Source organism: Caballeronia sp. DA-9, assembly GCF_051615025.1.
GTDB lineage: Bacteria > Pseudomonadota > Gammaproteobacteria > Burkholderiales > Burkholderiaceae > Caballeronia > Caballeronia sordidicola.
Genome location: NZ_CP195133.1, coordinates 572,147 through 629,817 on the forward strand (window position 1 = coordinate 572,147; position 57,671 = coordinate 629,817).

The window sequence follows — 57,671 nt, forward strand, 5'->3', positions numbered from 1 at the left end:
TGCGGAGCGCGCCTTCGGCCATGGCTCGGGCAACGGGTTCGCTCACCGCGCCGTGACGCTCGATCATGTCGGCCGGCACGCCGATCATCTCCGTTTTCGCGTTATTCGAGTACGTGACGAAACCGCGTTCGAACCACGCGCTGCTGCCGGAAATATCGGTCATGGCGGCGGCTACCATGCCGCCCGTGCACGATTCCGCTGTCGCGAGCATCAGGCGCTCGTCACGCAGTTTGTTGCCGGCGCGAATGGCGAGCTGGTGAACGACTTTATCGGTGGCCATGAGGAACTCGCGTGGGGCTGATCGTAGGGAAAGGGAGCGTCGGTAAGCCGGGTGTCAGACAGTCATGCGCCACAGCGCAATCACGAGCAGCGAGAAAAAAGCCGCGGCAATGTCGTCGAACATGATGCCGAAGCCGCCTTTTAACCGGCGGTCAAAATAGCGGATGGGCGGCGGCTTCACCATATCGAAGAAACGGAACACGATAAACGCCCACAACTGTCCGGTGAACGTGGCCGGCGTGACGAGCAGCAGCACCAGCCAGAACGCGACGATCTCGTCCCATACCACGGGCGACGGATCTTCGATGCCCATTTTCTTCGCCGTGAAGCCGCAGAACCAGCAGCCGGCCACGAAGCCGACCGCAATCAGCACGGCCCATTCGGCGACCGTCAGGTACGGGTTGAACGCCACGAACGACGCCCACGCGAACAAGGTCCCGACCGTGCCGGGCACAACCGGCGACAAGCCGCTGCCAAAGCCCAGCGACAGGATATGCAGCGGATGCGACAGCATGAAGCGCGCGCTGGTGCGCCGCGAAGGCTTGGGACGCGGTTTGTCGTCGAGAGTCTCGGTGATCGGGTCAGTCTGCATGAAAGTGGTCGTAGCCCGAGGCCGTGAAGGAAACGGGACCGGCGTGATTACGCCAGTCGATAGCGGGCGTGTCAGTGGGAACAGCGAGACCCTCGATTGTACCGATGCGCGTCACGAGAATGCCCAGGCGCGCACCCAGACGTTCGATTTTTGCACGCGCCTCCACGGGCGCGGTGAAGCACAGTTCGTAGTCGTCGCCGCCGGCGAGGATGCAGGGCAACTGCGCCACGGCGGGCAACGCGTCGATAACGCCCGAGCGCGGCACGAGATCCACGTCGACGGCCGCGCGCATGTTCGACCGCTTCAATATATGCAGCAGGTCGCCGGCAAGGCCATCGGACAAATCCAGCGCAGCGTGGGCCACGCCGCGCAACGCGACGCCCAGCGCCACGCGCGGTTCCGGCTGTTCGAGCGCCTTGATCGCGATGGCTTTGCTGGCGGCGTCCTCGATCGACCATTCTTTACGCAAGACGCCAAGCCCGGCGCGCGCGTTGCCGAGTCGTCCGGAGACCCAGATGTCGTCGCCCGCGCGCGCGCCGTCGCGGCGCAGCGCGCGCGCGGCGGGAACGTCGCCGAATACCGTGATGCTGATGCTCACGTGCGGGCCGCCGGTCGTATCGCCGCCAATCAATTCGCAGCCGTGCGCATTCGCCATGTGGAAGAGGCCGTCACTGAAGGCCTGAAGCCAGCTTTCCTCCGCTTTCGGCATGGAAAGCGCGAGCGTGAACGCGCGCGGCGCCGCGCCCATGGCGGCCAGATCCGAGAGGTTCACGGCGAGCGCCTTGGCCCCGAGCGCGAACGGGGAAACATCGGGGAAAAAATGGCGCCCCGACACGAGCATGTCCGTGGAGATCGCCAGTTGCTGGCCGCGCTTCGGGGCGAGCAGCGCGCAATCATCGCCGATACCGAGCGTTGCGCTCGCCGCTTTACCCGACTTTTGCGCCGCCGGGGTGCGGCCTCTGGTCGCGGGCTTGGAGAAATATCGTTCGATCAGGGAAAACTCTGAGAGCATCGGCGGTCCGGCAATATCAGGAAAAAAGTTGGGGACGATGCGCTCGTGTTCATGCGCGTTTCATCTCAATAAAGGGGTTTAGCTGCGTGGTTAGCGCCGCAAGCGGCTGACACGCAGGTGCGTTCCGATGCCCGGCGAAGCCTTGTCCAAATGGGATACGTGTCCTGAATTCCGGGTATCGCCATCTTGGACGGCCCTTGATTGGCGCTACAATGCGTTCGAACTTCTATTCTAATCTTGCCTAAAGCCCGCCGCCTCATGACAACGCCAGCAGATAACGCCAAAGCCAAACTGCGCGAAGCCGCGCTTGATTACCACGAGTTTCCCACCCCCGGCAAAATCGCGATTGCGCCGACCAAGCAGATGATCAACCAGCGCGACCTCGCGCTGGCGTACTCGCCGGGCGTTGCGTTCGCATGCGAGGAGATCGTCGCGAACCCGCTGAACGCCGCGCGCTTCACCGCCCGCAGCAATCTGGTTGGCGTGGTGACGAATGGCACTGCGGTGCTCGGGCTCGGCAACATCGGCCCGCTTGCGTCCAAGCCGGTAATGGAAGGCAAGGCGGTGCTGTTCAAGAAGTTCGCGGGCATCGACGTGTTCGACATCGAGTTGAACGAGATGGACCCCATGAAGCTCGTCGACGTGATCTGCGCGCTCGAACCCACGTTCGGCGGCATCAATCTCGAAGACATCAAGGCGCCGGACTGCTTCATTGTCGAGCGCGAAGCCCGCAAGCGCATGAAAATCCCGGTGTTCCATGATGACCAGCACGGTACGGCCATCGTGGTTGCGGCCGCAATCACCAATGGTCTGGTCGTGGTCGGCAAGAAGATCGAAGACGTGAAGCTGGTGGCTTCGGGCGCGGGCGCCGCGTCGCTCGCGTGTCTGGACCTGCTGGTGGAACTCGGCATGAATCTCGAGAACATCTTCGTGACGGACTTGGCCGGCGTGGTCTACAAGGGCCGCGTCGAACTGATGGACCCGGACAAGGATCGTTTTGCGCGCGAAACGTCGGCGCGCACGCTTGCAGATGTGATCGAAGGGGCCGACGTCTTTCTCGGCCTGTCCGCTGGCGGCGTGCTCAAGCAGGACATGGTCAGGAACATGGCGCCCAAGCCGCTGATTCTGGCGCTTGCCAATCCCACGCCGGAAATCCTGCCGGAACTGGCGCTCGAAGTGCGCCCGGATGCAGTGCTTGCCACCGGCCGTACGGATTATCCGAACCAGGTCAACAACGTACTGTGCTTCCCGTTCATCTTCCGCGGAGCGCTGGATGCGGGTGCGAGCACGATCACGCGCGAAATGGAAATTGCCGCGGTGAATGCGATTGCGGAACTGGCGCGTCAGGAACAAAGCGATATTGTGGCGACCGCCTACGGCATTCAGGATCTGTCGTTCGGTCCCGAGTACCTGATTCCAAAGCCTTTCGATCCGCGCCTGATCGTCAAGATCGCGCCGGCCGTCGCCAAGGCCGCCATGGACTCAGGCGTAGCGACACGTCCTATCGAGGACATGGATGCGTATGAGCAGCATCTGCAGCAATTTGTGTATCACAGTGGCACAACCATGAAACCCGTGTTCCAGCTCGCGCGCAGCGTTGAGCCGGACAAGAAGCGCATTGTGTTTGCCGAAGGCGAGGAAGAGCGCGTGCTGCGCGCCGTGCAGATCGCGGTGGATGAGAAGATTGCCAAGCCGATTCTGATCGGCCGTCCGGCGGTGATCACGCAGCGCATCGCGAAATACGGCTTGCGTCTGACGCCGGGCGTGGATTTCACCGTCGTCGATACCGATCATGACTCGCGTTATCGCGACTTCTGGCAGACGTATCACACCATGATGGCGAGAAAAGGCATCAGCGCGCAGATGGCGAAGCTTGAAATGCGCCGCCGCACCACACTGATCGGTTCCATGCTGGTGAAGAAGGGCGAAGCGGACGGCATGATCTGCGGCACGATCAGCACGACGCATCGGCACCTCCATTTTGTCGATCAGGTGATTGGCAAGAAGGCGGGCTGCAGCGTCTACGCGGCCATGAATGCGCTGGTGTTGCCGGGCCGGCAGATTTTCCTTGTCGATACACATGTGAACGTGGACCCGACACCCGAGCAGCTCTGTGAAATCACGATCATGGCGGCGGAAGAAGTGCGCCGCTTCGGGATTGTGCCGAAGATCGCGCTGCTCTCGCATTCAAACTTCGGCACGAGCAACGCGCCGTCCGCCATCAAGATGCGCGAGACGCTGGCATTGCTGAAAGAACGCGCGCCTGAGTTGGACGTGGATGGTGAAATGCACGGCGACGTGGCGCTGGACGCACGGCTGCGCGCGGAAGTGCTGCCGGAATCGACTCTGGAAGGCGACGCGAATCTGCTTGTGCTGCCCAATATAGATGCCGCCAACATCTCGTACAACTTGCTGAAGACGGCAGCCGGCAACAACATTGCCATCGGTCCGATCCTGCTGGGCGCGGCTCAGCCGGTTCACGTGTTGACGGCATCCGCCACGGTTCGCCGGATTGTCAATATGACGGCGTTGCTGGTGGCGGACGCGACGGCTATTGCGCGTTGAGGCGAATGAACGCAACGCCTGCGGAGTTTGCGGGCTGACATAGGTGAGGAAGGGGTCGCGAAGTCATGCGATCCCTTTTTTATTGGCAGATCGGAATCTTGAAACCGCGGTTTCCAAACGAAAAAAAGCGTGCCGGACATCCGGCACGCTTGAGGCACGCAAGGGGATTTGCTTTCTCCTCTAAATAGCAGTGGTGCCGGCCAAAGACCGTGGGAGCATCCCTAGAGAGGCGACACTAGCTCCGTTCCCCAAGCCACGCATGGGTGAATTATTATCCTGTTCAGGTGAAAAATATCTCAGTCTTATCCTATTTTTTATGTGACCCCAAATTAATTGAATCCTTTGAACGGCGGTGCGCGCGAAGCGTGGGTTGTTGACTGCAGAATTGACTAAAAAATGGGCATCGCCTGAACCAACATTGATTCCGGCTGTCATTAGCGATACCCTTACGTCTTTCATGGTCGTCAATTTTTGGGGCTTCAAGCGGGATGGGTTTGGTTAAGCGCGCGTGGGTTTGTGGGTTTCTGACGGCGCTTTTGGTGGTGCTGAGCGGCTGCGGCAAGAGCGCGCCGGACTCGCAGAGCCCGGGTCGTGACAAGCCCGCAACTGCGTCGCAGGCCCAGTCGCCGCTCGCATTGCAAGACAAGAACAGGCCGCCAGGCGATCCGCGCGCAGATACCAGCCGCGATGCCGCATCAGCGGGTTTGGAGTCGTCGCGGACAACTGTCGACGCGGCGCAATTGCCGAAACAGGCCATTGTGACGTTGCGGCGGATCGAGGCTGGCGGACCGTTCCCGTTCGAGAAAGACGGCATTGTGTTTGGCAATCGCGAGCGTATGCTGCCGCCGCATCCGCGCGGCTACTACCACGAATACACCGTTCCTACGCCGCGCGCCCGTGATCGCGGCGCACGCCGGATCGTATGTGGCGGGCCCCGTCGGCAGATCGACAACTGCTTTTACACCGACGACCATTACGTGAGTTTTAAACGCATTGCGGGATTAACTTCGGGATGAACAGCATGAGCGACAACATCTACGCGCACGACAACGGTGTCGCGGGTGATCTTTTCGCCGGCGATGGCAACATGTTCCAGCGCGTTTTGCGACTCCGCACGGCAGACGAGACGAGACCCGACGACGAACCGAGCGCGGCGCTGTCATCATTGAACGAGGGGTCTATGAGTCTTTTCAAGACGGTACGATCAAATATCGTGCAGTCGATTCGCGCTTTTCGCGTACAGGATCTCGCCGACGAAGCGAACACACTTGGCCAGCATTTCCTGTACGCGTACTGCGGTCAGGCCCAGAGCAAGCAGGAAGTGCTCGAAACCATTGCAACGTCGTTTTTGTTTCCCAAGCACTTCGGCAAAAATTACGATGCGCTGTATGACAGCCTGACGGACCTTGTGCACAAGGCCGGTTCGCAGCCTGGGTTCGTGATTGTTCTGGAAGCGCTGCCGGTGGCACAGAAATTCGACAAGGAAGGACGCGAAACCCTTCTGGATGTGTTCCGCGAAGCGGCTGAATTCTGGGCGGAACGGCGCGTGGCGTTCAGGGTGTTTTACTCGTTCGCCTGAACAACGCAGGATTCGACATCGTTGGCGGGAAGCCGGCCGGCGCCTCTTTAACACAGGCGCTGACCGGCTTTTTGCATTCCGGGTCCCGGAATACCGCCATTACCATCCGCCCCAACGCGCCGCGAGCGCTGCCAGAACGGCAATACCAGCCGTTTCCGTGCGAAGCACGCGAGGTCCGAGTCCGAGCGCAACGAATCCGGCATCGACGATAGCGGCTTCTTCCGCTGGCGAAAATCCGGCCTCGGGACCGATTGCCAGAATGACCGGCGCGGCGGGCGCCGTAGCCGGAAGTGATGCAAAGTCCAGTTCCGCGCGCGGCGACAGCAACAAGCGCAATTCGCCTTCTTGAGCGGGCGGCAGGCCAATCAGCCATTTATCCATGTCCTGCGGCGGCGTCACATTTGGCACGCGATTACGTCCGCATTGCTCGCACGCGGCTCGCGTCAATGCTTGCCAGTGGGTTTGCCGGCGGGTTGCGCGCTCGCCGGAGAGCCGCACGACACCGCGTTCGGCGATGAGCGGAATCATGGATGCGACACCTAACTCCACTGATTTTTCGATCAGCCAGTCCATCTTGTCGCCGCCCGCCACGCCCTGCGCCAATGTGACGCGATACGGCGGCTCCGCATCGCGTTCCGTGAATTCGTCGATCTGTACGGTCGCCGAGCGCTTGCCGATCTCCAGCAGCCGGGCGATGTACTCACCGCCGGAGCCATTGAAAAGTGTGATGGCGTCGTTGATTTGCAGGCGCAAGACGTGGATGTGCCGGACGACGTCCTCCGGCAGCTGAGCGATTTCACCCGCGACAAGCGGGCCGGTAACAAAGAAACGTGGCATGAAGTAGCTTGCCCGGACGCATTCCGGCGTGCGGGCTGGTGACTAGTGGGGAACCGCGTAGAGGACGGAGGACGGCGATCAGTTCAAATGCCGGGCGATCGCCCAGCGATATCCGTCCGGATCCTCGAATTGCGCAAACCGGTCGCCCCAATACTGGTCTTGCGGTTCGATCAACCCCTTGGCGCCGACCGCGATGGCGCGGGCATAAGTCGCGTCGACGTCGTCCACGTATAAATAGAACGATTGCGGCGCCATCAAGCCCGTGCTCTTCGGCGTCTTGGCGTGCGACCCGTACGCGCCTTCCGGCGCGAACATCAGGATCAACTGGCCGCGATACGTCATCTCGACATGGATCACGGCGCCGTCGTCGTGGACGCTGTCACGCACCGCGAATCCTAGCGCCTGCTCATAAAACCCCGTGCTGACGCGAGCATCGCGAACCGTCAGATACGGCGTGAGCCATGGAACGTCGGCGGGGCGGGGGTCGGTCATTTCAAAATCTCCTCGGAGCTCGCTGGTTCGTGCATTGTGCCATGGCAGTTCGGGACATCTCGCCCGGCGGACCCATGCTGTGCGCGCAAGCGGGATGCAGGGAGCGTGCCCGCATGCGCCTGACGGTCTCCTGCATGGGTTTGCCGCGCGATTTTCGCCGTTTTTTCGCGTGCGGCTGGCGCCTTTCGTCGCGCCAATGCCTGTAAGTCGTCTGCTAGAATGACCGGCTTCCGATCCTCTTCGTTTCTCGTCGCTCCGGTTGCTGAAAACGCGGTTTCGTCGTTCGCCCGGTGCGTCTCCAGATTCATCCCAGGATCTTTTCAGGACCTACCGGACTCGACATGACAACTCCGACTTCCAGCCAGAGCACCCTGATGGCCAACGCAATCCGCGCACTGGCAATGGACGCCGTTCAGCAAGCCAATTCCGGTCATCCGGGCATGCCAATGGGCATGGCTGAAATTGGTGTCGCACTGTGGTCGCGCCACCTGAAGCACAATCCGGCCAATCCGCACTGGGCCGATCGCGATCGTTTTGTCCTGTCGAACGGTCATGGCTCCATGTTGCTGTATTCGCTCCTGCATCTGACCGGCTACGACCTGCCGATCAACGAACTCAAGAATTTCCGCCAACTGCACTCGAAAACGCCGGGCCATCCGGAATACGGCATCACGCCGGGCGTGGAGACCACTACAGGCCCGCTCGGGCAGGGTCTGGCGAATGCGGTCGGCATGGCGCTGGCTGAAGCGCTGCTTGCCGCCGAGTTCAACAAGGACGGCGCGAAGATTGTCGACCATCACACGTACGTATTCCTCGGCGACGGCTGCATGATGGAAGGCATCTCGCACGAAGCTTGTTCGTTTGCCGGGACGCTCAAGCTCAACAAGCTGATCGCGCTGTACGACGACAACGGCATTTCCATCGACGGCCACGTCGAACACTGGTTTCACGACGACACCCCGAAGCGCTTCGAAGCGTACGGCTGGAACGTGATCCGCGCGGTCGACGGTCACAACGTCGATGCGGTGGACGCTGCCATCGCGCAAGCCAAAAAGTCGGACAAGCCAACGCTGATCTGCTGCCGCACGACCATTGGCAAGGGCGCGCCGACCAAGCAGGGCAGCCACGATTCGCATGGTGCGCCGCTGGGCCCGAAGGAAATCGCCGATGCACGCGCGGGAATGGGCTGGAGCTGGGAACCGTTCGTGATCCCGCAGGAAGTCTATGCCGCGTGGGACGCGAAAGAAGCGGGCGCCCGTGCCGAAGCCGAGTGGAACAAGCAATTCGATGCGTATCGCGCGAAGCATTCAGCCGAAGCCGCCGAGTTCGTGCGCCGCATGAAGGGCGAGTTGCCGGCCAAATGGACGCAGGACGCTAAGGACATTATTGAAGCTGCGAACCAGAAGGGCGAAACCATTGCCACGCGCAAGGCTTCGCAGCAGACGCTTGACGGTCTTGCCGCCGCGTTGCCGGAACTGCTCGGCGGTTCTGCCGACCTGACCGGTTCGAACCTGACGAACTGGAAGGCATCGAAGGCGGTGCGCGCCGGCGAGACGTCCAACCAGATCCAGTGGGGCAATCACATCAACTACGGCGTGCGCGAATTCGGCATGAGCGCGGCCATCAACGGCATTGTGCTGCATGGCGGTTATCGTCCGTTTGGCGGCACGTTCCTCACGTTCTCCGACTATAGCCGCAACGCGCTGCGCGTGGCCGCGCTCATGAAAGCGCCGTCCATCTTCGTGTTCACGCACGACTCCATTGGCCTGGGCGAAGACGGTCCGACGCACCAGTCCGTCGAACAAACCTCGAGCTTGCGGCTGATTCCGCACTTACACGTGTGGCGTCCGGCGGATACCGTCGAGACCGCCGTGGCGTGGACTGCGGCGATTGATTACAAGGGACCGTCGGCGTTGATCTTTACGCGCCAGAACCTGCTGTTCTCGGCGCGCAATGACGTGCAGATCGCGAACATCGCGAAGGGCGGCTACGTGCTGCGGGACTGGAACGACGACATCCCCGCGCGCAAGATCATCCTGATCGCCACGGGTTCGGAAGTCGAATTGGCGCTCAAGGCGGCCGAGAAACTGGCGCAGGAAGGCATTGGCGCGCGGATCGTGTCCATGCCGTGTACCAATGTGTTCGACCAGCAGGACGCCGAATATCGCGAGCGCGTGTTGCCCAAGGGCGTCGTGCGCGTGGCGATCGAAGCCGGCGTGACCGATTTCTGGCGTAAATATGTGGGTCTCGAAGGCGGCGTGGTGGGCATCGATTCGTTTGGCGAATCCGCGCCCGCCGGCGAGCTTTTCAAGTATTTCGGCTTTACCGTCGAGCATGTCGTGGAGACGGCGAAAGCCGCGCTCGCGGGCTGAACGGACGCTCATCAAGCGCACCGGCGGCGGCAAACTGGAACTTTTTTTCAGCCATCAGGAGATAGACCATGACGATTCGCGTTGCAATCAACGGCTACGGCCGGATCGGCCGCAATACGCTGCGCGCCTTGTACGAAAACGGCAAGAAACACGACATCGAAATCGTCGCCATCAACGATCTGGGCGACGCCAAGACGAACGCGCACCTGACGCAGTACGACACGGCGCACGGCAAGTTCCCGGGCGAAGTATCGGTGGATGGTGATTACCTCGTGGTCAACGGCGACCGCATCCGCGTGCTGGCCAATCGCAACCCGGCTGAATTGCCGTGGGGCGAGCTGAACGTGGACGTGGTGCTGGAATGCACGGGCTTCTTCACCACGAAGGAAAAGGCGAGCGCGCACATCAAGGGCGGCGCGAAGAAGGTGATCATTTCGGCGCCGGGCGGCAAGGACGTTGATGCAACCATCGTCTATGGCGTGAATCACCATGTGCTGAAGGCATCGGACACGGTGATCTCGAACGCATCGTGCACGACGAACTGCCTCGCGCCGCTCGTCAAGCCGCTGAACGACAAGATTGGCCTGGTGAACGGCCTGATGACGACCATCCACGCGTACACGAACGACCAGGTCCTGACGGACGTGTATCACGAAGACCTGCGCCGCGCGCGCTCGGCCACGCACAGCCAGATCCCGACGAAGACGGGCGCCGCGTCCGCGGTTGGTCTGGTGCTGCCGGAACTGAACGGCAAGCTCGATGGCTATGCGATTCGCGTGCCGACCATCAACGTGTCGATTGTGGATCTGTCGTTCATTGCCGCACGCGACACAACGGTCGACGAAGTGAACTCGATCATGAAGGAAGCGTCGGAAGGCGCGTTGAAGGGCATTCTGGGTTACAACACGGCGCCGCTGGTTTCCATCGACTTCAATCACAACCCGGCTTCGTCGACATTCGATGCAACGCTCACGAAGGTATCGGGCCGGCTGGTGAAGGTGTCGAGCTGGTACGACAACGAATGGGGTTTCTCGAACCGCATGCTGGACACGGCCGTGGCATTGGCCAATGCCAAGTAAGTTGTGAATTAAACAGAAAAAAGCCGCCGGGGTTTGCACCCCGGCGGCTTTCTTGTTTCTGTGGCTTTCTTGTTTTCTGTTCTTGCTTTCCGACGCTACGCGTGCGACAAGAATCAGGTTTTACGATGCGGGCACCGTTCCTTCGTGCACGTGCCGTATAGTGCCAGCGCATGTTCATGCAGCTTGAAACCGCGTTCTTTTGCGATATCTTGCTGGCGGCTTTCGATTTCGGCGTCGAAGAATTCTTCAACCAGACCGCAATCCAGGCACACCAGATGATCATGATGCGAGCCTTCGTTGAGCTCGAACACAGCCTTGCCGGATTCGAAGTTGCTGCGTGACAGCAAGCCGGCTTGCTCGAACTGCGTAAGCACGCGATAAACGGTTGCAAGACCGATATCGAGTTCCTCGTGCAGCAGGTTGCGATACACGTCTTCTGCAGTCAGGTGGCGCACCGGACTATGCTGGAAAATCTCGAGGATCTTGAGCCTGGGCAAGGTTGCCTTCAGCCCGATATTTTTGAGATCGGCGGGATTGGTCATGGCTAGGCATCCCTAGAGTACAATTCAAGGTTCTCATAGTAATGCGTTTTTACCGTTCCGGTCACCATCCGAACGAAATGGCGCGATCTCCGAAAGACTTCGAAACTTCCTGCGCCCATATGGGCAACGGGCCAGGCGAAGGGTGAAATGAAGGGTGAAATGTTTCCAAAATCTTTATCGAATTGCCGGGAGAGCCGTCGCATGCGCGGAACTTTGATCGCTGCCGCCACCATGACCGTCCTGGCCGGGTTGTCCGCGTGTTCCACCTACGACAGCGTCACGCAGAGCATCGCGCAGCACATTACGCCGTATCGGATCACGGTTGTGCAGGGGAATTTCGTTTCGGCTGAGGCCGCGGCGCAAATGCAGGTCGGCATGTCGCGCGATCAGGTGAAGACGCTGCTCGGCACGCCGTTGCTCGCGGACATGTTCCACGCGGATCGCTGGGATTACATTTTCTATTTCAAGCGCGGTTCCACGTCGGTTGTGCAGCAGCGTGATTTCGTGGTGAATTTTGCCGGCGACCGCGTGGCGAACTGGACGGGCGGGGAAAATCTGCCGTCGAATCTCGAGTTGCTGGCTGAAATCGATGGCGACAAGGGCCGCAAGATTCCTGCAGCGCCGCTGCCGGTTGCGGCCAGCGCGGCGGGTGCGAGCGGCGTTCCTGCCACGCCCGCGACTGCAACCGTTTCAGCGCCGGCTGGCCAGCCGAGCACGCAACCGGATGCATCGAATGCTTTTGCCGGAGACGCCAACCAGCAAGCCGCGCAAGCCGCCAACCGCGCAACGGCAGCCGTGGAAGCGCCGACTGGCCGGACGCGCTCGTCGGCCATGCCGAACGTGCCAGGCAATCCGAGCCTGCCGCCGAACGTCAGCGCAGGCGGCAACTCGCAGATCCAGTTGCAGCGGCGTCCGCAGACGGTAACCATTCCGAACAGCGCCGCCGTTGGCCCGGCGGGCACCTCGCCCACGCCGGCGAACACGGACGGTCAGGCAACGTTCTACGTGCCATCCACGAAAACCAACTAAGCAGCACGGCGGGCGCCGTTTGGTTTTCTGGCCGTCCCGCCGTTCTCGTTGGTTCGCACTATCGCGCAAGAGGCCAATGCGCCGCTTCAACGCTTCTTGCTTTCTTGCCCGGCTTTCCTGCCTGAGTTTTTCTGCTGTATCAACGCAGTCGACAAACGCCAATACAACGCCTTCATCACGCGAGACACGCCATGAAAATCGCCATCGCCGGCGCATCGGGCCGCATGGGCCGCATGCTGATCGAAACCGTTCTCAATGACCCGGACGCAACCTTGTCCGGCGCGCTCGATCGCGCGGGGTCGCCCCAGCTTGGCGAGGACGCGGGCGCATTTCTCGGTAAACACACGGGCGTGATCCTGACGGACGATATTGAACGGGTGCTTGCCGAAAGTGACTTGCTGATCGACTTCACGCGTCCGGAAGGCACGCTTCTACATCTGGAAGCCGCGTTGCGGCATGGCGTGAAGATGGTGATCGGCACGACCGGTTTCAGTGACGCGCAGAAAGCGCAACTGAGCGCCGCTGGCGAGAAGATCGGGATCGTATTCGCGGCGAACATGAGCGTGGGCGTAAACGTGACGCTCAAGCTGCTCGAATTCGCGGCAAAGCACTTTGATAAAGGCTATGACATCGAGATCATCGAGGCGCATCACCGGCACAAGGTCGACGCGCCTTCGGGCACCGCGCTTGCAATGGGCGAGACGATTGCCCATGCGCTCGGCCGTGACCTGAAGGAGTGCGCGGTGTATGGCCGCGAGGGCGTGACGGGCGAACGCGATCCGTCGACCATTGGCTTTGCTGCGATTCGCGGCGGCGACATTGTCGGCGATCACACCGTGCTGTTCGCGGGCATTGGCGAGCGCGTCGAGATCACGCATAAATCCGCCAGCCGCTTGTCGTACGCCCAGGGTTCGTTGCGCGCCGCGCATTTCCTGGCCAGCCGCGAACGCGGCATGTTCGACATGCAGGACGTGCTCGGCTTGCGTTGAGCCGCGCCGCTGATTTCCATAAGGTCATCGATTAATGGCAACCACCGGCATCATCCATTACTTGCAAAGCAGCGACGGCATCACGCATGGCGTGGCGGGCGTGCTGCTGGTTATGTCAGTGGCGAGCTGGTGTTTCCTGATCGTGAAGGCCTGGGTTCTCGTGCGTGCGAAACGCCAGGGTCCGCGCGCCGTGCAGCGGTTCTGGCAGGCGGCGACGCTTTCGGACGGCATAGCGGAGTTGCGGAAAGTCGACCGGGAACGCGTGTACTTGCCGCTTGCGGTTGCCGCGTGGCGTGCGTCGGAAGCGGAAATGCCGGGTGCGCTGATCGCGCATGTCGAGCCCGGCGAGCGTGTGTTGCGCGCGTTGCGGCATGCGCTACTGGTGTCACAACGGCGGCTTGAGTTTGGGCAGGTTCTGCTGGCGTCGGTGGGAAGTACGGCGCCGTTCGTGGGCCTGCTTGGCACGGTTTGGGGCATTTATCACGCGCTCGGCAGCATTGCCGCGAGCGGGCAGGCCATGATCGAAAACGTCGCGGGTCCCGTTGGAGAAGCGCTGATCATGACCGCGTTCGGGTTGGTCGTCGCCATCCCCGCCGTGCTTGCGTACAACGTGCTCGGGCGGCTGGTGCGGCAGATATCCGAAGAACTCGATGGCTTTGCGCACGACCTGCACGCTTACACGAACGGCATTGCACCACGCCGGATCAAGAGCGCCGTTATTCAGGACCACGTGGTTTAACGAATCCCCAAGCGCAAACCGCGCACCGGACGAATACATCATGGCCTTCGGCGGACTGGACAAGAAATCGAACGGCGCTCCCATGGCGGAGATCAACATGACGCCGTTGATCGACGTGATGCTGGTGTTGCTGGTTATCTTCATCATTACAGCGCCGTTGTTCACGCATGCAATCCGGCTGGATTTGCCCAAGGTCGCGTCACAGGTTGCACGCGAGACGCCGGACACGATCACACTTTCCATCGATGACACCGGCAAGTTGTATTGGAACGACAAGCCGGTTGCATTCGAGCAGATGCAGGCGCAATTCGCGGCGGAAGGCAAGAAGGCGACGCAGCCGGAGCTTCATTTGAGGGCGTCGGCAGCGACGCATTACGACGTGATCGCCCGCGTGATGGGCGCGGCGCAAAGCGCGGGCTTGAGCAGGATCGGCTTCGTGACGGAGCCTGCGAAGCCAGGGCATTAGACCGGCAAACCTCGGCCGCTCCGGTGGCCATGCCGCCCGGCCGCACGCCTCGCCAGAACCGCTCGCCCCGACGGTATAATCGCGCTTTGGCCGCGCGGGCGGCCTCCATTGCCTCCGCGGGTAACGGAACCACGCTGAAGAAGCGGCCCGGGCGCATGCCAGACGGCCTTGACCTTGGCGCGACCCGCGAACGGACACCGCCGAGCATCGCCTGGAGTTTCGCCCGTCAGACGCGCGATGAAGCAAAACACAGGCAAGACCCAGGCAACACAGCCACATCGCCGCAAGGCAAAACCGCCAAGACCACACCATGCAAGATAAATACGTACCCGCCGACGTCGAATCCGCAGCGCAAAGCGACTGGCGCGCGAAAGATGTCTATCGGTCGACCGAAACCAGCGACAAGCCGAAGTTCTACTGCGTGTCCATGTTGCCGTACCCGTCGGGCAAGCTGCACATGGGCCATGTGCGCAACTACACGATCAACGACGTGATGTACCGGTTCCTGCGCATGAACGGCCACAACGTGCTGATGCCGATGGGCTGGGACGCGTTCGGCATGCCGGCGGAAAACGCCGCGATGGCGAACAACGTGCCGCCGGCGAAGTGGACCTACGACAACATCGAGTACATGAAGAAGCAGATGCAGTCGATGGGACTGGCTATCGACTGGTCGCGGGAAATCGCATCCTGCAAACCCGAGTACTACAAGTGGAACCAGTGGCTGTTCCTGAAGATGCTGGAAAAGGGCATTGCGTACAAGAAGACCGGGACGGTGAACTGGGACCCTGAAGACCAGACCGTGCTCGCGAACGAGCAGGTGATCGACGGGCGCGGCTGGCGCTCGGGCGCGCTGGTGGAAAAGCGCGAAATCCCGATGTATTACATGCGCATCACGGATTACGCAGATCAGTTGCTCGGCGACCTCGACGGTCTCGGCTGGCCCGAGCGCGTGAAGGTGATGCAGCAGAACTGGATTGGCAAAAGCTTCGGCGTGAACTTCGGCTTCCCGTACGAGATCGACGGCGAAAGCAAGTTGCTGCGCGTCTTCACCACGCGCGCTGACACCATCATGGGTGTGACCTTCGCAGCAGTCGCCGCGGAACATCCGCTGGCAACGCGCCTTGCTCGCGATAATCCGGCGTTGCAAGTGTTTATCGAAGAATGCAAGCGCGGCGGCGTGGCCGAAGCCGACGTCGCGACCATGGAAAAGAAGGGCATGCCGACGGGCTTCTTCGTTACGCATCCGCTGACGCAGGAAAAGGTCGAAGTGTGGGTGGGCAACTACGTGCTCATGAGCTACGGCGAAGGCGCCGTGATGGGCGTGCCGTCGCACGACGAACGCGATTTCGCGTTCGCGAAGAAATACAATCTGCCGATCAGGCAGGTCGTCGCGGTTGAAGGCAAGACCTACAGCACGGACGCATGGGAAGAGTGGTACGGCGAAAAGGGCGTGGGCACGCTCGTCAACAGCGGCAAATATGACGGCCTCGACTTCGAGGAAGCCGTCAACGCAATCGCGGCAGACCTGAAAGCGAAGAATTTCGGCGATAAACAAATCACCTGGCGCTTGCGCGACTGGGGCATTTCCCGCCAGCGCTATTGGGGCACGCCGATCCCGATCATCCATTGCGCCACATGCGGCGACGTGCCGGTGCCGGAAGCCGATTTGCCGGTCGTGTTGCCGGAAGACCTCGTGCCGGATGGCACGGGCAATCCGCTCGCGAAGTCTGAAGCGTTCGTCAATTGCACGTGTCCGAAGTGCGGTGCGCCGGCAAAACGTGAAACCGACACCATGGATACGTTCGTGGATTCGTCATGGTACTTCTCGCGCTACGCAGCACCCGACGCCAGGTCGATGGTCGACGAGCGAACCGATTACTGGATGCCGATGGACCAGTACATCGGCGGGATCGAGCATGCGATTCTTCACCTTTTGTATTCGCGTTTCTGGACCAAGGTCATGCGCGATCTCGGTCTGGTGAGCTTCGACGAACCCGCGAAAAACCTGCTCACGCAGGGCATGGTGCTGAACGAGACGTACTATCGTGAAGATGCAGCGGGCAAGAAGACGTGGATCAATCCGGCGGACGTGACCGTTTCGCACGACGACAAGGGCCGCCCGGTCGGCGCGGTGCTGAACGCCGACGGCCAGCCGGTGGTGATCGGCGGCGTGGAGAAGATGTCGAAGTCGAAGAACAATGGCGTGGATCCGCAATCGCTGATCGATGCCTACGGCGCTGACACCGCGCGCCTCTTCGTGATGTTTGCAGCACCGCCCGAACAATCGCTCGAGTGGTCGGGCACGGGCGTGGAGGGCGCGAGCCGTTTCCTGCGTCGCGTATGGCAATTGGCGCATGGCCGTGCGGACGCGCTCAAAATGCATGGCAAGCTCGATACATCGAAACTCAACGATTCAGATCGCACGCTGCGCCGCGAGATCTACACCATCCTGAAACAAGCCGATTTCGACTATGGCCGTTTGCAGTACAACACGGTTGTATCGGCGGCCATGAAGATGTTGAACGCCGTGGACAGCGCGAAAGACGCAACGCCCGCTGTTGTCAACGAGACCTTTGGCGTGTTGCTGCGCGTGCTGTATCCGGTCGTGCCGCACATCACGTTCCAGTTGTGGCAGGAACTCGGTTACGCCAGCGTATTCGGCAGCTTGCTCGACGCACCCTGGCCGAAGGTGGATGAAGCGGCGCTGGAGCAGTCCGAAATCGAACTCGTGCTGCAGGTGAACGGCAAGGTGCGCGGGTCGTTGACCATGGCGAAGGATGCGTCGCGCGAGGACATCGAAAAAGCGGCGGTTGCGCACGAGATGTTCGAGAAATTCTCGGAAGGGCGGACGCCGAAGAAGGTTATTGTCGTTCCGGGCCGACTGGTCAACGTGGTCGTATGAGCCTGAGTTCGCGTGCCGTGAAAATTCTGGAGGACGTTGTGAGCAGCAAAGGCCTGGGTTCGACCCACACTCGGACGAAGACAAAAACCGCCGGGAGCGTCACCATCAGCCGGCGGTCGATTCTTTCGCTGGCGTGCGGCGCATTGCTGCTCTGCGCATGCGGTTTCCAGTTGCGCGGCCAGCAGGATTACGCGTTCAAGCGGCTCGCCATCAACGGCGGCACGCCGGAGATGCTCGGACGCTTGCAGCGCGTGGTGGAAGGCGGCAGCGACACGGTGATTGTCAAGGCATCTGAAAAACCCGACGCCATTCTCACGCTGGGCGGCGGATCCGGCATGCGGACGTTGAGCCTGAACGCGCAAGGCGTCGTGCAGGAATACGAACTTGACTACAACCTGTCCTATTCCATGGTCGGCGCGGACGGCACGCTTCTGATTCCACCCAGCACGATCGCGTTGAACCGGGCCTTGACCTATAGCGACCAGTTCACGCTCGCGAAGGGTACGGAAGCGCAGACGCTGTTCCGCGACATGCAGTTCGACGCCGTCGATCAGTTGACGCGCCGGCTTGCTGTCGTGCGTTCGCTGCATCCGGCGCCGAGCGAAGCGTTGCCGGGCATCGCGCCGCGCGCGCCGTTGCCTGTGCCGCCGCTTTAAGCGCGTACGCCGCAGACAACCATGCAACTCCGACTCGACGCGCTCGACGCGCACCTCGCGAAAGGGCTGAAAGGCCTGTACGTCGTTTATGGCGACGAGCATCTGCTCGTGCAGGAAGCGTCGGACAAGATTCGCGCGTCGGCGCGGGCGCAAGGGTTCACGGACCGCTCGGTGTTCGTGGTCGACCGGTATTTCGACTGGAGTTCGCTGCTGGGCGCAAGCCAGTCGATGTCGCTGTTCGGCGACCGCCAACTGGTCGAGTTGCGCATTCCAACGGGCAAGCCCGGCAAGGAAGGCGGCGAGGCGCTGAAGACGCTGGCCGCCGCCGATAACCCCGACGTTCTCACGCTCATCACCTTGCCGCGCCTCGACGCCGCCACGCAAAAGTCCGCATGGTTCACGGCGTTGAGCGGGCCGGGTGTCGCGCTGAAGATCGATCCGGTCGAGCGCGCGCAGTTGCCCATGTGGATCGGGCAGCGCTTGAGCGCTCAGAACCAGCGGGTGGCGCCTGGAGAAGATGGGCGGCGTGCGCTGGTGTTTATTGCCGAGCGGGTGGAGGGCAATCTGCTCGCCGCGCATCAGGAAATCCAGAAACTCGGGCTTTTGTACCCCACGGGTGTTCTCACGTTCGAACAGATCCATGACGCCGTGCTCAATGTCGCGCGCTACGACGTGTTCAAGCTGAACGAAGCCATGCTGACTGGCGACGTCGGCCGTTTGACGCGCATGCTCGACGGGCTGAAAGGCGAGGGCGAAGCCGGTACGCTCGTGATCTGGGCGCTGGTTGAAGAAGTGCGCACGCTGCTGCGCATGAAACGCGGCGTGGCGGCGGGCAAGCCGCTTGCAACGCTCTTGCGCGAAAACCGGGTCTGGGGTCCGCGCGAACGGCTGGTCGGCCCGGCGCTCTCGCGCGTGAGCGAGGCGGCGCTGGAAAAGGCGTTGTCGCTGGCGGCGAAGCTTGACCGTCAGGTGAAGGGCCTGACCGGCGGCAGCGGCCCACGAGGCGGCGCCGGTGCCGGCGACCCGCCGCCCGATGTCTGGGACGGCATGTTCGAACTCGCGATGACCGTCGCGTCCTCGGGCAGTCCGCTGCAAGCCTTGGCCAAGGCAGCACCGGCAAAGCGGCCGGCCTGACATCGGCTTAAACATCGGCTTAGAATCAGGCTTATCCTTGCGCCTTTGAGCGCATCAGCGTTTCAAGAGAATGACGATGACCAGCATCGACGAATACATGACCGGCCTTGGCCGCCGCGCGCGCCGCGCTTCGCGCGCCATGGCGCGGGCCTCCACGGCTGCGAAGAACGCCGCGCTCGACGCCATCGCCGACGCCATCGAACGCGATCGCGCCGAGTTGAAAGACGCAAACGCGCGAGATCTTGCCCGTGCACGCGATAAAGGCCACGACGCGGCGTTTATCGACCGGCTGACGCTTTCGGATAAAGCGTTGAACACAATGATCGAAGGCTTGCGGCAGGTTGCCGCGCTGGCTGATCCTATTGGTGAAATCAGTGGGTTGAAATTTCGGCCGACTGGCATTCAGGTCGGCCAGATGCGCGTGCCGCTCGGCGTGATCGGGATCATCTATGAGTCGCGGCCGAACGTGACTATCGATGCAGCCGCGCTTTGCCTGAAGTCCGGCAACGCGGCTATCCTGCGCGGCGGTTCCGAGGCGCTCGAATGCAACGCCGCCCTCGCGAAGCTGATCAGCGAAGGACTGGAGGCAGCCGGCTTGCCGCAAGACGCGGTGCAGGTTGTATCGACTGCGGATCGTGCCGCGGTGGGCAAGCTGATCACCATGACCGAATACGTGGATGTGATCGTGCCGCGCGGCGGCAAGAGCCTGATTGCGCGCCTGATGGAAGAAGCCCGCGTGCCGATGATCAAACACCTCGACGGTATCTGCCACGTCTATGTGGACGACCGCGCCGATCTCACGAAGGCGCTCAACGTCTGCGACAACGCGAAGACGCACCGGTACGGAACCTGCAACACCATGGAGACGCTATTGATCGCGCGCGGGATTGCGGCAGAGGCGTTGCCGTTGCTCGCGAAAGCGTTCAAGGCGAAGGACGTGGAGTTGCGCGTGGATGCCGCGAGCCGCGCCGTGCTCGACCACGCGCGCCATGACGGAGCGCTGGTCGACGCCACCGAAGCCGACTGGAGCACCGAATACCTCGCGCCGGTTCTGTCGATCAAGCTGGTCGACGGCCTGGACGCCGCTATCGATCACATCAATACCTACAGCTCGCATCACACCGACGCCATCATCACTGAGGATCACGACCGCGCCATGCGCTTTCTTCGCGAAGTGGATTCGGCGAGCGTGATGGTCAACGCATCGACGCGTTTCGCCGATGGTTTCGAATTCGGCCTCGGTGCGGAAATCGGTATTTCAAACGACAAGCTCCATGCGCGCGGTCCGGTTGGACTGGATGGATTGACATCGTTGAAATACGTCGTGTTTGGACACGGAGAAATCCGTAACTGATCGCAGAACTGAACACGCTAACAAGCACACATACAAGCGAAAAAATGGCCCTGATGCTCTGGATCAAATCGTTGCATATAGTATTAGTGGCCTCGTGGTTCGCCGGCCTGTTTTACCTGCCCCGGATCTTCGTCAATCTTGCGATGGAAACCGATACCGCCGCGACCCAACGGCTGTTGCAAATGGCGCGCAAGCTGTTCCGGTTCATGACGTTTATTGCAGTGCCCGCGCTGGCGTGCGGCTTGTGGCTGTTTCTGGTGGTGGGGATTGGGCAGGGGCAGGGGTGGATGCATGCCAAACTGGGTATCGTCGCGCTTGTCATCATTTACCACGCCTATTGCGGCGTTCTGCTTGGGCGCTTTCAGCGCGGCGAAAACAGGCGTTCTCATAAATGGTATCGGATGTATAACGAATTCCCGGTTCTTGGATTGCTTGGTGCGACGCTCCTGGTTGTCTTGAAGCCCTTCTAACCTGGATTGCTGCCAAGTCAGGCTGAGCGGTGCACACGTTCCCATGCCTGATCTGCTTCAACGCGGATCTGTCTCACCAGGTCCTGCGAAGTTTCCACCATCGCATACTCATCCTGCCCCGGGCCGCCCATCTTCACGCGCTCATTGCGATAGCGCATGCCGCTTGCGAACGGCGCGCGGCCGGAAGTGTGATATTCGACACACCTAGTCTCAGTAACCAGTTGCGCAATGTTGTTCAGCCGGATTCCCGCGCCAGGCATGATCGCGAGCCGGTCCGCCGCGACCTCGCGCAGCTTGGTTATCAGCGCCGCGCCTTGCGGTGCGCTCGCTTCCTGGCCGGATGTGAGAAGCCGGTTGCAGCCCGCAGAAATAATATCTTCCAGCGCGCGAAGCGGATTGCGCGCGACATCAAACGCCCGGTGGAACGTAACGGACATGGGTGCGGCAAGTTCAACCAGACGCCGGGTGCGGGGTACATCGATATCGCCGTCAGCAGTGAGCAGACCAATCACCACGCCGTCCGCGCCAAGTTGTGTGCAGGCAAGGACGTCACGCTCCATTACGTCGAATTCCACCTCCGAATACAGGAAGTCGCCCCCACGCGGACGAATGATGACGTTCAACGGTATTCGTAAAACGTCCCTCGCGCTTGCGAGCGTGCCGTAAGAAGGCGTGGTGCCACCCTCGAGCAGGTTGTCGCACAGTTCGACACGATCCGCGCCACCCTCCTGCGCCGCAACGCACGAAGTCACCGAGCCGGCACATATTTCAAGCAATGGAACGTTGTTGGACATTGAGATCCCTCGTTGATGCATGGTGCTAGAGCATAACCCTGGTAATCGAAAGAGACTGGCATTGAAAAGAGATGCATGCGCGAAGTTGCTATCGGCTGAGCAGTCGTTGTCCGCATCAATCTAGTTAAAACACAGAAACGGCGGTCGAAGCCGCCTTCCTTTCTTACCTTCCCGTCCGCATACGCCAAGTTGCAAGTCGGTTTCCTGTCCGTCTGCGCACAAGCCGTCACGGAGACACGCTCATTTCGCGAGTATCGATCACCGGCAATTGGGATAGTTCTCATGGTTCTCTTGTCCCTCGGCGAACAAAATGAATCCATCGCATTAAGTCCACATCTTGATTAGCCGTTGTGGATTTCTTGCACGATTTGTATTTAGGACGCTTCCGATTTTCGATGCTCAATGCGATGCACATAATGCGTCCGCTGAAAAGCCTGCATTGCGCGATGAATCGATCCGCGCCGCCTTGAGCGACGCATCCACCCCGACCGATCCCGAGGCCATCTCCCGTCCGGTCGCTCTATAGTTAAATGCCATGAAAAAAGATGTACCGGGCGCAACGTCGCCCAATCAACCCGATGGCGGCGAGGAAGGATTTGCGCTTAACCAGAAGGTTGACGATACCTTGCTGAAAAGCCTCGTCTGGATGACGGCATACCACGGTAAGCCGACCAGCGAAGCCGCAATGTTGTCGGGTTTGCCAACAGGCCGTTTTATATCGCCGAAACAGGCGCAGCTTGCCATGGAGCAGGCCGGCTTCTCCGCTGGAATTGTCGAACGCCAGCCGGCCGAGGTCTCGCCGCTGCTTTTACCCGTGGTGTTGTTTCGCAAGGACCACGGCGGTTGCATCCTGATCGGCCGCGCGCCGGAACCGGTCAAGAAAATCAAGCCCGCCTCTGAAATCAAGCCGGGCGAACCTGACGAGATGGAGGCTGGGTATCTGGTAGTCCTGCCCGAATCAGGCTCTCAGGTGACCACCATCGGCGTGAGTCAGCTGAAGGACAACTACACAGGTTTTGCGATGCTCGCAAAACCGATCGGCAAAGCCGACGTGCGTGCAGGTCAGCCCGAGTCCGACGGCGACGGGCACTGGCTGCTGAGCACGCTCTGGCGTTTTCGGCGCTACTACTGGAGCGCGGCGCTCGCAGCTTTGCTCATCAATGTGCTTGCATTGGCAGGCACGTTCTTCACGATGAACGTCTATGACCGCGTGGTGCCGAACCAGGCGTTCACCACCTTGTGGTCTCTCGCAATCGGCGTGGCGCTCGCCATGTTGTTCGAGTTCATTTCGCGCAATGTGCGGGCGCATGTGCTCGATGTCGCCGGCAAGAAAGCCGACCTCATCATGGGTGCAATGCTGTTCCGCAAAGCCGTCGCCATTCGCATGGAGCATAAGCCGGCGTCCTCCGGGTCGTTCGCGAACCAGCTCCGCGAATTCGAATCGGTACGCGATTTCGTGGCATCGGCCACGCTCGCCACCATTTCGGATCTGCCATTCACGTTTCTTTACGTTGCCGTGATCTTCATGATCGGCGGCGTGCTTGGGTTTATCCCTCTATTGCTGATTCCGGTGATCATCGGGGTAAGCGTGTTTATCCAATGGCCGCTCAAGAAGGTCATGAAGGAGAATCTGCGCGAATCGTCGCTCAAGCAAGGTGTCCTGATCGAAACAGTGGAAGGACTCGAGACGTTGAAGGCGACCGGCGGCGAACGCTACATGCAGGAACGGTGGGAATTGTTCTCCGCGAAAGCCTCCGCTACCTCCATGAAATCAAAGCGTCTCTCAGCGCTTGCCATGAACTTCGTGTCATGGATCACTCAGTTCGAAACAGTGATGATTGTGGTGGCCGGCGTGTATCTGATCGCTGATGGCAAGCTGACTCAAGGCGCGCTGATCGGTTCCGTGATCCTCGCAAGCCGCGCGCTTGCACCTTTGGCGCAGGTCGCCGGACTGGCTGTACGTTTCCAGCAGTCCAAGGCTGCACTTGAATCACTGAGCAAACTGATGAAGCTGCCCACGGAGCGCGATCCCGAGGTTGCTTATCTGAAGGATCCCGCCATCACCGGCGCAATTGAATTGCGTCAGATGGGCTTCCACTATCCGATAGCCAATGGTCCTAAGAAAGACTTCCTGAAGAACATCAACATCAATATTGAAGCAGGTGAGCGCGTGGCCATTCTCGGCCGCGTAGGGAGCGGCAAGTCGTCGTTGCTGCGTGTAATGGCGAACCTTTATCGGCCGACGAGCGGGCAAGTCTTCAGCGACGGCCTCGACATTTCGCAAATCGATCCGGCCGACTGGCGTGCGAACGTAGGGTATGTCGCACAGGACAGCCGCCTGTTCTACGGATCTCTTCGCGAAAACGTCATGATCGGGCGCCCTGACGCTTCTATTCACGAGCTCTTGCGAGTTGGCAAGCTCACGGGCATAGACAAAATGGCCGCTGGACATCCGCACGGATGGAACATGCCGATCGGTGAAAACGGCGATGGCCTGTCGGGAGGACAACGTCAACTGGTCGCGCTTGCCCGCAGTCTCATAGCCCGTCCCGCGCTGATGCTGATGGACGAGCCCACGAGCGCCATGGATACCCAGACCGAGTCCGCATTTATCAATGATCTTGCAAACGCGACGCGGGGTACGACACTCGTAGTCGTCACGCATCGGCCTTCTTTGCTGCAACTGGTGGACCGCATCATCGTCATGGATGAAGGCAAGGTCGTGACGGACGGTCCCAAGGATTCTGTGATGGCGGCACTGCGCGCTCCGGCTAACGCAGCGGTCACTCATACACAGCAGCCCACAGTACAGGCAAACGAAGCCGTGAAGGAACCGTCATGAAACATCTACCAAACTCATCCGCGCGTTCCGGTCGCTGACGCCAGCAGGGCGCAGGAAGAACGCCGATGCCGGGGTCCATCCCGCGCATCTCGCTTATTTGAACGACTTGCGCGAGTCGCTTCTCGCGCAGTCGATCCCTGGCACGCTCGCCGTGCTGTACCTGGTCGCGGCGGTGATTGTCGGCGGGTTGGTGTGGGCCAAATTTGCTCACGTCGAAGAGGTCACGCAAGGGCAAGGAAAGGTCATTCCGGTTAGCCGTGAGCAGATCATCCAAAGCCTCGAAGGCGGCATCCTCGCCGACATGAATGTGAAAGAAGGTGATGTGGTCGAAAAAGGGCAACTGCTGCTGAACATCGACCCGAAGCGCGCCGATTCGTCGTATGCGGAAGGTCAGGCAAAGCTGATTGGCCTGGAAGCGAAGGTGGCCCGTCTGCGCGCCGAAGCGAATCACACCACGCTCGTGTTTCCCGCCGACGTTCTGCAGGACAAAGGCATTGTGCTCAGCGAAACCCAGACGTACCAGGCACGGCGGCGCGCACTTGAGGATACGGTTGCATCGCTTCAAAAGAGCTATGGCCTCGCAATGAACGAAATCAACATGACCGAGCCGCTTGCCGCGCGCGGCCTGATCTCGGTCACGGAAATTCTGCGTATGAAGCGAAGCGCCAATGATTTGCAATCCCAGATCGTCGATCGCCGCAACAAGTATCAGTCCGACGCCAACGACGAACTTTCGCGTCTCGAGCTTGAACTCTCGCAGACCAAGGAAAACCTCGTGGGCCGCGCGGATGTACTTCAGCGCACAACGCTCGTCGCGCCGGTGAAGGGAACGATCAAGGACATCAAGGTTACGACGATTGGCGGAGTGATCCAGCCAGGGGCGCAGATCATGAGCATTGTTCCGTACGCCGACCAGTTGATGGTGGAGGCGCACATCAAGCCACAGGACGTCGCGTTCATTCATCCGGGCCTGCCGGCCATGGTCAAGATTTCGGCATATGACTTCGGTATCTATGGTGGTCTAAAGGGCCGCGTGGTCGACGTTAGCCCGGATACGTTGACGGACGAAAAGGCTGCGCCTGGAAAGCCGGATGCGGTGTACTACCGGGTTCGGGTCCTGACGGAAAAAAGTGAACTTACAGCCGCTGGCAAACACTTGCCCATCATTCCTGGCATGACCGGAAACGTTGAGATTCGCACTGGCGAAAAGACCGTTCTCTCGTATTTGCTGAAGCCCATATTCAAGTCGCGTGAAGCGTTTCGCGAGAGATAAGCCACCATGTCAGATCACAACAAAAGTGCACGGCCGGTCCGTGCCCGGGGAGGGCTGCGCGTCAAGCTTCCCTACCCGACAACCCCACAGCGGACCGTCTTCAGCGCAGCAAGCGTGTTGATTGGCACAGGCGCTGTAACGCTCGCGTTCATCGCTCCTGAAGCGAAAGCCAAGTCCGCGCTCGACGAAATGGCCTGGATGCCGCAGCAGTTGCCGTTGACACAAGGGACCGCGTCGGCCAATGCAATGGCTGGTGTGGCGGCGCTTGCCCGTGCGGTAGCTCCAGAACCGGCACAAAAACCGATGGCCTCAGGCGCGCCGCTGCCTGTGGCGGCAGTCGCTTCCGCTGGTAGCCGCGTTGCTGTATCGCTGCCTCAGCCGGTGCCTGGCGCTCTGGCGCCGCAGTCGCCCGTTTCCGATGCAAACGCACCGCGCCAAGTACAGGCGAGAGGGTTTGCTGACCTCGGACTGGCCGGCGCAACCATGCCGGTGGACGCCGCGCTCGCCAATCCCGTACCCGCTCCAGTGGAAGCGCCGCGATGGACTCGCCCCGACTCGCCGCGCATGGGCGTTGCTTCGTCGCCGATTCGGATGTCCGAGTCGGCACCGGCGCCGGCATCTTCCACCGCGAACCGCGCGCCCAACCTGCAGGCCGATCTGCAATCGCTGCGCGGGTCGCTTGCCACCGGTGCCGCGGCCGTGGTGGACGACGAAATGACGGTCGTGCCGTCAAAACGTGCTGCGCCGTCCGTACACCAGGCCGGATCAGGACAAGTGGTGCCTGACGGACAGCCAACCATTGGCGCGACAGGCTCGATTTCCGGCGCCCGCCACGCGCCGCGCAACGCGCGCCCGGCGGACGAATACTCGGATTGGCTCGGCCAGGGGGCAGGTACGCGCAACTTTGGCGACCAGGCAGTGGTTCCTGAACAGGCGGTGCGGGCAGCGCTGCGCAACGCGGCAGAAGCCGCCGCCGCACGCAGTCCGACCATCAAGCAGGCCCGTAACGATTGGGAAGCGGCCAAATTCGATGTCGATCAGGTAAAGGGGCAGCGTTACCCGCAGGTTCAGCTCAACGGCAATTCTCCGAGCATCACTGGTGACAGTGCGAGTTTCAACCAGTACAACCGGCCAACCGCCAGTATCGCCGTTACCACGATGATCTATGACTGGGGGAAGACAAGCAAAAGCATCAGCAGCCGCCAGAAGACCGCCGATGCCGCCGAGTTCTATTACCAGTCGGTCTCGCAGCAGAATGCGTACGACGTCTCGTCCAATTTGATCGAGCTGGCCAAGAACCGTCAGATCTACATAATCGGCGAGAGCTATGTGAAACGTATGTCGCAGTTGGTCGCCATGCTGGCCGAGATTGTCAAGGTGGACCAGGGGCGCATGAGCGAACTGACCGAGGCCAAGTCGCGCTTGCTGCAGGCGCAGACATCGCAGGAAATTGTGGCCGCGCAAGTGCGCTCGCTACAGCTTACGGTGAACAAGCTCGTTGGCAACGAGCCGACGCCCATGCCTGCAGGCACGCAGTGGCAATTTCAGCTCGATAGCCTTGACAATGCGGTCGCTGCTATCGCGACGAATCCTCAGATTCAGGAATTGACCGCTGAGGCGGAGTCGGCGAAGTTGAACGCCAAGTCTGTTCGTGCGGATGGGCTGCCCAAGCTGAACTGGGTGATCAACAAGAATACGGCGTCGGATGTTTTCGGCAATCGACAGCCGTGGTCAACCATGCTGCAGCTTTCCTGGACGCCGTTCCAGGGCGGCAGCCAGCGTGCGGCACTGGCTCGCGCCGACTCGAGCAGCGACAAGCGGGACCAGCTTCAACTCGACTCGGAATACAAGGTTCGGGACGCGCATCGCGACGCTATCGCGCTTAGCACCCGTGCAAAGCTGTACGCTGGTCTCGTGGTCGATACCGACCTGATCCGCAAGCAGTACTTCGAGCAGTGGTACCACCTGAACCGTCGCACCTTGCTCGACGTGTTGTCGGCTGAAAGCGAGTTTTACAACAACCAGGTCAACGCGACGACTGCGCAATTCGACGCTTATCAGGCCGTTCTGAAAATTCACCTGAATAACGGAACGATTGATACCTGGTTGAAGGGCGATTGATATAAGGACAAGCGCTTTATTTTAATAAAAGCGGTGTGAAGACTCTCTTATGTGATGACGGGTTTTGATTCGAAGGCCATTTAACGATGATTCGTTAAATGGCCTTTTTCATTATTTGATTAGAAATGCCTTTAAATAGCATATCGAATTATCGAAACAATTATTTTCTGAACATTCACATTCATTTCCGTTTTTTCATGATTCGACGGTGAATCATGTTGCCGGGGTGCAACGTCCGTCATTTTAAGAAATGTCTTACCAGCGCGATTTAATCGCAGGAAATTGCTTGAATTTACGCGCAAAGCGTTATGCGGCAACGTTCCCGGCACACTCAGCGAGTACTGGCGCTAGCGGCCGGATCACGTTTGATTTGACTGGACAATTTAGTTTGAATCGTGGGACAAAAATTAGGAGTTTTCGCATTAAGTCTCTGCGGTTCAAAACCTATAGTCCGTATGCGTTCACAACAACCGGGTTTTCGAATGTAACCCCGGTTTCAGTGCTCGGTCCGGATTGGCCGGAAAGCATCGAATGCCGAGCGTTACGCGGAAGCTACACACGCATTGGTCATCCGAAATAAAGGTGGCGATCGATTCTGCCGAGCCGCAAGGCGATTTTCTATTTTTTGTAAAAGGTATACAGCATGAACAAGTCATACAAATCAGTCTGGAATGAATCGACAGGATCATGGGTCGCAGTTTCGGAACTGGCAACCGGCCGCAGCAAAAGCAAGCGCGCCAAGACAGCTATTTCCAAGGCCATCCTGGCGCAGGTCGCTGTTGGCGGCATGAGCCTGGCAGGCGCTGGCGCCGCAATGGCTGCCGACACAGCGATCCTGGGCAACGGCGCGGCCTCCAACATCTCCGACGGCGTGGCGATCGGCGTCGATTCATTGGTTGATGTCGACCCAGCAGCGCCTACCAAGATTGGCGGTATGGCGATTGGCGATTCGGCATACGCTATTGGATCGGGCGTTGCTATTGGCGCGAACAGCCAGGCAAGCACGGACAGTTTCGCGTTCGGCCCGAATGCAACGGCTGGAAATGGCGGCACGTCGATTGGCGCTAACTCGTACACCATCAACGACGGTGGCCTCGCAGTGGGCAAGAACGCCACGTCAAGGGGTGCGGCCGCCATTGCGCTCGGCATGGACAGCTCGGCAACGGGTTCGGGCTCGGTAGCACTGGGTCAGAGTTCGGTCGCAACTGCCTCAAACACGGTGTCGGTTGGTAACGCAACGCTGCAACGCAAAATCGTAAATCTGGCCGCCGGCACGACAACTACCGACGCGGTCAATTTGGGTCAGTTGACGGCAGCAGGGTTGAACGTTGACACGAATGGCAATGCGACGAACTCGTTCGTGGCGTATGACACCACGGCGAAGGCGAAGGTCACGCTGGGTGGCGGCACGGCAGGCACCACAATTACGAACGTGAAGGCAGGTACCACGACAACGGACGCAGTGAACCTGGGTCAGTTGACGGCAGCAGGTATGACCGTTGACACGAACGGCAAGGCAACCAACGCATTCGTGGCGTACGACAGCACGGCCAAGACGGGCGTGACGCTGGGCGCGGGTACGGCTGGCGCGCAGATTCACAACCTGGTTGCAGGCACCACGGCAACGGACGCAGTGAACCTGGGTCAGTTGACGGCAGCAGGCCTGACTGTTGACACGGCGGGCAAGGCAACCAACGCATTCGTGGCATACGACAGCACCGCCAAGACTGGCGTGACGCTGGGCGCGGGTACGGCTGGCGCGCAGATTCACAACCTGGTTGCAGGCACCACGGCAACGGATGCAGTGAACCTGGGTCAGTTGACGGCAGCAGGGTTGAACGTTGACACGAACGGCAAGGCTACGAACTCGTTCGTGGCGTACGACACCACGGCGATGGGCAAGGTCACGCTGGGTGGCGGCACGGCCGGCACGACGTTGGCGAACGTGAAGGCAGGTACCACGACAACGGACGCAGTGAACCTGGGTCAGTTGACGGCAGCAGGTATCACCTTCGACACGACCGGCAAGGCAACCAATGCATTCGTGGCGTACGACAGCACGGCCAAGACTGGAGTGACGTTGGGTGCGGGTACGGCTGGCGCGCAGATTCACAACCTGGTTGCAGGCACCACGGCAACGGATGCAGTGAATCTGGGTCAATTGACGGCAGCAGGCCTGACTGTTGACACGGCAGGCAAAGCAACCAACGCATTCGTGGCGTATGACACCACGGCGAAGGCGAAGGTTACGCTGGGCGGCGGCACGGCTGGCACGACGTTGTCGAACGTGAAGGCAGGTACCACGGCAACGGACGCAGTGAACCTGGGTCAGTTGACAGCAGCAGGCATTACCGTTGACACGAACGGCAAGGCAACCAACGCATTCGTGGCATACGACAGCACGGCCAAGAACTCGGTCACATTGGGCGGCGGCACGGCTGGCACGACCATCACCAACCTCAAGGCTGGCATCGCTAATTCGGACGCAGTTGCAGTGTCCCAGCTCAAGTCGGCAGGCTTTACGCTCGACGCAAGCGGCAATGTAACGACCCCGGCGGTGGTTTACACGGCAGGTTCTATCGCCTCCGGTAAGCCGAACGTGACGCTCAATGCAGGTACGGGCAACAGCACGTACTTCAAGAACGGCGATCGCAAGCAAGGCTTGTTGCCTGTTGGCACCGTGATCAGCAACGTAGCAAACGGCATTCAGGACACGGACGCAGCGAGCGTTGGTCAGGTGAACGACATCGTGAACCAGACCGGTAGCGCCTCTCCGCAAATGGTCCAGGGTGTACATCTTTTGCAGGCTACATCGGGATCAGGCGTAGTTACGACCGGTTTGGCGTTGTCATACAAGACCGCTGCCTACTACTCGCAGGTGGCGGGTATGGGTGACGCTACGGGTTCAACGCCGCCGTCGGACGTAGCGCGTGCAGAAGGACTTGCATCAATTGCAGTTGGCTCGAACGCATACTCCAAGGGCACGAGCTCCACGGCTGTAGGCGTGCAGGCTTACACGTCGGCGGCTGACGCGGTTGCGCTGGGCTCAGGCTCGGTGGCAAACACGGCGAACACCGTTTCGGTTGGTAATGACGGCACGAGTTCTTACACGGCGTACGACGCACAAGGTGTTGCGTACACCATCAAGAACCAGGCTAACACCCGCCGTCTCGTCAACATGGCTGCAGGTCAGAATGACACAGACGCAGTGAACGTGGGTCAGTTGAAGGGCGTGACCGCAGCAATTGGTGGTGGCGCGGCAGTTGGGCCGGACGGCAAGGTCGTAGCGCCGACGTTCGAAGTCAACGGTCAGAACTATGACACGATTGCAGATGCCATCAATGCTGCAGCAGTCAGTGGCGGCGGTACGGATGCAAACGCGGTTGCCTATGACAGCACGGCGAAGACCAAGGTCACGTTGGGTGGCGGCACGGCCGGCACGACGATCGCGAACGTGAAGGCGGGCGCCGCTGACATGGACGCAGTGAACCTGGCGCAGTTGAAGGCGGCTGGTCTGAGTGTTGACACGGCAGGCAAGGTGACGAACTCGTTCGTGGCGTACGACAGCACGGCAATGGGCAAGGTCACGCTGGGTGGCGGCACGGCTGGCACGACGATCGCAAACGTGAAGGCCGGTACCACGGCAACGGACGCAGTGAACCTGGGTCAGTTGACGGCTGCAGGCTTGACCGTTGACACGAACGGCAAGGCAACCAACGCATTCGTGGCGTATGACACCACGGCCAAGGGCAAGATCACGCTGGGCGGCGGCTCGGCTGGTACGACGATCGCGAACGTGAAGGCGGGTGCCGCTGACATGGACGCAGTGAACCTGGCGCAGTTGAAGGCAGCAGGCTTTAACGTTGACACGAACGGCAACGCAACCAACGCGTTTGTGGCGTATGACACCACGGCCAAGACTGGCGTGACGCTGGGCTCGGGTTCGGCTGGCGCGCAGATTCACAACCTGGTTGCAGGCACAACCGCAACGGACGCAGTGAACCTGGCGCAGTTGACGGCAGCAGGCTTGAACGTCGATACGGCTGGCAATGCAACGAACTCGTTCGTGGCGTACGACAGCACGGCGATGGACAAGGTCACGCTGGGTGGCGGCGCGGCCGGCACCACGATCACGAACGTGAAGGCTGGTACCACGGCAACGGACGCAGTGAACTTCTCGCAGTTGAAGCCCGTAGTTGATGCACTGGGCGGCGGCGCGGCGATTTCCGCGGCGGGTGTTGTAACCGGTCCGACGTACAGTATCAACAACCACAAATCGTATAACGTGGGCGATGCATTCAAGGACGTGGACCAAGGCTTGTCGGACTTGAACAGCGCGGTTGCAGCAATCACGGCGGATACGGGTGGCGCAGGATTGGTCGCTCAAGACGCTACGACGAGAAACATCACCGTAGGCAAGATGACTGACGGCACGGTTGTCGACATGACAAATTCGTCGGGTGTTCAGCGTACGATTACCGGTGTAGCTGCCGGTGCTGTGAACTCGTCGAGTTTCGACGCCATCAATGGCTCGCAACTGGCTGGTGTTTCATCGAGCTTCGCTACTGCAATCGGCGGCGGCGCAATGATGAACCCTGATGGTTCGATCACGCAGCCTTCGTTCAGCGTGGGTGGCGACACGGTACATAACGTTGGTGACGCAATCACCAACCTTGACGGCCGCGTTACTTCCAACACGGACAGCTTGGTGAATCTGCAAACCACGGTGAATAACATCACCAACGGTGGCGGAATCGCTAACCCGAACGCGGTGGCGTATGACTCGTCGGCACACGACCAGATCACCCTGGCTGGTAACGGCACGGCTGGTACAAAGTTGACGGGCCTGGCGGCTGGCGATATCTCGTCGGCTGACAGCACGGACGCTGTAACGGGCGGTCAGTTGTACGCTACGAATGCAGAAGTCGCTGCCCTGCAAAACACGGTGCAGAACTTCAACACCACCGGGACCGCGGGTATTGGCATCAACGGTAAAGATGGTAAGGACGGTGCACCGGCGGCAGCAGCATCGGCCAATGGCAGCGACGCAATCGCCATGGGTGACAATGCTTCGGCTTCCGGCGATCACGCAATCGTGATCGGCGGCGGTGCGACGGGTACGAATGACGGCGTGATTGCAATCGGCGGCAACGCCGGTGCGTCGGGCAAGGACTCCATCGCTATCGGCAACGGCGCCTCGGCTCCGGCAGACAACGCTGTGGCATTGGGTGCGCATTCGGTGGCGGATCGTGACAACACCGTGTCGGTTGGCTCGGCAGGTAATGAACGCCAGATCACGAACGTAGCAGCGGGTACACAAGGTACGGATGCAGTCAACCTGAACCAGATGAACTCGGCAGTGGGCGGTATTGCTCGCAAGGCGTACAGCGGTATTGCGGCAGCCACAGCGCTGACCATGATCCCGGACGTCGACGCGAACAAGACGTTGTCGATCGGTATTGGCGGCGGTACGTTCCAGGGCTACGCAGCAACGGCTATCGGCGGCACGGCTCGCATTACGCAAAACATCAAGGTGCGCGTGGGTGCAGGCTGGAGCGCAGCAGGTACGACGGTTGGTGCAGGTGCTTCGTACCAGTGGTAAGCAAGGTTTGATTGGAAGCCCGGTTCGGAAGAGTTGGGTTTCCGAAGACCTGAAAATTTAGATTGTTCTGCTGTACCGTAGTAATTTCAGCGGGTTCTTCTTTCGAGGAACCCGCTTTTTTTATTTGAAACCAGCCGTTATGGCGCGTTACCCACGCGTCTTTTGTTGAGCACGTCCTTGGCCTCGGCCAGGCGTTCTGCAAAGTCGGGCCCGCGCGCCAGCGCCACGCCGACCGCCAAAATGTCGCCAATCGCCAGATGCGAAATCCGCGAAGTCATCGGCGAAAAAATATCGGTGTCCTCGTCTACATTCGCGAACAGGCTGACGCTTGCCATACGGGCGAGCGGCGAATTGCCATGCGTAATGGCGATCACTTTCGCATTGCCAGCCAGCGCCGACTTCACCGCATCCAGAATGTCTCGGGTACGTCCTGTATTTGAAATCACGACGACCACGTCGCCAGCACTCAAAAGCGCGGCGGAGGTGGTGTAGGTGTGTGGATCGGAATAGGCAACGCTCGGCACGCCGAGCCGGAAGAACTTGTGCTGGATGTCGAGCGCGGCGATACCCGAGCCGCCCGCACCATAGAATTCGATACGCCGGGCATCGGCTAATAACGAGATGGCTGTCGCCACGCTATCCGACGACAAGCTATTGCGCACCTGCAACAACGCGCCAATTGTCCGGTCCAGAACTTTGGCCGCCACGCCGGCGGCGGGTTCGTCGGCCCGGACGTCGCGAAAAACGGAGGGCGCGGGAACATCGGAGGCAATGCTTTGGGCCAGCCGGATCTTGAACTCGCGGAAACCTGAAAAGCCCAACGCCTGGCAGAAACGGGCGATAGTCGGCTGGCTAACACCGGCGCGCCTCGCGAAATCGGTCATTGCGAGGTCCACCACTTCTCGCGGAGCGTCGATCACGTAATCTGCAAGCTTGCGCTCGGAAGGGCGCAATTGCTCGCGCATTGCTTCGACTTGGGACAGCAACATCAGGAATCTCGCCTATGCTGGAATTTGGAGGGACTATAGCTGACGCGTGGATATGTACAAAAACTACATGAATAATTGCAGTTCGAAGTTCGCGTCAATCCATGATGTTGAGTATCGTCTCTTTAAAACAAGGCGCGTAGGGGTTTTCCAGATGGTGGTAATGTAGTTTTTCTACTAAGATCCGGTTGATCCGCTCGTTTGAGCAAATTTCATCCCGGCATGCCCGGATGTTCGCCGACCCCAGGCGAAGGAGTCTCGATGGTTTCCCCTCATTCGCATCTCGCCAAGGTCACCAAACGTGTGATCGAGCGCAGCAAGCCGACGCGCGCGGCCTATCTGGCCCGAATCGCCGGCGCACAAGGCCATTTTCCAGCTCGCGGCGCGCTTTCGTGCGCCAACCTCGCGCACGGTTTTGCCGCCATGGAGGGTCAGGAAAAGATTTCGATCCGGTCAATTCGCGAGCCGAACATTGGCATTGTTTCGTCTTACAACGAGATGCTTTCGGCCCACGCGCCGTTCAAGAATTATCCCGACATCATCAAGCAAGCGGCGCGCGAGGCCGGCGGCGTTGCGCAATTCGCGGGCGGCGTGCCGGCCATGTGCGATGGCGTGACACAAGGCAATGCCGGCATGGAGCTATCGCTGTTTTCGCGCGAAGTCATTGCCATGAGCACGGCCGTGGCGCTGACCCACAATATGTTCGATGCCGCCCTGTGCCTCGGTATTTGCGACAAGATCGTTCCTGGCTTGCTGATAGGAGCGTTGCAATTCGGGCACTTGCCGACCATTTTCGTGCCGGCCGGTCCAATGACCAGCGGCTTGACCAACGACGACAAAGCCAAGGTCCGCCAGTTGTTCGCAACCGGCGGCTGCGACCGTGAAGCGCTGCTGGAAGCAGAAGCCGCGGCCTATCACGGCCACGGCACCTGCACGTTTTACGGAACGGCTAACAGCAACCAGATGCTGATGGAAGTCATGGGCCTTCATCTGCCGGGCTCTGCGTTTATTCATCCGCACACGCCGCTCAGGGACGCGCTCACAGCCGAGGCGGCGAGGCGAGTGCTGGAGTTGACTGCTGAGCGCGGACACTACACGCCCGTAGGCCATGTGGTCGATGAAAAAGCCATCGTGAATGGCATTGTTGCATTGCTGGCAACGGGTGGTTCGACCAATCACACCTTGCACCTGGTGGCAATAGCGCGGGCGGCGGGGATTGTTATCGACTGGAATGATTTCGACGAACTCTCGCAGGCCGTGCCGCTCACCGCGAGGATTTATCCGAACGGGAAAGCCGATGTGAATCACTTCCACGCAGCCGGCGGCATTGCGTTCCTGGTGCGGGATCTGCTGGAAGCCGGTCTGCTGCACGAGGACGTGCAAACTGTCGCGGGCCGCGGCCTCGTCCATTACACGCGCGAACCCAAATTGATCGACGGCAAGTTGCAATGGATCGAAGGTTCCGCAACCAGCCACGATACGAAAGTGCTGCGCAGCCACAAGGAACCTTTTGCGCCCGACGGCGGCCTGCGCCTGATGCAGGGCAAGCTGGGACGCGGCGTGATCAAGATATCGGCGGTGGCGGAAGCTCACAGGCAGGTCAAGGCTCCGGCTATTGTTTTCGACTCGCAGGAGCAGGTGCAAGAGGCTTTTGACCGAGGCGAGCTAAAACGGGATTTCGTGGCTATCGTCCGCTTTCAGGGGGCGCGCGCCAATGGCATGCCGGAGTTGCACCGGTTGACGCCGCTTCTCGGCGTCTTGCAGGACCAGGGCTTTCATGTTGCGCTTGTCACGGACGGGCGTATGTCCGGCGCGTCGGGCAAAGTGCCGGCGGTTATCCACATATCTCCGGAAGCGTTGCTGCAGGGGCCGTTGGGCAAGGTGCGCACCGGCGACACCATTGTCATCGATGCAAACAGGGGCGTGCTGGACATAGAGATCGATGCAGGCGAATGGAGCGCTCGCCCGGTCGAACAGCCGGCACATCAGGCGCAGAACGAGGTCGGATTCGGACGGGAACTGTTCGGAGTATTCCGCGCCGCTGCCATGCAGGCGGAACTTGGCGCGTCGGTGTTTGGTCCCATGGTCGGCGAGCAGGCTAACCGGGCAAGTGCAGAATCCGAACCACAGGAGCAGAAGAGATGAGATCAGTAAGTGAGATTGTGCGGCTTGGGCCGGTCATACCGGTGCTGGCGTTTGAATCGGCGGAACAGGGCGAGAACGTGTCGCGCGCATTGCACGCAGGCGGCGTCAAGGTCCTCGAGATCACGCTTCGCACGAAGGCGGGACTCGAGGCAATCGAACGCGCTTGCGGACTGGCGGATGACATAGTCGTGGGCGTTGGCACCATTACGCGGCCCGAGCATTGCGGGCAAGCGAAGAAAGCAGGCGCGCAATTCGGCGTCTCGCCAGGATTGACGAAGGACATCCATTCGGCGGCTCTCGATGCCGGTTTGCCGCTGTTACCCGGTGTCATGACGCCGACAGATATCATCGTGGCCCTGGAACTGGGCTATGAGATCGTGAAGCTGTTTCCAGCACAACAGGCAGGCGGCGTTGCGATGCTCCAGGCGCTGAACGGGCCTTTCCCCGGCCTGAAATTTTGCCCGACAGGGGGCATTACTGCCGAAACCGCGCCGAACTTCCTGGCGTTGCCGAACGTGGTGTGCGTTGGCGGCTCGTGGTTGACGCCGAAGACGGCGCTGGCTTCGCAGAACTGGGAGGAGGTAACGCGCCTCGCGCGTGCCGCCAGCACGCTGGCGCCGGCCCAGTAAGCGGCACAAAGATGGCTACGAAGCCCCTGCGTTCACTGCGCGGGGGCTTTTTCACATTGGGACGCGACCGGAAGGCACGTTTCTCCCTCTGCAAGTAAAATCCCCCCGGTTGAACGTCGACTGCGCGAAGGCATGACGCGAGTCCGCCGCGGCGCAGCATTTCTTTAGAACAAATCCGGAGGCGTTTTCATGGAGCCAGTCCACGGCAGCATGCTGCTGGTGTACGCGGTCATTGCCATAGCATTGCTGATACTGATGATCACGCGGTTCAAGGTCTATCCATTCCTTGTCCTGATCATCGTGTCGTTATTGCTGGGTCTCGCCGTTGGCATGCCAATGGACACCATTGTTAAGGCGTTCGAAACCGGCAACGGCAACACGCTCGGGCACATTGCCATTGTGGTTGGCCTGGGCACCATGCTCGGCAAGATGATGGCCGAGTCCGGCGGCGCGGAGCGGATCGCGAACACGCTGATTGACCGGTTTGGCGAAAAGCATATCCACTGGGCCATGATGTGCGTGGCGATCATCGTCGGCCTGCCGGTGTTCTTTGAAGTCGGTTTTGTGCTGCTGATTCCGATTGCCTTCAACGTGGCTAAACGAACCAACAAGTCCTTGTTGCTGATCGGCTTGCCCATGGTCGCCGGTCTTTCCGTGGTGCATGGATTGATTCCGCCTCATCCGGCCGCGTTGCTCGCCGTGCAGGCGTATCACGCGGATATTGGCCGCACGATCGCTTATGGACTGATAGTCGGCATTCCCACTGCAATAGTCGCGGGTCCTCTGTTTGCGCTCTTGATCAGCAAGCATATCAAGCTGCCTGAGAATAATCCGCTCGCGGCGCAGTTTATAGATTCACGCAAGGAAGGCGAAACGCGCGAGTTGCCGGGTTTCGGGATTACGCTGTTTACCATCTTGCTCCCGGTCATCCTCATGCTGGTTGGCAGTTGGGCCGACCTGGTTTCCGCGCCCAAATCGCTGCCCAATAACCTGCTGAAATTCGTAGGCAACGCGGACGTTGCCTTGCTTATTGCGGTGTTGTTCAGTTTCTGGAGCTTCGGCGCTTCACGTGGATTCAATCGCGAGCAGATCCAGAAGTTCTGCGGCGACTGCCTCGCGCCCATTGCGGGCATTACGTTGATTGTAGGAGCGGGCGGTGGCTTCGGGAACGTGCTGCGTGAAAGCGGGATATCGCAGCAACTGGTTGCTACTGCATCTGCCGCGCATTTGTCGCCGTTGCTGCTTGGCTGGTTCGTTGCCGCGCTGATCCGGCTTGCCACAGGCTCCGCCACCGTCGCCATGACCACGGCATGTGGAATTGTCGCGCCCATAGCGGCGGCGTCGCATGGCGCGGTGAGTGCTGAATTGCTGGTGCTTGCCACGGGCTGTGGATCGCTGATTTTTTCGCACGTGAACGACGGCGGCTTCTGGCTTGTGAAGGAATACTTTGGCATGACGGTGGGCCAGACATTCAAGACATGGTCGCTTTGCGAAACGATTATTTCCCTCATGGGTTTGGGTTTGACCTTTGCGCTTGCGACGGTCGTATAAGGAGATATTTATGATATTGATCGTGATGGGCGTATCCGGTTGTGGCAAGACCACAATAGGTGAAATGCTGGCCGAACGGCTGAAATGCGATTTTGCCGATGCCGACAGTTTTCATAGTCAGGCAAACAAGGACAAGATGCACAAGGGCATTCCCTTGACGGATGACGACCGCTGGCCGTGGCTGAATGCAATTCGCGCTTCCATTGTCGAAAAGCGTGCTGACGGCACCACGCATGTCTATGCGTGTTCGGCGCTCAAGCGTGCTTATCGTGACATTCTTCGCAATGGCGACAAGGACGTGACCTTTGTCTATTTAAAGGGAACCGAGGAATTGCTGAAAGAGCGTATCAAGACGCGCAAGGGTCATTTCTTTGATCCTGCGTTATTGAAAAGTCAACTGGATACACTGGAAGCTCCGGGCCCAGATGAAGCAATTGAAGTGGATATTGCGTGGTCGCCGGATAAAATAGTGAATACTGTATTGAATGAAATGGACTACCGGTGACTCCGGTTTTTAGCGCATGATTCAAGCCTGCGGCATGCAGGCTTTTTAAATACCAAACAGGTTCAGTGCAACGCTGGACCGGTTACGGTTATCCAGACCGGGATAAAAAGTTCGGACTACGACACAATTGATCGGCGGAACTCGCACGTTGCGGGCGTACGCGGGGCCAGTGACATATCGAAACCAAGGCGTCGGCTGGCAGGGTGACGCGCAACGTGTATGAGCTTCGGGCCTGCGTACCGAATTGCTGGCCCAACATGACGTACAGATCGCATTGCATAACCAGGCAACGGGCGGAGGGATTAGTTTGCAATTAAAAAGCCGCTGTCTCTAATTAAAACGAAAAGAGCGTTACGGGATCGACCTCGCAATGCTTTTTGGTGTCCGAAGGTTTCCGAATTGAAAAGGCTGGTAAATCTTTTTATGCGCCGCTGCCACGCTTATCTGCTGCGTAAATATCTCCTAGAGCACGCTTGGCTCTGGTCGTCGGTTCTTTAAGACTTCTCTGGTATCGATGCGGGTGATTCGCAAGGAGAATCGCGCTGCTCTCATTGCAAAATGGGCTTAAAGCACATTTCTCCTTGGGGAAACCGCATGTCCCATCAAGTGACCTGACTTCCCCCTTAACTTCAGCAATCAAAGGTAATTCAAGATGGCGATTCAATTAAAAGATCCGTCCCAGGCGGTGATCACATCGGTGGGCGGGGCGCTCAACGGTGGCACGGCAGACAGCACCACGCCGGTCATCAAGGGCACGGCGGACGCGGGTGACATTGTCAACATTTACGACGGCGTGCGGCTGCTCGGTTCGGCATTGGTCGCAGCCGACGGCACATGGTCGTTCACGCCTGCTACGCCGCTCAAGGTCGGCACGCACTCTTTCGCGGCAATTCCCCATGACAGCGAGGGCAACCTTGGTGCCTCGTCGGTGCCGGTGAACGTACAGGTCAACGCCGGCATCGTTCCGCCGCCAGCACCGTCGGTAGATTCAGTGACGGATGCTGCAGGCCCGATCACGGGTCCGGTACCGAAGAACGGCACGACCGACGACAACGACCCGACCATTGCCGGCAAGGGCGTGGCGGGTGACGTTGTTCACGTGAAGGATAACGGCACGGAAATTGGCTCGGTCACGGTCGACGCGAACGGTAACTGGTCGTTCAAGCCGACCACGCCGCTGCCTGACGGCTCGCATGACATCACGGCCACGCAAACGGATCCGGCAACCGGCGCAACAAGCCCGGCCTCGGCGGACTGGCCCTTCAAGATCGACACGACCACGCCGGTTGCACCGGTGATTGTTTCGGTCAACGACGCAGTAGGCCCGATCACGGGTCCGGTACCAAAGAACGGCACGACCGACGACAATGATCCGACCATCAAGGGCACGGGTACAGCGGGTGACGTGGTTCACGTGAAGGATAACGGCACGGAATCGGCACGGCAACGGTTGACGCTTCGGGCAACTGGTCTCTCAAGCCGGCCACGCCGCTGGCTGATGGCGCGCACGACATTACGGCTACTCAAGCGAACCCGGCAACGGGCAAGTTGAGTCCGGTATCAGCCGACTGGCCGTTCACCGTGGCCACCAGCATAGCTGCGCCGGTAATCAAGGCCCTGTATGAATACCTCGACAACGGTGATTACAAGTCGTGGACGCCTTCTGGCGGAATCACTCCTGTCCCGGACAACGGTGCTGCAGGAACGGGTATTCCAGGCAGTACAGTGTACGTGTATGAAGGCACGACTTTGATCGCTAGCGCCACGGTGTCAAACGCAATCTCAAGTTGATACAGCTTCGTACGCAAACGCAATTGGAAATTAATACACCTACTCACGCGGTTATTGGCTGGGTGCTACCTCCTTTGAACTGCGTCTGCGTTTGATGTCGTCCCCGTCGTGCAATTGCGGCGGCGCAATTCTGTTGATCATCCCAGCCTGACGTTTTTCCTTTAGCCGATACGATTCACCGGAGATCGGTACGACGTGTGCATGATGAAGCAGCCGGTCAAGCAACGCCGCAGTCAGCGTCGCGTCGTCGGCAAAGGTCTGATCCCACTGACCGAACGGCAAATTGCTGGTGAGGACGAGACTGCCCGTTTCGTATCTTTTGGCAATGACCTGGAAGAGTAAGTTCGCCTGTTCCCGATCCATTGGCAGGTACCCCATCTCATCAATGATCAGAAGTCTGTACGGCTTCGTGATGCGCTTGATGGTTTCCTCGAGCTGGTTACGCCGCAACGCGGTCGTCAATTGCATCAGGAGGTCGGCGGCGGTGATAAAGCGAACGCGGAACCCGGCCTGCGTTGCACGATATCCAAGTGCCAATGCGAGGTGAGTTTTACCCACGCCACTAGGTCCGAGCAGTACGACATTCTCCGCACGCTCCACAAAGGCTAGGCTGCTTAGCTCGAGTACTAGCGGTTTGGGTACGCCGAGTGCGAACTCGAAATCGAAATCATCAAGCGTCTTGATCGCCGGGAAGCCGGCGAGACGGGTCAGCATCCGGCGCATTCGTTCCGTGCGAGCCATTGCTTCATCTTTTAACGCGTGTTCGAGGAAGTCGAGATAGCCAAGCTCGCGCTTCGCAGCCATTTGTCCAAGGTGCGCAATCTGCGTCGGCAAATGCAGGAGGTTGAGTTGCTTACACAACACGGTCAGTCGCTCGAGCTGCGGCGTCATGCGTTCACCTCCTGCGTTCGGCTGAAGGCATCGTAGACCGACAACGGATGCTGCAGCGGTTTTTCCCATTCCGACGTTGCATACCGCGATACCGGTTTCGGTTGCTCATGCGGCGTCGCTCCAGTTCGGACCGACCGTCCCACGTACGGTGCCGGCAGCGGCAGCAAATGTGGGCGCTCTTCGAGCAATACCTCAGCTGGTACGCGTTTCGTGGTGCCATGAAGACGAACGTTGGCAACGTCGCGCAGCCACCGCCTGACACGCTCATTGCAAAGGCCACAGTCCGCTGTCAACCCGGCTTGTTTAAGCATTGAGACCAACGGGACCCAGAAGCTGTAGCGCAAATAACCATTCATACGCTCGACTTTGCCTTTCGTCTTTGCACGGTATGGTTTGCAGACGCGAGGCACGAACCCGTGATGTTTAGCGAAGTCGGCGAATCCTGGATGATATCGATGCTGTTTTTTGCCATATGCATCGCGTTTCAGGATTACCGTTTTCATATTGTCATACACGATTTCTCTGGTGACGCCTCCAAATGCCTCGAATGCCCGCACGTGGCAAGCCAGCAGCGTTTCAATACGCATGTCGGTGACAAACTCCGCGTAACTTACGCGGCTGTAGCCCAACGTCGCGACGAACGCGGCGAGCATGCCGAGCTTGTGCCCCGGCTTACGAAACTCGATCCAGTCCATCTGCATCTGTTGGCCCGGCTCGGTCTCGAATCTGACTACTGGGTCGGGACGCGCAGCGGGTCGAAGTTTCTGCAGATAGTCCTGAACCTGTCGCAATCCGCCTTTGTAGCCGCGCTCCTCAATCTCTCGCTTGAGCACCGTCGCCGGGATCCAGTCTGGCTTTGCTGCTTCGACCCGGCCCTGAAGATACGACTTAAACGGCGCAAGCTTACTCACGACGGGCTCACGCACTTTGCGATGCGGAGGACCTAATGCCAGATATTTCCGAACCGTGTTGACGGCCATGCCAGTCTCTACCGCGATGTCTCGCAGGCTATTCCCTTGGCGACGCAGAATCTCGATTTCCATGTACTCCTCGTAGCTGATCACGGGCCGCCCAAAAAGAGCAACCCTACAACGAGGTGTATCAATTCCTAAACGCGTTGCTGTATTAATTTACAACTGCGCGTGACAACGGTAGATGCCAACGGCAATTGGACCGCTCCCCACACGGTCTGGACAAGTGGTGCGCATGACATTTACGCCACGCAAACGAACACGTCGGGTGCCAAAAGTGGTCACTCGGATGCGTTCGAGTTCACCGTATCCATTCCGTTTCCTGCGCCGGTAATCATCTCGGTGACGGATGACACAGGCCCGATCACGGGTCCGATTCCGAAGAATGGCACAACCGATGACAACGACCCGACAATCAAGGGTACGGGCGCGGCGGGTGACGTTGTTCATGTGAAGGACAACGGTACAGAAATTGGCTCGGCAACGGTCGACGCTTCGGGCAACTGGTCGTTCAAGCCGACCACGCCGCTGGCTGATGGCTCGCACGACCTTATAGTTACGCAGACTGATCCGAAAACCGGTGCAACGAGCCCGGCCTCGGCGGACTGGCCGTTCAAGATCGACACGACCACGCCGGTTGCACCGGTGATTGTTTCGGTCAACGACGCGGTAGGCCCCGTCACGGGTCCGGTACCGAAGAACGGCACGACCGACGACAACGACCCGACCATCAAGGGCACGGGTACAGCGGGTGACGTGGTTCACGTGAAGGACAACGGCACGGAAATCGGCACGGCCACAGTTGACGCTTCGGGCAACTGGTCGCTCAAGCCGGCTACACCGCTGGCTGACGGCGCGCATGACATCACGGCAACGCAGACGAACCCGGCAACAGGCAAGGTTGGTCCGGCATCGGCCGACTGGCCGTTCACCGTGGTCAGCGCTCCGGCTGCACCGTCGGTTGATTCAGTGACGGATGCTGCAGGCCCGATCACGGGTCCGGTGCCGAAGAACGGCACGACCGACGACAACGACCCGACCATTGCCGGCAAGGGCGTGGCAGGTGACGTTGTTCACGTGAAGGACAACGGCACGGAAATCGGTTCGGCAACGGTTGACGCCAACGGCAACTGGTCGTTCAAGCCGACCACGCCGCTGGCTGATGGCTCGCACGACATTACGGCTACGCAAACCGACCCGGCAACCGGCGCAACGAGCCCGGCCTCGGCCGACTGGCCGTTCAAGATCGACACGACCGCACCCGCCGCACCGGTGATCGTTTCGGTGAACGACGCGGTAGGCCCGATCACGGGTCCGGTGCCGAAGAACGGCACGACCGACGACAACGACCCGACCATCAAGGGCACGGGCGTGGCGGGCGACGTGGTTCACGTGAAGGACAACGGCACGGAAATTGGCACGACAACGGTTGACGCTTCGGGCAACTGGTCGCTCAAGCCGGCTACGCCGCTGGCTGACGGCGCGCATGACATTACGGCTACGCAGGCAAACCCTGCAACAGGCAAACTGAGCCCTGCATCGGCCGACTGGCCGTTCACCGTCAACACTGCGGCTGGACCAGGCGAAACGGTAACGATCACGGGGATGTTTGATCATTCTTTTGCGAATATTCCGCAGGGCGGGTCCACTGATGACGTAGAGCCTCGGGTCACCGGCACGTTGTCGTCCGCGTTGCTGGCTGGCGAATCTCTCGTGTTGTACCGCGATGGGGTGAAGCTGACCGACACGATTTTCTGGGAAACAAAAACCAGCTGGACGTACGCGGATTCGGATGTTCCGGTGGGTACTCATACCTACACAGCCCGAGTAGTGAGCGCCGCGGGCAACGGTGCGATTTCGAACGCATTTTCGTTCACAGAAGTGGTGAGCATTCCTGCGCCGGTAATCGTGTCGGTGAACGACGCGATAGGCGACATCACCGGTCCGGTACCGAAGAACGGCACGACCGACGACAACGCTCCGACCATCAAGGGTACGGGCGTGGCGGGCGACGTTGTTCACGTGAAGGATAACGGCACGGAAATTGGCTCGGTCACGGTCGACGCTTCGGGCAACTGGTCGTTCAAGCCAGCCACGCCGCTGGCAAATGGCTCACATGACATCACGACCACGCAAACAGACCCGGTATCCGGAAACACAAGCCCTGCGTCAGCCGACTGGCCGTTCAAGGTGGACACGACAGCGCCGGCTGCACCAGTGATTGTTTCGGTAAACGACGCAGTAGGCCCGATCACGGGTCCGGTGCCAAAGAACGGCACGACCGACGACAACGACCCGACCATCAAGGGCACGGGCGTGGCGGGCGACGTTGTTCACGTGAAGGACAACGGCACGGAAATTGGCACCGCAACGGTCGACGCTTCGGGCAACTGGTCGTTCAAGCCGGCTACGCCGCTGGCCGATGGCGCGCATGACATTACGGCCACGCAGACGAACCCGGCAACGGGCAAGGTAAGCCCTGCATCAGCCGACTGGCCTTTCACTGTTGCCACCACCGTGGCACCCGCGGAAACCGTGGCGATCACGGGAATGGTGGATAACGCGTTGGGCACTCACCTGGCGCTCGCCAATGGCGGCACCACGTTTGACGCGAACCCCACTGTGAACGGTACCGTGTCGACTGCGCTGCAGGCTGGAGAGACGCTCGTGGTTTACCGGGATGGGGTCAAGGTAGGCAACGCCACAATGAACGGGAAGACCTGGTCGTTCCAGGACTCGAATGTACCTGTGGGTAACCACACGTATACAGCCGACGTGGTGAATGGAGCGAGCCACGGCACTGTGTCGAATGCGTATTCCTTCACGGAGATCAGCACGGTGGGACAACTTATGCCCGTAACCATCGGAGATTTAGGCTATTACTACCTAAACATCGGCGATGCAATGAGCAGTGGGAGAGTTGGCGGCATAGCTATAGGTGCCGGGGGGTTAGGAGGACTGTACAACATAGATGCTCCACAGGCGCCGTGGATGGTAACGCTTGTCAGCCCAGGGATCTATCTCGTGTACGCGAACCCGCAAACTTGGGAATCCCTTTTGGCCCCTCAAACCGACATTTATCGTAAAGCGCTGGCCTCTCCGCTATCTTACTGGGATTCCAGTAAGAAGCAGTCTGTGCTGTTTGACGATGGCGATATGTCACGCTTCTTCGGTAAATTAGGGACGTGGATCCCGTTTGACTTGGGAACCTTTCCTACCGCCGGCGTCTCCGCGGTGCATCAGGTTGCCACGGACGACACGGCGGCCACGCACGGCCTGTTGGGCGCGGCAGCGGCGGCCGATCCGGCTGCTACTCCGGCAACTGACGGTCAGGCGCAGCACACCGCCGTGGGTGATCACCAGTCCTTCACCGGCACGTCCGGTCACGACACAGTGGACCTGAACATGGACCCGTCCGCCTACTTCAAGGAATCGACGGCTCACATTCAGGGCAGCACGGCGCATCCTGTGGACGCGGCGGGTGCAGCGCCTGCGGTGAACACGCTGCACCTCACGGGCGATCACCAGATCCTCGACTTGACTTCGCTCACCGGCAAGACGGCGGCGGCGAAGATCTCGGGTATTGAAGTGATCGACCTGGGCGGCCATTCGAACAGCCTGAAGCTCTCGCTTACTGACGTCTTGAACCTGGGCGAACAAGACCTGTTCCAGAAGGACGGCAAGCAGCAACTGATGGTGAACGGCGCGGACGGCGACACCGTGGACCTGTCGAACGCGCACATTGCGGGCGTGGCTGACGGTCAGTGGCATCAGGAAGGCACGGCGCAAGTGGGTGGCGTGACGTATAACGTCTACGAACACTCGGGCGCGCATACCGAACTGCTGGTTCAGCAAGGCGTGCAAATCGCCCTGCATAACTAAGCAAGTGTTGTAACGGTAACGGCTGGCGGTTGCTTCAGGGAATCGCCAGCGAAACAGCAGGGCAGTTGAAAAAAAAGCCGTTGTCGGGAGCAATCCCGCAACGGCTTTTTTGTTTGTGCGCAACCGGCATTTCCCAGTCAAAAGTCCGTACCTCGCCTGACAAAGCAGATGGGCAGAACGCGCTGACACCAGCCGGTCGCACTACCGCCTGCGTCGGATTCTATGTCGCCTCGGTGTCTTGCGAAAACGCCATCACAGTAGGTTTATTTTATTTTTATATAAAAATACAACATGATTTTCTTCACCCCGATCAAGCCAGGTCAAAAATTCTAGAAATCACGACGTAAGCTCGATGTAATTAGGATTTCTCCGGTATATGCCGTTCACACCTCGATTCAGAATCTGCAACGCGCATGGGCCGTTTGCATAGCGTCCATTCGCGCGACCCGCAGCCTGCACGCCATTTCGCAAAGTACGAATGCCGGGCTGGTTCCGGGCTTCATCGATTCAAACCAGAGGTATGAAATGGCATCAAACTACCAAAACCCCGCACAAGCGGGTTTCAAATCATCCGACAACGTAAGCGTTGTTCCTGTCATCACCGCTATCACGAGCGGACTGGATCCGTTGGCAACCCCAATTCCGTTCGGCAGCACGACAACCGCGCCGCATCCGGTCATCAGCGGCCTGGGCCAGCCGGGCGACATGATCGAACTTCGCGATGGTTCCCGGGTTGTCGGCATGGCAACCGTTGAAGCGGACGGTCACTGGGCCATCGGTCTGGGCGCGGTCGCCAATGGCGCGCACTCCATGACAGCGGTTTCAATCTCCAACGGCTCGACCAGCGCAACTTCGAACGCGTACGAGTTCAGCTATCAGGCCGTGCCTGTGGCGCAAGCGCCGGCTGAAACGCTGACGATCACGAACCTGAGCGATCACTCGGGAGCTAACGTTCCCTATCAAGGCATCGCGAACGATACGGCGCCGACAGTCCACGGCATCATGTCGTCGCTGCTGACACTTGGCGAAACCATTTCGGTCTACCGTGATGGCGCGTTCCTGGGCACAGCAAGCACGAACGGCACGAACTGGACGTTCAACGACCAGGGCGTGACCGCTGGCAATCACGTCTACACGGCACGCGTGGAAAGTGCTGCGGGCAATGGCGCGTTCAGCAGCGGTTTTGCGTTCACTGAAGCAGGTACGCTGGATCACGTTCCGGTGATTACATCCATCGCTGGCGCAGCGGGCAATGTGCCTGCAGGCAGCACAACGAACGAAGCACACCCGACCATCAGCGGCACAGGGCACGCCGGCGACATGATCGAACTGCGTGACGGCTCGAACATCGTGGGCCACGCAACGGTGGATGCATTCGGTCACTGGAACATCGGTCTGGGTTCGGTGGCTGGCGGCGCGCATTCGCTGACGGCAGTTGCTATCGCCAACGGCTCGGTCAGCGCGGCTTCGAACGAATACGCGTTCAACTATCAAGCTGCATCCGTGACGCCGACGCCGGCCGCGCTGGTGATTACGAACCTGATCGACCACTCCACAGGCAACGTTGCCAATCAAGGCACTGTGAGCGACCCGGCGCCGACCGTTCAGGGCACGATGTCGTCCCTGCTGGTTCGTGGCGAAACCATTTCGGTCTACCGTGATGGCACGTTCCTGGGCACAGCAAGCACGAACGGCACGAACTGGACGTTCAACGACCAGGGCGTGACCGCTGGCAATCACGTCTACACGGCACGCGTGGAAAGCGCCGCGGGCAATGGCGCGTTCAGCAGCGGTTTTGCGTTCGTGGAATTGGGTGCTGTCGACCACGTTCCGGTGATTAGCGCAATTGCTGGCGCAGCGGGCAATGTGCCTGCAGGCGGCACCACGAGCGAAGCACACCCAACGGTCAGCGGCACGGGTCACGCGGGCGACATCATCGAATTGCGCGACGGCTCGAACATCGTGGGCCACGCAACGGTGGATGCATACGGTCACTGGAACATCGGTCTGGGTTCGGTGTCCGGCGGCGCGCACTCGCTGACGGCGGTTTCTATTGCCAACGGTTCGGTCAGCGCAGCTTCGAACGCATACGCGTTCAACTATCAGGCAGCGCCTGTGACGCCGGCGCCGGCTGAAACACTGGTGATCACGAACCTGATTGACCACTCGGTGGGCAACATCTCCGATCAGGGCGTCACAAGCGATTCGTCGCCGACCGTTCAGGGCACGATGTCTTCGCTGCTGGTTCGTGGCGAAACCATTTCGGTTTATCGCGATGGCACGTTCCTGGGTACGGCAAGCACGAACGGCACGAAGTGGACGTTCAACGATCAGGGCGTGACCCCCGGCAATCACGTCTACACGGCACGCGTGGAAAGCGCTGTGGGCGCTGGCGCGTTCAGCAGCGGCTTTGGGTTCACCGAGGCGGGCGCTCCTTCGAATCACACGGCAGCAATCACCGCCGTCCTGGACGCCTTTGGCGCCCAGCAAGGCAACGTCCCGTCGGGCGGTATCACTGACGACCATCGTCCGGTTGTCAGCGGTACGGGTCATGCTGGCGACAGCATCGACGTAATGGATGGCGGCTGGGCCGTTGGTCACACCACGGTCGACTCGCATGGGAACTGGTCGGTGCAACTCGGCACGTTGGCCGATGGCGCACATTCGCTCACGGTACGGGCATACGGCGACGGAACGGTAACGTCCAATCCGGCTGCCTACGGGATCACTGTCTACACGGAAGCTGTTGCGCCAGTGGCAACCCACACGTTCGACCTGAGCGGCGATCCGGCTGCGTTCTTCCAGCAGAACAACGGCCATATCCAGGGTTCGAGCGGTGTCACGGATACGTTGCATCTGGCTGGCGACCATCAGGTCCTCGACTTGACCTCGCTGACGGGCAAGACCGCCGCAGCGAAGATTTCGAGCGTTGAAGTGTTCGATCTGGGCGGTCATCAGAACACGTTGAAGCTGTCGGTGCTGGACGTGCTGAACCTGGGCGAAACCGATCTGTTCCAGCATGACGGCAAGCAGCAGTTGATGGTGAACGGTCATGCCGGCGATGTGGTCGACATGGCCAATGCGCATGTCTCCGGTCTGTCCGACGGCAGTTGGTCGCAGCACGGCGTCACCACAATGGGCGGCGTGGTGTACAACGTGTACGAGCACTCGAGTGCACATACCGAATTGCTGGTTCAGCAAGGCGTGAATCTGGTCGTGCATTAAGTTGTGAAGTCCGCTTCGCTGGTGAAAGGAAGCGGATTGTTGAAAGCTGCACGGAAAGCCGTTCCAGGAAGTTTTGGAACGGCTTTTTTTGTTGTGCGCTGGTGATCGGGGCGTCCATTGGTCCAGTGTACGAAGCCGTCTTTACTCAAACGCGAAATCCCTTATTTCAACGTTGTGATGGAGCGGCCGGGCAGACATGGATAGCGTATTGCTGTCTGGACACGTTGCTTGACTTGCGTGTTTGAGGAAACGTGAAAGCGCGACGTTGTTTATCTATGGTGGCTTTACACCGCGCAAGCGGAATATCGCCTCGGTTCCCTACTAGAAAAGGATACAAAAATGGCTTCTGAGTTTGTTGCCCGCATGCAGGCAGTCATTACAGATGTTGATGGAGTAACGGGAGGCGGAACGACAAGCGGCTACAGGTCGCTCATCAATGGAACAGCGGATCCTTACGCGACTATTGACGTGTATGACGGTACATCGTTGCTTGGCGTAGTTTCAGCAAACGGGCAAGGCGGCTGGTCGCTGCAACTTTCAGCGCCGTTATCTGACGGCATTCACGATTTTTCGGTGGTGCAGGCCGGCGACTTCGGCCTCAAAAGCACTTCCAGCTATTTTTCGATCAGCGTTATTGCGCCGGAGGAACCGCAATCACCATTCGATGAAACTATTTTGTACAGCAGCGCATCGCGGTCGAATGACAGGGTTCTGGATAACGCGACACCGTATTTTCCGCCCAATGCTTTTACATCGCACCGCGGGCGCCACCAATAAGGAACTACTGCGGAGCGACCGGGCAGTGAAAAAAAGCCGTTCAATTGCTTGAACGGCTTTCGCTATTAATTCGATTAAAACGCGCGCTGTGTGTCCGCTATTTGATTCGCTGCGCCAGTTCAACCGCCTTGCCCACATATGATCCTGGCGTCATGGCAAGCAGCAATTGCTTCGCGTTATCGGGAATGGCAAGTCCGTTAATGAACGCCTGCAGACCTTCTCGCGTAATGCCCTTGCCGCGCGTCAATTCCTTCAATTGCTCGTAGGGATTTTCCACGCCGTATCGGCGCATGACGGTTTGAATCGGTTCCGCCAGCACTTCCCAGCAGTTATCCAGATCTTCATTCAGGCGCGCGGCGTTCACTTCGAGCTTGTCCAGGCCGCGAATCAGCGAATCATAGGAAAGCAGCGAATAGCCGAACGCCACGCCAATATTGCGCAGCACGGTGGAATCCGTCAGATCGCGCTGCCAGCGCGAAATGGGCAGCTTGTCGGCGAGATGGCGCAGCATTGCATTCGCCATGCCGAGATTGCCCTCGGAGTTTTCGAAGTCGATGGGATTGACCTTATGCGGCATGGTCGATGACCCGATCTCTCCGGCCTTCGTCCGCTGCTTGAAATAGCCGACGGAGATATAACCCCATACGTCCCGATCGAGATCCAGCAGGATGGTGTTGGCGCGCGAGATGGCGTCGAATAGTTCGGCCATGTAGTCGTGCGGCTCAATCTGGATGGTGTACGGGTTGAACGTCAGCTTCAGCCGGTCCTCGATCACACCTTCCGCGAATGCTTCCCAATCGAATTCCGGATACGCCGAAAGATGCGCGTTGAAGTTGCCGACCGCGCCGTTCATCTTTCCGAGAACGGGCACTTCCGCGATCCGTTCAATGGCGTTCTGCAAGCGTGCGGCAACGTTCGCCATTTCCTTGCCGAGCGTGGTCGGGCTGGCCGGCTGACCGTGCGTGCGCGAGAGCATGGGTTGCGCGGCGTTGTCGTGCGCGAGCTTGATCAGGCGGTCATGCACGGAGCGCAGCGCGGGCAGGATCACGTGTTCGCGCGCGCCCGCGATCATCATGCCGTGCGACGTATTGTTGATGTCTTCCGACGTGCACGCGAAGTGGATGAACTCGCTCGCACGCTCGAGTTCCGGCTGACCCTTGACGGATTCCTTGAGCCAGTACTCGACGGCTTTCACGTCGTGATTCGTGACCTTTTCGATGTCCTTGATGCGCGCCGCGTCGTGCGCGGTGAAGCGTTCGGCGAGTTGCAGCAGGAAGTTTTCCGACGCTTCGGAAAAAGGCGGAATTTCATCGAAACCGGCCTGCGAAAGTGCGATCAGCCAGTGAATTTCCACCTTCACGCGGTGTTTCATGAACGCGTACTCGGACAACCAGTCGCGCAGCGCTTCGGTTTTGGCGGCATAGCGGCCGTCGAGCGGCGAAAGCGCGGTGAGCGCGAAAAGGGTATCAGGACGGGTATCGGACATGGGCGGGCCGCGGAAAAGAGGCGAAAGGGGAAGCGGAGATTTTAACATTTGCAAACCGGCCGCCGAACGACATGTAGCTCGAGGACCTTTGGTCTAAATCCCAATTTTGTGCTAGCATTGCAGTCAATGACAGCAAATGAGGCATTTTTTCAATGGCAACGCTGACAATTCGGAATCTGGATGACCAGGTAAAGGCATTGCTCCGTGTGGAGGCGGCCCGGCATGGCCGTTCCATGGAGGAGGAGGTGCGAGTGATCCTGCAGAATGCGTTGACGGGAGCCGCGAACCCGACTGGCTCGATTGGTTTAGGCAGCCGTATTCATCAACGTTTTGCCCACTTGGCCGACGCCGGCCTGACATTGCCGGAGCGCAATGAAAAGCCGCGATCCGCTGAGTTTCTGGAATGATCGTTCTGGACACGAACGTCCTGTCGGAAATCATGCGGGCCGACCCTGACGAAAACGTACTCGCCTGGCTGGACTCCCAGAACGTACCGGACTTGCAGACCACGGCTATCACGATCGCGGAGTTGTTGTATGGCGTTGCGCGTCTGCCGCATGGCCGACGCAAAAGCGGCTTGCGCGGCGCCATAGAAACAATGCTCGAAGGCGAACTTGCGGGCAAGGTGCTGCCTTTCGACGATATTTCCGCGCACCGGTACGCCCTGCTCGTGGCTGAACGCGAGGCGCAAGGCCGGCCAATCAGTTCCGCCGATGCGCAAATTGCCGCCATCTGTCACAGCCGCGACGCAATGCTTGCCACGCGAAACGTCAAGGACTTCGAAGGAACGGGCGTTCCTGTCATCGATCCATGGATCGCCGCGTAGCATGTTTGCGGCTGTTTGCCGCTTATCGGTTCACTTGCCCCGCAGCGCCCGATCCAGCGCTTCCAGTTGCGCCGCCGTCCCGACATTCTCCCATCGCCCCTCATACAGCTCGCCCGTAGCGCGTCCCGCCGCGACTGTTTCCTGGTAATACGGTGTCAAGGCGCGCCGGGTGTTCGGTGCGAGATCGCGGAACATGCGGGTATCGTATAAACCGATGTTGCCGAACGTGTAGCGTTGCGCGCCATCCAGGGAAAGCGTCCCATTGGGTTCGAGAGCGAAATCCCCGTGCATGTGAAACGGTGGATTGGGGACCATGACCAGATGCATCGCCGGCTCGGATGCAAGCGCCAACGCCTGCGCGCGCGCTCGCAGACTCGCATAGTCGAAATCGCAGAACACGTCGCCGCTGACGGCCAGGAAAACCGTCGGCTCGTCTTGCGTTTCCAGCAATGGCAAAGCCTTCGCGATCCCGCCCGCCGTCTCCAGCGCATGCATTTCGTGCGAGTAGCGGATCTCGACGCTCCAGCGCGAACCATTGCCCAGATTCGATTGAAGCATCCGTCCAAGCCACGCGTGATTGATCACGATGACTTCAAACCCCGCCGCCGCCAGCCGTTCGATTTGCCAGACAATCAGCGCCTTGCCGCCGACTTTCAGCAGTGGCTTGGGGCACGTATCCGTCAGTGGCCGCATGCGTTCGCCGCGCCCGGCGGCAAAGATCATTGCAGTATTCAAGGCGCTCATCAGAACGTATATCCCACATCCACCGCGCGGCCTTCGAGCGTGTCGAGCAAGCGTGCGAACGGCCGCAACGGCCTGTAGCGCTCGGAAACCTTCCTGGCATAGCCGATAAACCTCGGCAGATCGGCGAGATACTGCGGTTTTCCATCGCGATGATAAATCCGCGCAAAAAGCCCAAGCACCTTGATATGGCGCTGCAATCCCATCCATTCGATCTGCCGGTAAAACTCGCCGAAGTCGGCATCGACGGGCAATCCGGCTCGGCGCGCGCCCTCCCAGTAGTAGACGAAGCAATCAAGCTCGAATTCTTCTTCCCAACTGATGAACGCGTCGCGCAACAACGACGCAATGTCATAGCTCAACGGGCCATAAACCGCGTCCTGAAAGTCGAGCACGCCGGGATTGGGTTCGGCGACCATGAGGTTGCGCGGCATGAAGTCACGCAGCATGAAAACCTGCGGCTGGGCCAGCGCGCTTTGCACGAGCACGTTGAAGGTTTCGTCGAGCACCTTGCGTTCGGACGCTTCCAGCGTATGGCCAAGATGGCGCGCCGCGAACCACTCGGGCATCAACTCCATTTCGCGGCGTAAAAACGCTTCATCGAAAGCGGGCAAAACGCCATCCCGCGATGTCGCCTGGAACCTGATCAACGCATCTATGGCCGCGCGCATCAGCGGGCGGGCGTTTTTTTCGTTGAGCACGGAGAGGTAGGTCGTGGTGCCGAGATCCGTCACCAGCATGAAGCCGGCATCGAAATCGGCCTCGAGAATCTGCGGCACGTGCACGCCGGCGTCGCGCAGCAACCCCGCGACTTGCACGAACTCGCGGCATTTTTCGGGCGGCGGGGCGTCGACGGCAATCAGCGTATGTCCAGACCCGCTTTCGGCAGCCAGCCGGAAATAGCGGCGAAAACTGGCGTCGGCGGAAGCGGGTGCAAGCGTTGAAAGATCCAGCCGATACCGCCCAGTCACAGTTTGTAGCCAGTCGTGAAGCTGTGTAAGGCGAAAATCAGGGGTTTGGGGCGTCATAAATTCTAAGGGTGAAACGTCTTGCCATATAATACCCCACGACTTTTTTAAGCATTCCGTTTGCATCGCGTGTAACGCCCGGCGCCCCGGCCTGCAAGAAGCCATGACGGCTTTGCGCAGGACGGGAGTTACCGCCCGCACCATCCATCGATCGATTCATTTTCGTTCGCAGCGAACCGAGAACTCCGGTGGCGCGAGTTCCGGTGGCTGTGCCCGGCTGCTCGCGCCTTCAGGTGTCGAGCGTCGAGCGCCGAGCGTGACGCGATTGAACAGCACTCAAACATGCCGCCACGACAGCTTTCCAAACCAGTTTTATCGCGCCCATTGCGTGATCCGCGGCCACGCAGGCGGCGGCTGTTCGCGGCGTTGATTGCGGTGCCGGGCCTCATGCCGGCCCTCGCGCACGCGCAGTTGTCGGGCCCCGCCGCGGACACCCAGCCGCTCGGCGACCCGTGGAGCCTGCGGCTTGCGCCCCAGCTCGAAGAACGGCCGCTGAGGCAGGGCGACCAGCCGGCCACGTTCGTGCTGGGCGACCGCACCAACGGCACGGCCGACCAGGACATGGCGGCGAAGGGTTCCGCGGAGTTGCGCCGCAATACGTCGGTGATCAAGTCGGATGCGCTGCATTACGACCAGGACAGCGACATGGCCGACGCTTACGGCAATGTCAGGATCTTCAACAACGGCAATACGTTCGTTGGCCCGGAAGCGCATTTGAAGGTGGAGGCGAACGAGGGTTACATGACGAACCCGAAGTACCGCTTCAACCTGTCGAACGGTTCGGGCAGTGCGGCGCGCGCGGACCTGATCGACGACGAGCAGACGCGCGTGGACCACGGCACGTACACGGCATGTTCGTGCGAAACGGACCCGGCGTGGTACATCAAGGGCACATCGTTTGATTTCGATACCGGCGCGAACGAAGGCGTGGCCCACAACGGCGTGCTGTTCTTCCAGGGCGTGCCGGTGTTCGCGAGCCCGTGGATGTCGTTTCCGCTTACCGGCGAACGCCGCAGCGGGATCTTGCCGCCCACGGTATCGCTGAATTCAACAACAGGTTTTGAAATCTCGCTGCCGTATTACTTCAATATCGCGCCGAACCGCGATCTGGTGGTGACACCGCGTCTCATGACGCGGCGCGGGCTTCAGTTGCAGTCGACCTTCCGGTATTTGTCGCCTACGTATTCGGGCACCATTACCGGCGAATTCCTGCCGAACGACATGCAGACGCATACGAACCGCTATGCGATCTACATTCAGCATCAGCAGAATTTCGGCGGCGGCTTCGCGGGTTACATCAACTACAACAAGGTCTCGGACAGCCAGTATCCGGAAGACCTCGGCAACGCCGCGAACCAGTTCCTGAACGGCACGCAAGTGCTGTATCAGCAGGAAGCCGGGTTGACCTACAACAACGGCCCGTGGTCCATCATCGCCCGCGAGCAGCGCTGGCAGACCCTGCCGCCGGCAGTGGCGCCGTATGCGCGCGAGCCGCAGTTGAACGTGCTGTACAACAAGTACAACGTAGGCGGATTCGACTACGGCGCGGAGATGGACTACACGCGCTTCACGACCACGGTTGAGGACGCAACGAAAGGCCAGCGCGCGGTTTTCAACCCGTATTTGAGCTACAGCATCACGGGTCCGGGTTATTTCGTCACGCCGAAGGTCCAGTACCATCTGGCGTCGTACAACCTGACCCAGCTTGGCAGCGTGGCTTCCGGCACGCCCGTGGGCCAGCCGAAGAGCCTGACGGAATCCATTCCCACCGTCAGCTTCGACACCGGCCTGGTCTTCGACCGTTCGGTCACGGTGTTCGGGCAGGATTACATCCAGACGCTGGAACCGCGGCTTTACTACGTGTACACGCCGTACCGGAACCAGGAGTTCGCGCCTATTTTCGATACCGGCCAGGCCGACTTCAGCCTCGCCGAAATCTACACGCCGAACACGTACGCCGGTAACGACCGCATCGCCGACGCAAACCGCCTGACGGTCGGCCTGACCTCGCGTTTCATCAACCCGGCAACGGGCGACGAACGCGCGCGTTTTGTCATCGCGCAGCAGTATTATTTCCAGCCGCAGCGCGTCACGATCACGGAAGGCCAGCCGCTCGACCAGGCAAAGCATTCCGACCTGATCCTGGGTGCGTCGTTCAAGCTGGGCGCCGGGTTTTCGCAGGAAACCGCGTTCCAATATAATGCCGACAACAACCAGCTCGTGCGCTCGAGCATTGGTTTCGGATTCAGTCCCGAAGCGCGCAAGGTCATCAATATTGGCTACCGCTACACGCGGGCGAACGAAACCACGCTGTCAACCCAGCCGATCAACCAGGTTCTGATCTCGGCACAATGGCCGCTTACGCGACACATTTATAGCGTTGGCCGGGTGAACTACGACCTGGCAAGCCATCGTCTCGTCGACGGGCTGCTGGGCTTCCAGTACGATGCCGACTGCTGGACGCTCGGCCTCGGCGTGCAGCGTTACGCAAACGGCGTCAATAGCACCGGTAGT

44 protein-coding genes (2 of these 44 running past the window's edge) are annotated in these 57,671 nt (G+C 59.8%); 31 read left to right on the forward strand and 13 right to left on the reverse strand.

Annotated features, from left to right (window positions below; all coding sequences use genetic code 11):
- The 3 genes in view from ACRWA7_RS18815 to thiL are tightly spaced (at most 54 nt apart) and all read right to left on the reverse strand, a layout consistent with a single transcriptional unit that may run on beyond the window.
- Nucleotides 1-280, reverse strand: partial view of a CinA family protein gene (locus ACRWA7_RS18815; RefSeq protein WP_438395429.1) — the 5' portion only. It extends 221 nt beyond the left edge of the window; 280 of the gene's 501 nt are visible here — the first part of the coding sequence; its start codon is at nucleotides 278-280; its stop codon lies off the left edge, out of view.
- Nucleotides 281-334: 54 nt separating this feature from the next.
- Nucleotides 335-871, reverse strand: coding sequence for a phosphatidylglycerophosphatase A family protein (locus ACRWA7_RS18820; protein ID WP_438395431.1), 537 nt, complete (start codon nucleotides 869-871; stop codon nucleotides 335-337).
- Nucleotides 861-1,883, reverse strand: a complete 1,023-nt coding sequence (thiL, locus tag ACRWA7_RS18825; RefSeq protein WP_060859030.1) for a thiamine-phosphate kinase — start codon at nucleotides 1,881-1,883, stop codon at nucleotides 861-863. The genes ACRWA7_RS18820 and thiL overlap by 11 nt, the downstream gene beginning before the upstream one ends.
- A 258-nt stretch (nucleotides 1,884-2,141) precedes the next feature.
- On the opposite strand from thiL, the gene ACRWA7_RS18830 reads away from it, so the two are divergent.
- From ACRWA7_RS18830 to ACRWA7_RS18840, 3 genes are all read left to right on the forward strand, one after another.
- Entirely contained in the window at nucleotides 2,142-4,448 is a 2,307-nt protein-coding gene (locus tag ACRWA7_RS18830; protein WP_438395433.1) for an NADP-dependent malic enzyme, read from the forward strand.
- Between the two features lie 488 nt (nucleotides 4,449-4,936).
- Nucleotides 4,937-5,464 carry a ribonuclease gene (locus ACRWA7_RS18835; RefSeq protein WP_438395434.1) on the forward strand — a complete coding sequence of 176 codons (528 nt, stop codon included), beginning with the start codon at nucleotides 4,937-4,939 and terminating at the stop codon, nucleotides 5,462-5,464.
- Nucleotides 5,465-5,469: 5 nt separating this feature from the next.
- Nucleotides 5,470-6,027, forward strand: coding sequence for a barstar family protein (locus tag ACRWA7_RS18840; protein ID WP_438395436.1), 558 nt, complete (start codon nucleotides 5,470-5,472; stop codon nucleotides 6,025-6,027).
- 99 nt (nucleotides 6,028-6,126) lie between these two features.
- On the opposite strand, the gene ACRWA7_RS18845 is transcribed toward ACRWA7_RS18840, so the two are convergent.
- Nucleotides 6,127-6,864 (reverse strand): 16S rRNA (uracil(1498)-N(3))-methyltransferase, encoded by a 738-nt coding sequence (locus tag ACRWA7_RS18845; protein ID WP_438395437.1) that lies wholly within the window; start codon nucleotides 6,862-6,864, stop codon nucleotides 6,127-6,129.
- A gap of 78 nt (nucleotides 6,865-6,942) precedes the next feature.
- Entirely contained in the window at nucleotides 6,943-7,356 is a 414-nt protein-coding gene (locus ACRWA7_RS18850) for a VOC family protein (RefSeq protein ID WP_060859026.1), read from the reverse strand.
- A gap of 41 nt (nucleotides 7,357-7,397) precedes the next feature.
- Here ACRWA7_RS18850 and ACRWA7_RS18855 point away from each other — a divergent pair, with 41 nt between their 5' ends.
- The 3 genes from ACRWA7_RS18855 to gap all read left to right on the forward strand — a co-directional run bounded on the left by ACRWA7_RS18855 (nucleotide 7,398) and on the right by gap (nucleotide 10,807).
- Nucleotides 7,398-7,562 carry a hypothetical protein gene (locus ACRWA7_RS18855; protein ID WP_438395439.1) on the forward strand — a complete coding sequence of 55 codons (165 nt, stop codon included), beginning with the start codon at nucleotides 7,398-7,400 and terminating at the stop codon, nucleotides 7,560-7,562.
- 135 nt (nucleotides 7,563-7,697) lie between these two features.
- Nucleotides 7,698-9,728 (forward strand): transketolase, encoded by a 2,031-nt coding sequence (tkt, locus tag ACRWA7_RS18860; RefSeq protein ID WP_438395440.1) that lies wholly within the window; start codon nucleotides 7,698-7,700, stop codon nucleotides 9,726-9,728.
- A gap of 68 nt (nucleotides 9,729-9,796) precedes the next feature.
- The gene (gene gap, locus ACRWA7_RS18865) at nucleotides 9,797-10,807 is read left to right on the forward strand and encodes a type I glyceraldehyde-3-phosphate dehydrogenase (RefSeq protein WP_060859024.1); all 1,011 of its coding nucleotides are present in this window, start codon (nucleotides 9,797-9,799) and stop codon (nucleotides 10,805-10,807) included.
- 113 nt (nucleotides 10,808-10,920) lie between these two features.
- Here gap and fur read toward each other — a convergent pair whose 3' ends face one another.
- The gene (gene fur, locus ACRWA7_RS18870) at nucleotides 10,921-11,349 is read right to left on the reverse strand and encodes a ferric iron uptake transcriptional regulator (RefSeq protein WP_060859023.1); all 429 of its coding nucleotides are present in this window, start codon (nucleotides 11,347-11,349) and stop codon (nucleotides 10,921-10,923) included.
- A 201-nt stretch (nucleotides 11,350-11,550) separates the two neighbouring features.
- On the opposite strand from fur, the gene ACRWA7_RS18875 reads away from it, so the two are divergent.
- From ACRWA7_RS18875 to ACRWA7_RS18915, 9 genes are all read left to right on the forward strand, one after another.
- On the forward strand, nucleotides 11,551-12,378 hold the full coding sequence (locus tag ACRWA7_RS18875; protein ID WP_060859022.1) for an outer membrane protein assembly factor BamE: 828 nt from the start codon (nucleotides 11,551-11,553) through the stop codon (nucleotides 12,376-12,378).
- A gap of 191 nt (nucleotides 12,379-12,569) precedes the next feature.
- Nucleotides 12,570-13,367 carry a 4-hydroxy-tetrahydrodipicolinate reductase gene (dapB, locus tag ACRWA7_RS18880; RefSeq protein WP_438395444.1) on the forward strand — a complete coding sequence of 266 codons (798 nt, stop codon included), beginning with the start codon at nucleotides 12,570-12,572 and terminating at the stop codon, nucleotides 13,365-13,367.
- A 34-nt stretch (nucleotides 13,368-13,401) separates the two neighbouring features.
- On the forward strand, nucleotides 13,402-14,106 hold the full coding sequence (locus ACRWA7_RS18885) for a MotA/TolQ/ExbB proton channel family protein (protein ID WP_060859020.1): 705 nt from the start codon (nucleotides 13,402-13,404) through the stop codon (nucleotides 14,104-14,106).
- Between the two features lie 40 nt (nucleotides 14,107-14,146).
- The gene (locus ACRWA7_RS18890) at nucleotides 14,147-14,572 is read left to right on the forward strand and encodes an ExbD/TolR family protein (RefSeq protein ID WP_438395446.1); all 426 of its coding nucleotides are present in this window, start codon (nucleotides 14,147-14,149) and stop codon (nucleotides 14,570-14,572) included.
- Nucleotides 14,573-14,882: 310 nt separating this feature from the next.
- Nucleotides 14,883-17,477 (forward strand): leucine--tRNA ligase, encoded by a 2,595-nt coding sequence (gene leuS, locus ACRWA7_RS18895; RefSeq protein WP_060859018.1) that lies wholly within the window; start codon nucleotides 14,883-14,885, stop codon nucleotides 17,475-17,477.
- 104 nt (nucleotides 17,478-17,581) lie between these two features.
- A complete protein-coding gene (locus ACRWA7_RS18900) occupies nucleotides 17,582-18,133 on the forward strand; it encodes an LPS-assembly lipoprotein LptE (protein WP_060859034.1) in 552 nt (183 codons plus the stop codon).
- Between the two features lie 21 nt (nucleotides 18,134-18,154).
- Nucleotides 18,155-19,267, forward strand: coding sequence for a DNA polymerase III subunit delta (gene holA / locus ACRWA7_RS18905; RefSeq protein ID WP_438395448.1), 1,113 nt, complete (start codon nucleotides 18,155-18,157; stop codon nucleotides 19,265-19,267).
- Between the two features lie 76 nt (nucleotides 19,268-19,343).
- On the forward strand, nucleotides 19,344-20,621 hold the full coding sequence (locus ACRWA7_RS18910; RefSeq protein WP_208603336.1) for a glutamate-5-semialdehyde dehydrogenase: 1,278 nt from the start codon (nucleotides 19,344-19,346) through the stop codon (nucleotides 20,619-20,621).
- A gap of 53 nt (nucleotides 20,622-20,674) precedes the next feature.
- The gene (locus ACRWA7_RS18915) at nucleotides 20,675-21,091 is read left to right on the forward strand and encodes a CopD family protein (RefSeq protein ID WP_438396693.1); all 417 of its coding nucleotides are present in this window, start codon (nucleotides 20,675-20,677) and stop codon (nucleotides 21,089-21,091) included.
- A 17-nt stretch (nucleotides 21,092-21,108) separates the two neighbouring features.
- Here ACRWA7_RS18915 and ACRWA7_RS18920 read toward each other — a convergent pair whose 3' ends face one another.
- Nucleotides 21,109-21,885 (reverse strand): copper homeostasis protein CutC, encoded by a 777-nt coding sequence (locus tag ACRWA7_RS18920; RefSeq protein ID WP_438395450.1) that lies wholly within the window; start codon nucleotides 21,883-21,885, stop codon nucleotides 21,109-21,111.
- A gap of 535 nt (nucleotides 21,886-22,420) precedes the next feature.
- On the opposite strand from ACRWA7_RS18920, the gene ACRWA7_RS18925 reads away from it, so the two are divergent.
- The 4 genes from ACRWA7_RS18925 to ACRWA7_RS18940 all read left to right on the forward strand — a co-directional run bounded on the left by ACRWA7_RS18925 (nucleotide 22,421) and on the right by ACRWA7_RS18940 (nucleotide 33,723).
- Nucleotides 22,421-24,727 (forward strand): type I secretion system permease/ATPase, encoded by a 2,307-nt coding sequence (locus ACRWA7_RS18925; protein ID WP_438395451.1) that lies wholly within the window; start codon nucleotides 22,421-22,423, stop codon nucleotides 24,725-24,727.
- Nucleotides 24,728-24,824: 97 nt separating this feature from the next.
- Nucleotides 24,825-26,000 carry an HlyD family type I secretion periplasmic adaptor subunit gene (locus ACRWA7_RS18930; RefSeq protein ID WP_438395452.1) on the forward strand — a complete coding sequence of 392 codons (1,176 nt, stop codon included), beginning with the start codon at nucleotides 24,825-24,827 and terminating at the stop codon, nucleotides 25,998-26,000.
- Between the two features lie 6 nt (nucleotides 26,001-26,006).
- The gene (locus tag ACRWA7_RS18935; RefSeq protein WP_438395453.1) at nucleotides 26,007-28,121 is read left to right on the forward strand and encodes a TolC family protein; all 2,115 of its coding nucleotides are present in this window, start codon (nucleotides 26,007-26,009) and stop codon (nucleotides 28,119-28,121) included.
- Between the two features lie 643 nt (nucleotides 28,122-28,764).
- The gene (locus tag ACRWA7_RS18940; RefSeq protein ID WP_438395455.1) at nucleotides 28,765-33,723 is read left to right on the forward strand and encodes a beta strand repeat-containing protein; all 4,959 of its coding nucleotides are present in this window, start codon (nucleotides 28,765-28,767) and stop codon (nucleotides 33,721-33,723) included.
- Nucleotides 33,724-33,860: 137 nt separating this feature from the next.
- Here the strand turns inward: ACRWA7_RS18940 and ACRWA7_RS18945 are convergent, their stop codons facing one another.
- Nucleotides 33,861-34,712 carry a MurR/RpiR family transcriptional regulator gene (locus tag ACRWA7_RS18945; RefSeq protein ID WP_438395456.1) on the reverse strand — a complete coding sequence of 284 codons (852 nt, stop codon included), beginning with the start codon at nucleotides 34,710-34,712 and terminating at the stop codon, nucleotides 33,861-33,863.
- A gap of 258 nt (nucleotides 34,713-34,970) precedes the next feature.
- On the opposite strand from ACRWA7_RS18945, the gene edd reads away from it, so the two are divergent.
- The 5 genes from edd to ACRWA7_RS18970 all read left to right on the forward strand — a co-directional run bounded on the left by edd (nucleotide 34,971) and on the right by ACRWA7_RS18970 (nucleotide 41,091).
- Entirely contained in the window at nucleotides 34,971-36,854 is a 1,884-nt protein-coding gene (edd, locus tag ACRWA7_RS18950; RefSeq protein ID WP_438395458.1) for a phosphogluconate dehydratase, read from the forward strand.
- Complete coding sequence (eda, locus tag ACRWA7_RS18955) at nucleotides 36,851-37,483, forward strand: bifunctional 4-hydroxy-2-oxoglutarate aldolase/2-dehydro-3-deoxy-phosphogluconate aldolase (RefSeq protein ID WP_438395460.1); 633 nt, start codon at nucleotides 36,851-36,853, stop codon at nucleotides 37,481-37,483. Before edd ends, eda begins: the two co-directional genes overlap by 4 nt.
- 189 nt (nucleotides 37,484-37,672) lie before the next feature.
- On the forward strand, nucleotides 37,673-39,034 hold the full coding sequence (locus tag ACRWA7_RS18960; protein ID WP_438395461.1) for a GntP family permease: 1,362 nt from the start codon (nucleotides 37,673-37,675) through the stop codon (nucleotides 39,032-39,034).
- A gap of 10 nt (nucleotides 39,035-39,044) precedes the next feature.
- Nucleotides 39,045-39,539: a gluconokinase gene (locus ACRWA7_RS18965; protein ID WP_438395463.1), complete on the forward strand. Its 495-nt coding sequence runs from the start codon at nucleotides 39,045-39,047 to the stop codon at nucleotides 39,537-39,539.
- 652 nt (nucleotides 39,540-40,191) lie between these two features.
- Nucleotides 40,192-41,091, forward strand: coding sequence for an Ig-like domain-containing protein (locus ACRWA7_RS18970; RefSeq protein ID WP_438395464.1), 900 nt, complete (start codon nucleotides 40,192-40,194; stop codon nucleotides 41,089-41,091).
- 290 nt (nucleotides 41,092-41,381) lie between these two features.
- Here the strand turns inward: ACRWA7_RS18970 and istB are convergent, their stop codons facing one another.
- Both istB and istA read right to left on the reverse strand, forming a co-directional pair.
- Entirely contained in the window at nucleotides 41,382-42,221 is an 840-nt protein-coding gene (gene istB, locus ACRWA7_RS18975; RefSeq protein ID WP_438391858.1) for an IS21-like element helper ATPase IstB, read from the reverse strand.
- Nucleotides 42,218-43,285 carry an IS21 family transposase gene (gene istA, locus ACRWA7_RS18980; RefSeq protein WP_438391857.1) on the reverse strand — a complete coding sequence of 356 codons (1,068 nt, stop codon included), beginning with the start codon at nucleotides 43,283-43,285 and terminating at the stop codon, nucleotides 42,218-42,220. Before istA ends, istB begins: the two co-directional genes overlap by 4 nt.
- Before the next feature lie 78 nt (nucleotides 43,286-43,363).
- Here istA and ACRWA7_RS18985 point away from each other — a divergent pair, with 78 nt between their 5' ends.
- The 4 genes from ACRWA7_RS18985 to ACRWA7_RS19000 all read left to right on the forward strand — a co-directional run bounded on the left by ACRWA7_RS18985 (nucleotide 43,364) and on the right by ACRWA7_RS19000 (nucleotide 51,076).
- Entirely contained in the window at nucleotides 43,364-47,074 is a 3,711-nt protein-coding gene (locus ACRWA7_RS18985; RefSeq protein WP_438395466.1) for an Ig-like domain-containing protein, read from the forward strand.
- Between the two features lie 29 nt (nucleotides 47,075-47,103).
- Nucleotides 47,104-47,421, forward strand: a complete 318-nt coding sequence (locus tag ACRWA7_RS18990; protein WP_438395467.1) for a hypothetical protein — start codon at nucleotides 47,104-47,106, stop codon at nucleotides 47,419-47,421.
- 178 nt (nucleotides 47,422-47,599) lie between these two features.
- Nucleotides 47,600-50,299 (forward strand): Ig-like domain-containing protein, encoded by a 2,700-nt coding sequence (locus ACRWA7_RS18995; RefSeq protein WP_438395468.1) that lies wholly within the window; start codon nucleotides 47,600-47,602, stop codon nucleotides 50,297-50,299.
- A gap of 339 nt (nucleotides 50,300-50,638) precedes the next feature.
- Nucleotides 50,639-51,076, forward strand: a complete 438-nt coding sequence (locus tag ACRWA7_RS19000; protein ID WP_157766659.1) for a hypothetical protein — start codon at nucleotides 50,639-50,641, stop codon at nucleotides 51,074-51,076.
- Nucleotides 51,077-51,173: 97 nt separating this feature from the next.
- Here the strand turns inward: ACRWA7_RS19000 and purB are convergent, their stop codons facing one another.
- Entirely contained in the window at nucleotides 51,174-52,562 is a 1,389-nt protein-coding gene (gene purB / locus ACRWA7_RS19005) for an adenylosuccinate lyase (protein ID WP_438395470.1), read from the reverse strand.
- 152 nt (nucleotides 52,563-52,714) lie between these two features.
- Here purB and ACRWA7_RS19010 point away from each other — a divergent pair, with 152 nt between their 5' ends.
- Complete coding sequence (locus tag ACRWA7_RS19010; protein ID WP_060856940.1) at nucleotides 52,715-52,969, forward strand: FitA-like ribbon-helix-helix domain-containing protein; 255 nt, start codon at nucleotides 52,715-52,717, stop codon at nucleotides 52,967-52,969.
- Nucleotides 52,966-53,388, forward strand: a complete 423-nt coding sequence (locus ACRWA7_RS19015; RefSeq protein ID WP_438395472.1) for a type II toxin-antitoxin system VapC family toxin — start codon at nucleotides 52,966-52,968, stop codon at nucleotides 53,386-53,388. Before ACRWA7_RS19010 ends, ACRWA7_RS19015 begins: the two co-directional genes overlap by 4 nt.
- Nucleotides 53,389-53,418: 30 nt before the next feature.
- Here the strand turns inward: ACRWA7_RS19015 and murU are convergent, their stop codons facing one another.
- Nucleotides 53,419-54,132 carry an N-acetylmuramate alpha-1-phosphate uridylyltransferase MurU gene (gene murU / locus ACRWA7_RS19020; protein ID WP_438395474.1) on the reverse strand — a complete coding sequence of 238 codons (714 nt, stop codon included), beginning with the start codon at nucleotides 54,130-54,132 and terminating at the stop codon, nucleotides 53,419-53,421.
- Nucleotides 54,132-55,157 (reverse strand): aminoglycoside phosphotransferase family protein, encoded by a 1,026-nt coding sequence (locus tag ACRWA7_RS19025; RefSeq protein WP_438395475.1) that lies wholly within the window; start codon nucleotides 55,155-55,157, stop codon nucleotides 54,132-54,134. The genes murU and ACRWA7_RS19025 overlap by 1 nt, the downstream gene beginning before the upstream one ends.
- Nucleotides 55,158-55,439: 282 nt before the next feature.
- Between ACRWA7_RS19025 and ACRWA7_RS19030 the strand changes: the two genes are divergently transcribed.
- On the forward strand, nucleotides 55,440-57,671 hold the 5' portion of the coding sequence (locus ACRWA7_RS19030) for an LPS-assembly protein LptD (protein ID WP_438395477.1). It continues 156 nt past the right edge of the window; 2,232 of the gene's 2,388 nt are visible here — the first part of the coding sequence; the start codon lies at nucleotides 55,440-55,442; its stop codon lies beyond the right edge, outside the window.

What these genes read in the sequence shown, in the direction of transcription:
- ACRWA7_RS18820 (WP_438395431.1), bottom strand. Translation starts at nt 871, where the DNA reads ATGCAGACTGACCCGATCACCGAGACTCTCGACGACAAACCGCGTCCC.
- thiL (WP_060859030.1), bottom strand. Translation starts at nt 1,883, where the DNA reads ATGCTCTCAGAGTTTTCCCTGATCGAACGATATTTCTCCAAGCCCGCG.
- ACRWA7_RS18830 (WP_438395433.1), top strand. Translation starts at nt 2,142, where the DNA reads ATGACAACGCCAGCAGATAACGCCAAAGCCAAACTGCGCGAAGCCGCG.
- ACRWA7_RS18835 (WP_438395434.1), top strand. Translation starts at nt 4,937, where the DNA reads ATGGGTTTGGTTAAGCGCGCGTGGGTTTGTGGGTTTCTGACGGCGCTT.
- ACRWA7_RS18840 (WP_438395436.1), top strand. Translation starts at nt 5,470, where the DNA reads ATGAGCGACAACATCTACGCGCACGACAACGGTGTCGCGGGTGATCTT.
- ACRWA7_RS18845 (WP_438395437.1), bottom strand. Translation starts at nt 6,864, where the DNA reads ATGCCACGTTTCTTTGTTACCGGCCCGCTTGTCGCGGGTGAAATCGCT.
- ACRWA7_RS18850 (WP_060859026.1), bottom strand. Translation starts at nt 7,356, where the DNA reads ATGACCGACCCCCGCCCCGCCGACGTTCCATGGCTCACGCCGTATCTG.
- ACRWA7_RS18855 (WP_438395439.1), top strand. Translation starts at nt 7,398, where the DNA reads ATGGCAGTTCGGGACATCTCGCCCGGCGGACCCATGCTGTGCGCGCAA.
- tkt (WP_438395440.1), top strand. Translation starts at nt 7,698, where the DNA reads ATGACAACTCCGACTTCCAGCCAGAGCACCCTGATGGCCAACGCAATC.
- gap (WP_060859024.1), top strand. Translation starts at nt 9,797, where the DNA reads ATGACGATTCGCGTTGCAATCAACGGCTACGGCCGGATCGGCCGCAAT.
- fur (WP_060859023.1), bottom strand. Translation starts at nt 11,349, where the DNA reads ATGACCAATCCCGCCGATCTCAAAAATATCGGGCTGAAGGCAACCTTG.
- ACRWA7_RS18875 (WP_060859022.1), top strand. Translation starts at nt 11,551, where the DNA reads ATGCGCGGAACTTTGATCGCTGCCGCCACCATGACCGTCCTGGCCGGG.
- dapB (WP_438395444.1), top strand. Translation starts at nt 12,570, where the DNA reads ATGAAAATCGCCATCGCCGGCGCATCGGGCCGCATGGGCCGCATGCTG.
- ACRWA7_RS18885 (WP_060859020.1), top strand. Translation starts at nt 13,402, where the DNA reads ATGGCAACCACCGGCATCATCCATTACTTGCAAAGCAGCGACGGCATC.
- ACRWA7_RS18890 (WP_438395446.1), top strand. Translation starts at nt 14,147, where the DNA reads ATGGCCTTCGGCGGACTGGACAAGAAATCGAACGGCGCTCCCATGGCG.
- leuS (WP_060859018.1), top strand. Translation starts at nt 14,883, where the DNA reads ATGCAAGATAAATACGTACCCGCCGACGTCGAATCCGCAGCGCAAAGC.
- holA (WP_438395448.1), top strand. Translation starts at nt 18,155, where the DNA reads ATGCAACTCCGACTCGACGCGCTCGACGCGCACCTCGCGAAAGGGCTG.
- ACRWA7_RS18910 (WP_208603336.1), top strand. Translation starts at nt 19,344, where the DNA reads ATGACCAGCATCGACGAATACATGACCGGCCTTGGCCGCCGCGCGCGC.
- ACRWA7_RS18915 (WP_438396693.1), top strand. Translation starts at nt 20,675, where the DNA reads ATGCTCTGGATCAAATCGTTGCATATAGTATTAGTGGCCTCGTGGTTC.
- ACRWA7_RS18920 (WP_438395450.1), bottom strand. Translation starts at nt 21,885, where the DNA reads ATGTCCAACAACGTTCCATTGCTTGAAATATGTGCCGGCTCGGTGACT.
- ACRWA7_RS18925 (WP_438395451.1), top strand. Translation starts at nt 22,421, where the DNA reads ATGAAAAAAGATGTACCGGGCGCAACGTCGCCCAATCAACCCGATGGC.
- ACRWA7_RS18935 (WP_438395453.1), top strand. Translation starts at nt 26,007, where the DNA reads ATGTCAGATCACAACAAAAGTGCACGGCCGGTCCGTGCCCGGGGAGGG.
- ACRWA7_RS18940 (WP_438395455.1), top strand. Translation starts at nt 28,765, where the DNA reads ATGAACAAGTCATACAAATCAGTCTGGAATGAATCGACAGGATCATGG.
- ACRWA7_RS18945 (WP_438395456.1), bottom strand. Translation starts at nt 34,712, where the DNA reads ATGTTGCTGTCCCAAGTCGAAGCAATGCGCGAGCAATTGCGCCCTTCC.
- edd (WP_438395458.1), top strand. Translation starts at nt 34,971, where the DNA reads ATGGTTTCCCCTCATTCGCATCTCGCCAAGGTCACCAAACGTGTGATC.
- eda (WP_438395460.1), top strand. Translation starts at nt 36,851, where the DNA reads ATGAGATCAGTAAGTGAGATTGTGCGGCTTGGGCCGGTCATACCGGTG.
- ACRWA7_RS18960 (WP_438395461.1), top strand. Translation starts at nt 37,673, where the DNA reads ATGGAGCCAGTCCACGGCAGCATGCTGCTGGTGTACGCGGTCATTGCC.
- ACRWA7_RS18965 (WP_438395463.1), top strand. Translation starts at nt 39,045, where the DNA reads ATGATATTGATCGTGATGGGCGTATCCGGTTGTGGCAAGACCACAATA.
- ACRWA7_RS18970 (WP_438395464.1), top strand. Translation starts at nt 40,192, where the DNA reads ATGGCGATTCAATTAAAAGATCCGTCCCAGGCGGTGATCACATCGGTG.
- istB (WP_438391858.1), bottom strand. Translation starts at nt 42,221, where the DNA reads ATGACGCCGCAGCTCGAGCGACTGACCGTGTTGTGTAAGCAACTCAAC.
- ACRWA7_RS18995 (WP_438395468.1), top strand. Translation starts at nt 47,600, where the DNA reads ATGGCATCAAACTACCAAAACCCCGCACAAGCGGGTTTCAAATCATCC.
- ACRWA7_RS19000 (WP_157766659.1), top strand. Translation starts at nt 50,639, where the DNA reads ATGGCTTCTGAGTTTGTTGCCCGCATGCAGGCAGTCATTACAGATGTT.
- purB (WP_438395470.1), bottom strand. Translation starts at nt 52,562, where the DNA reads ATGTCCGATACCCGTCCTGATACCCTTTTCGCGCTCACCGCGCTTTCG.
- ACRWA7_RS19010 (WP_060856940.1), top strand. Translation starts at nt 52,715, where the DNA reads ATGGCAACGCTGACAATTCGGAATCTGGATGACCAGGTAAAGGCATTG.
- ACRWA7_RS19015 (WP_438395472.1), top strand. Translation starts at nt 52,966, where the DNA reads ATGATCGTTCTGGACACGAACGTCCTGTCGGAAATCATGCGGGCCGAC.
- murU (WP_438395474.1), bottom strand. Translation starts at nt 54,132, where the DNA reads ATGAGCGCCTTGAATACTGCAATGATCTTTGCCGCCGGGCGCGGCGAA.
- ACRWA7_RS19025 (WP_438395475.1), bottom strand. Translation starts at nt 55,157, where the DNA reads ATGACGCCCCAAACCCCTGATTTTCGCCTTACACAGCTTCACGACTGG.